The organism is Streptomyces sp. ME02-8801-2C (assembly GCF_033793965.1).
Classification (GTDB): domain Bacteria; phylum Actinomycetota; class Actinomycetes; order Streptomycetales; family Streptomycetaceae; genus Streptomyces.
Genome location: NZ_JARAXP010000002.1, coordinates 515539 through 573209, shown reverse-complemented (window position 1 = coordinate 573209; position 57671 = coordinate 515539). Strand labels below are relative to the sequence as shown.

Here is a 57671-nt window from a genome sequence, read left to right as displayed (position 1 = left end):
GCACCACCCGGAACGCGGCGGCCTGCACCTCATGGGGGAGGTCGTCCGGCACGGCGGGGTCGCGGTCAAGGGTGACGTGCTGGACCGGGCTCGCGAAGCCGTCCACCAGTTCCGCGATGCCGGCCAGGTCACCGACAGGCCTGCGGTCGGCGGCGTCCGGGCCGGTGGCCCGCAGCACGCCGACGGTACGGCGCATCGACGCCAGGGCCTCGGTGGCCGCGTGTTCTATGCCCTCCAGGACGGTGTCCAGCTTCTCCGGCTCGGTGGTGGCCATCATGCGGGCCATCTGGGTCTGGACGAGGATGCCGGTGACATGGTGGGCGACGAAGTCGTGGAGATCGGCGGCGATCGCCAGCCGTTCGGCGCGCCTGGTCTCGACGACCGCCATGGCCCGCCGGTAGTCCTGCGAGCGCAGGAACGCCGCCAGACTGCCGATGATGCCGGTCATGACGAGCATCACCATCATGAAGCCCAGCAGGCTGGACGTGTCATCCTGGTAGAACCGCGCGGGTGTGCTGATCAGCGCGGCGGCGTTCAGAACCCCGCAGATCACGGCCCAGGGCTGGGGACAGCTCCGCACCGCGACGAACAGCAGACTCAGCAGGAGGACAGTCTCACCCGGGCCGAACAAGGTCTGCGCGCCCAGCAGCGAGCCCGCCGTGACCAACAGCGATGCGACAGCCGCCGCGCCCGTGCGTATCTGCGGGGTGAGCCAGTCGGGCCGATGCCTGGCCGGCCACAGCAGGGCGGTGTACCCGAGCAGCAGGACGACCGCGTGCGGCCAGACCGGGTAGGCGCTGTCGGTCGCCTCGAGCAGGTCGACGACCCCGGCCATGACCAGGAGCGCGACGACGAAGGCGCCGACGCAGTTTCGGGACGAATCCGATCTCATGCGAATCACCGTAGGCGCGGACAGCCGCGCTCGTATCGGCCGAAAGGCCGAGGCCCGCTCCGCCAAGGATGGCCGGACGGCCGAGGCGCGCGCAGTCCCTCGCGGGTGAGAGTGGAGCCACTGGCCACCCGCCACACCTTCAGGAGTACGAGATGCATCGCAAGGCCCTCATCAGCGTGATCGGTGGTGCTACCGCCGCGGTCGCCCTGGCCGGCGTCGGAACCTATCTGCTCGCGGGCACCGAGTCGACCACGGCCTTGGACGAGTACACGACAGTGCTGGTGGACGGCCACAAGGCACTTGCGGCCAACATCGTCGCGGGTCGCACGAAGGGCAAGTTCCACCCGGTTCCCTGGGTGGGCACGAAGGTCTCCAAGGTGTCCTGCCCGACCGGTCTGAAGGCCGTGACGGGCGCCCGCATCACCTGCACGGGCCGCACCGCCAAGGGCAAGGACATCGACATACCGGTGACGGTGGTGAAGGCGACGGCCACCTCCGTGACCTGGAAGTTCGAGCGCTGAGCGGCGCCGGAGAGACTGAGGAGAACGAGAAGACCATGAGTACCGTCCTGGCCGGCGTCGGCCTCACCAAGAAGTACGGCTCCACCGTCGCGCTGCACGGAGTCGATGTAAAGGTCGGCGTCCGCGAATCGCTGGCGATCATGGGCCCGTCGGGGTCCGGCAAGTCGACCCTCCTGCACACGCTGGCCGGGGTCGTCCGTCCGGACGGCGGCGAGGTCCTGCTGCACGGCGAGCGCATCGACGAACTGGGCGAGAACCGGCTGAGCGAGCTGCGCCGCAGGAAGTTCGGATTCGTGTTCCAGTTCGGCCAGTTGCTGCCAGAATTGCCGGCCGAGGAGAACGTCGCTCTGCCGCTGATGCTGAACGGCATGCCCCGTGGCCGGGCCGTCTCCCTCGCCCGCCGCTGGTTCGCCCCGCTCGGCCTGGACGGCCTGGAAACGCGCCGTCCCGGTCAGCTGTCCGGCGGTCAGGCCCAGCGCGTCGCGATAGCCCGTGCCCTGGTCGTCCAGCCGGATGTAGTCTTCGCCGACGAACCGACCGGCGCGCTGGACCAGGTGACCAGTGAGGAGGTCATCCGACTCCTGACCTCGGTCACCCGCGAGCAGGGCGCATCCCTGGTGATGGTGACGCACGACCCGGACGTCGCCGCCCACTGCGACCGTGTCCTCCAGGTCCGCGACGGCCGCATAACGGCCCACCAGCAGTACACCGTGGCGCCCTGAACGCACGCGCCACCGCTGCGCCGCCTTGCCGAGGGCCGAGCGATGCCCACCAGGTAGCCCTGCCTCCGCAGCCTTCTCCCCCACTCAGCGCCCCCCTGCCGTGGGCTGCCCTGTCCTGCCCTGCTCCCACGCCGGAGAACACCCCCACCGTCTGCTGCCCTGCCCGACCAGGGCCATGCCCCTCCCTATCGACCCGGAGCCCTCATGTCCTCGCCCGTCCCACAGTTGACGTGGTTTCTCGCTCGCCGCTCCGGTCGGCGTGGCCTGCACAGCCAGTTGCTGTCAGCCGGCGCCGCAGCCGTCGGCGCGCTGATCCTGCTGGTGCTGACGGCCGCCTACTTCGGCAGCGACGCCCGCGCCCAAGCCACCGCCTGGCGCACCCCAGTGCCCGACCGGCACGGCACCGCCGTACAGACGCTCGGCACGACGTACCTCGGCGACCGGCCGATCACCGTCGTAACGCTGGCCCAGTTGCCCGGCCGCAGTGCGACTCCGGCGCCCCCGGGGCTCACCGAGTTCCCGAAACCCGGGCAGGTGTATGTCTCTCCCGCTCTGTCCGACCTGCTGCACAGGACACCGGCGAACCGACTGGCCGACCGATTCCCGAAGGTGTCCTCGTACGGCACCATCGGAGAAGCCGGTCTCGCGGCGCCCGAGGAGCTCGTGGCCGTCGTGGGGAAGGCGGCGTCCGACCCCGCGGTCTCCGACACGGCCGAACCGCTCGGCATCTTCGGCCAGTTCAGCGGCCAGACCGAACGCGCGGTGATCTCGGGCTTCGACGGGACCAGGGTCAGTTTGTTCACCTCGGCGGACAAGCCCGCGGTGTCGATCGGCGTTGCCATCGTCGCCGTCCCCGTGATCGTGCTCGCGGCCGCCGCCGGACGACTCGGTACGGCCCGCCGTGAGCAACGGCTCGCGGCGCTTCGGCTCGCGGGAGCGACTCCCCGTCAGATCCTCGCGATGACCGGCCTGGAGTCGGCGGTCGTCGGCGCGGCCGGGGCGCTGACGGGCGCGCTGGCCTACTGTCTGCTGCTGCCCGCGCTCGCGGAGATCCCGTTCGGCATCGGCACCTGGCACACCGGTCAGCTCTGGGTGGGACTGCCCTGGCTGCTGGGGGTCGTGGCATGCGTGGCCGGCCTCATCGCGGTGAGCGCCATGATGACGCTGCGCCAGGTGGCGACCTCCCCGCTGGGCGTGGCCCAGCAGGCGAACCCGCGCAACACCCGATTCATCCGCCTTGTCCTCTTCGCCGCGGTGCTGCTCTACATCTATGTGACGACCTCGTCGGGCGGCGCGAGCGAACGTCAGCAGCTTGCGATGCTGCTCCTGTTCTACGGCGGCTTCTGGCTCCTCGGCCCGTGGGTCGTGGACCGACTCGGCCGGATCACCGCCCGCTTCGCCCGCCGGCCGGCGACTCTGCTCGCGGCACGTCGGCTCAGTGACGACCCGCGCGGTGCCTGGCGCACCGTCAGCGGGCTGGTCCTGGCCGGGTTCGTGGCGGGGTTCTTCACCGTGGGCAACGTGGGTATCGACGACTACCACTTCCCCGGCCAGATCGCCGTGCCCACCACCAGCACAGCCACGGCCCGCACTGCCACGGCCGAGGCCCGTACGCTGCTCGACGCGGCCGGGGTGAAGGCGACCGTCACCGCGGACGACGGTGACGAGGAGATACTCGGCGGCACCCCCGGCGTGCTCGTGCACGTCTCCGGCGGTACCGCGCAACTCGACACCGCCGTCACCGCCCTGTCGAACCTGGTGCCCGGCAAGTTGCCGTACACCGAGGAGTACGCCAACGCCGAGAACCACACCTTCACCGAACGCCTGGGCGAACTCGGTACCGCCGCTCTCGCGGTGAGCTTCCTCGTCGCGACCGCCTCCGCCGGACTGACCGCCGCCGCGAACGTGCTCGACCGGCGCCGCGTCTACGCCCTGCTGCGGTTGGCCGGCACCCCTTTGAGGCTCCTCGACCGGGCCAGGTTCCGCGAGACGGTCCTGCCACTGGTCGTGCTGGCCGGCGGTACCACCGGCGCCGGTATCTACGCCGCGTTCAAGGTGAACGAGATGTTCGACAGCACGATCAGCACCTCCGGTGCGGTGACGCTGGCGGTGTGTGTGACAGTGGGCGCGCTGGCCATGTTCGCGGCGATCGGAGCGAGCAGACCACTGCTGCGGTCGGTCACCGCGGATGCGGCGCAGACGGCGGACTGAGAAAGACGGACGACCCCTCCCACCCTTGAGGCATGATCGAGCCATGACCCCCGACCCGCCCAGCCCCACGATTCGTGTCCTGATCGCGGACGACCAGGACATGGTCCGTACGGGTTTCCGTTTCTTTCTCGACGCCCAGCCCGACATCACCGTGGTCGCCGAGGCCGCCGACGGTGAGGAGGCCGTGGCGCTGGCCCGCCGTGAGCGTCCGGACGTGTGCCTGCTGGACATCCGGATGCCCAGACTGGACGGCCTGGAGGCGACCCGGCTGCTGGCAGGACCCGGTGTCGCCGACCCCATGCGGGTCGTCGTGGTCACCACCTTCGACCTCGACGAGTACGTGTACGGGGCCCTGCGCGGCGGCGCCTGCGGGTTCCTGCTGAAGGACTCGGGGCCCACCCTCCTCGCGGAGGCGGTACGGGCCGCCGCAGCCGGCGACTCCCTGGTGTCGCCGTCGATCACCGTCCGGCTGCTCCAGCACATCACCGCCCCGCAGAGCACCGAGTTCCGCCCACCGGGCCCGCCACCGTCACCGGTCTCCGCCGCGACTCTCAAGGAACCGCTCACCGACCGCGAGCTCGACGTGGTCCGGCTGGTCGCCCTCGGCCGTACGAACGCGGAGATCGCCGCCTCGTTGCATGTATCCCTCTCCACGGTCAAGACGCATCTGTCGAGCGTGCAGCTGAAGTTGGCGGCGCGGAACCGGGTGGAGATCGCGGCCTGGGCGTGGCAGAACGGGTACGCGCGCCCCGACACCCTCTGAGAGCGCGGCCGGTCACCCGGATGTGGCGCGTTCGACGTGGAGCGGCTATGCAGAAACAGGACGAGTTGAAAGTACGATCAGCCAATGTCTGACATGATCGAAACCACGCCCGGCTGGCTGGCACCCGACGAGCTCGAGCAGTCTCGCGCACGGATGCCGATCCTGTACGTCGAAGCCGTACCGGTGCGCGTCGACGACAACGGCGAAGTCACCAGCATCGGCCTGCTGCTGCGCATCGGATCGGACGGCACGGTCAGCCGCGCTCTGGTCTCGGGTCGCGTCCTGCACCACGAGCGTGTGCGCGACGCCCTGCTGCGCAACCTGGAGAAGGACCTCGGCCCGGTGGCGCTGCCCAGGGTCCCGGCCTCCCCGCAACCCTTCACCATCGCGGAGTACTTCCCGACGCTGGGTGTCACCCCGTTCCACGACCCCCGCCAGCACGCGGTGTCCCTCGCCTACATCGTCCCGGTGGCCGGAGACTGCCGTCCCCGCCAGGACGCCCTGGACCTGGTGTGGTTCAGCCCGGAGGAGGCGTCCTCCCCCCTCGTCCAGAACGAGATGCCGGGCGGTCAGGGAGTCCTTCTCAAGCAGGCCCTGGCCCATGTCGGCCGTCTGTCCTGAACCCCGGACGCACCATCAAATCCCGGGAACGGCAGGCTGACCCACGTTTTTCGCGCACGAGAAAGGGCCGGTGGTGTTCCACCGGCCCTTTCTCGAGATTCAGGCGATCTCGACGAGCAGATCGCCGCCCTCCACCTGCTGGATCCGGTTGATGGCCAGCCTCGTCACCTTTCCGGCCTTCGAGGCGGTGACCGCGGCCTCCATCTTCATCGCCTCGATGGTGGCGACCGTGGCGCCGACCGCCACCTCGTCCCCCTCGGCGACGGCGAGTGTCACCACGCCGGCGAACGGCGCGGCGACGTGCCCGGGGTTGGCCCGGTCCGCCTTCTCGGTCGCCGGGATGTCGGAGGACACGGCGGTGTCGCGCACCTGGATGGGCCGCAGTTGGCCGTTGAGGGTCGACATCACCGTACGCATGCCGCGTTCGTCGGCCTCGCCCACGGCCTCCAGCTCGATGAGCAGCCGCACGCCCGGCTCCAGGTCGACGGCGTACTCCTTGCCCGGCCGCAGCCCGTAGAAGAAGTCCTTGCTGTCCAGCACGCTGGTGTCGCCGTAGTTCTGACGGTGCGTCTCGTACTCGCGCGTCGGCCCGGGGAACAGCAGCCGGTTGAGCGTTCCGCGCCGGTCCTTCGCCAGCCCCGTACGGTCGTCCGAAGTCAGTTCCGTCATGGGCCTGGGCGCGGCACGGCCCTCAAGCGCCTTCGTGCGGAACGGCTCCGGCCAGCCGCCGGGCGGGTTGCCCAGCTCGCCGCGCAGGAAGCCGATGACCGAGTCGGGGATGTCGAACCTGTTCGGGGTGGCCTCGAAGTCCGCCGGGGAGACATCGGCGCCCACCAGATGGAGCGCGAGGTCGCCGACCACCTTCGACGAAGGGGTGACCTTCACCAGCCGGCCGAGGATGCGGTCGGCGGCGGCGTACATCGCCTCGATCGCCTCGAAGCGGTCGCCGAGGCCCAGCGCTACCGCCTGGGTGCGCAGGTTGGACAGCTGCCCGCCGGGGATCTCGTGGTGGTAGACGCGCCCGGTCGGCGAGGCGAGGCCCGCCTCGAACGGTGCGTAGATCCTGCGAACGCTCTCCCAGTACGGCTCCAGGTCGCCCACGGCGGTGAGGCTCAGCCCGGTGGGCCGCTCGGAGTAGTCGGTCGCGGCGACGATGCCCGACAGTGACGGCTGCGAGGTGGTGCCCGCCATCGACGCCACCGCGCCGTCCACGGCGTCCGCGCCGGCCTGGATCGCGGCGAGGTAGGTGGCGAGCTGACCACCGGCGGTGTCGTGGGTGTGCAGATGCACCGGCAGGTCGAACTCTCGGCGCAGCGCCGATACGAGGGTCGCGGCGGCCGGGGCGCGCAGCAGGCCCGCCATGTCCTTGACGGCCAGGACATGGGCGCCCGCTTCGACGATCTGCTCGGCGAGACGGAGGTAGTAGTCGAGGGTGTAGAGCCGCTCGGACGGATCGGACAGGTCGGACGTGTAGCAGAGGGCGACCTCGGCGATCGCCGTTCCCGTCTCCCGTACGGCGTCGATGGCGGGCCGCATCTGGTTGACGTCGTTCAGCGCGTCGAAGATGCGGAAGATGTCGATGCCGGTGGCCGCGGCCTCCTGGACGAAGGCGTCGGTCACCTCGGTCGGGTACGGGGTGTAGCCCACGGTGTTTCGGCCGCGCAGCAGCATCTGCAGACAGATGTTCGGTACGGCCTCACGGAACGCGGCCAGCCGGTCCCAGGGGTCCTCGGCGAGGAAGCGGAGCGCGACGTCGTAGGTGGCGCCGCCCCAGCACTCCAGGGAGAGCAGCTCGGGCAGGGTCCGCGCGACCACGGGGGCGACGGCGAGCATGTCCTTGGTGCGGACCCGGGTCGCCAGCAGCGACTGGTGCGCGTCGCGGAACGTCGTGTCGGTGACGCCGATGGTCGGTGACGCGCGCAGCCACCGGGCGAAGCCCTCGGGGCCCAGTTCGACGAGCCGCTGCCGGGAGCCCGCGGGCGGTTCACCGTCCGGCAGGGGCGGGATCTTGCCGACCGGGTCGATCAGCTCGGGCCGTTCGCCGTGCGGCTTGTTCACGGTGACGTCGGCGAGATAGGTGAGCAGCTTGGTACCGCGGTCGGCGGAGTGCCGTGCCGTGAGCAGGTGCGGCCGCCGCTCGATGAACGAGGTCGTGACGCGGCCGGCCCGGAAGTCCGCGTCGTCGAGCACGGCCTGCAGGAACGGGATGTTGGTGGCGACGCCACGGATCCTGAACTCGGCCACGGCGCGCCGGGCCCGGCTGATCGCGGTTTTGAAGTCGCGTCCCCGGCAGGTGAGTTTGACCAGCATCGAGTCGAAGTGCGCGCTGATCTCCGTACCGGCGTGGGTGGTGCCGCCGTCCAGCCGGATGCCCGAGCCGCCCGGTGAGCGGTAGGCGCTGATCCTGCCGGTGTCCGGGCGGAAGCCGTTGGCGGGGTCCTCGGTGGTGATACGGCACTGCAGTGCCGCCCCGTGCAGGGTGACGGTCTCCTGCGAGAGCCCGAGGTCGGCGAGCGTCTCGCCGGAGGCGATGCGCAGCTGCGACTGTACGAGGTCGACGTCGGTGACCTCTTCGGTCACCGTGTGTTCGACCTGGATGCGCGGGTTCATCTCGATGAAGACGTGGTTGCCCTCGCGGTCGAGCAGGAACTCCACGGTGCCCGCGTTGCGGTAGCCGATCTCGCGGGCGAAGCGCACCGCGTCGGCGCAGATCCGGTCACGCAGCTCCGGGTCGAGGTTCGGCGCGGGGGCCAGCTCGATCACCTTCTGGTGGCGTCGCTGCACCGAACAGTCGCGCTCGAAGAGGTGGATGACATTGCCCTCGCCGTCGGCGAGGATCTGCACCTCGATGTGACGGGGTTCCACGACGGCCTTTTCCAGGAAGACCGTGGAGTCACCGAACGCGGAGGCCGCCTCCCGGGACGCCGCCTCGATGGACTCCCGCAGTTGGGCGGGGTCCTCGACCCGGCGCATGCCACGCCCGCCACCACCGGCGACGGCCTTGACGAACACCGGGAACCCGATGTCCTCGGCGGCGCGGACGAGTTCGTCCACGTCGGTGGAGGGGGCGGAGGAGCCCAGCACGGGTACGCCGGCCTCGCGGGCGGCGGCCACCGCGCGCGCCTTGTTGCCGGTCAGCTCCAGCGTGTCGGCGCTCGGTCCGACGAACGTGATGCCGGCCTCCTCGCAGGCGCGCGCCAGGTCGGGGTTCTCCGACAGGAACCCGTAGCCCGGGTACACCGCGTCCGCACCCGCCCGCTGTGCCGCGCGGACGATCTCCTCGACGGAGAGGTAGGCGCGCACGGGGTGTCCGGGAAGGCCGATCTCATAGGCTTCGTCTGCCTTCAACCGGTGCAGTGAATTGCGATCCTCGTGCGGGAAGACGGCCACGGTCCTCGCACCCAGCTCATAGCTGGCACGAAATGCCCGAATCGCGATCTCACCACGGTTGGCGACCAGCACCTTGCGGAACATCCTGGATCCCTTCAGCCTGCCGGTGACGCGCACCATGGTGTCGGTACGGCCCGGCTCGCGCCATGTGAACCGGGCCACTCATATCCACCGGTACCGCGTTCAGCGCAGGTCGGCCCGCTCGGGGCTGTCGCCAAGGGACTCGTCCACGCGCTTGTCGTCGCAGTTGTCGACGCTCTCATCGAGGGCGTCGTCGAGGAAGCCTCCCGACTGGTGCTGCCACAGCTTCGCGTAGGCGCCGTCCGTGGCGAGCAGTTCCTGGTGCGTGCCCTGCTCGATGATCCGGCCGCGGTCGAGGACCACGAGTCGATCCATGGTGGCGACAGTGCTCAGCCTGTGCGCCACCACCAGTGCCGTCCGCCCCTCCATGAGCCGCCACAGCGCCTCCTGTACGAGGAGCTCGCTCTCGGAGTCGAGGGCGCTGGTGGCCTCGTCGAGCAGCAGGATCGGCGCGTCGCGCAGGATGGCCCTGGCGAGCGCGACCCGCTGGCGTTGTCCGCCGGACAGTTTGACTCCGCGCTCGCCCACCATGGTGTCGAAGCCGTCAGGCAGGGCGTCGGCGAACTCCGTGACGTGCGCGGCCTCGGCCGCTCGGCGGATCTCGGCGTCGGTGGCGTCGGGCCGGGCGAACGCGATGTTGTCCCGCAGGGTGCGGTGGAACATCGCCGGGTCCTGCGGGACGTAGGCGATCAGGCTGCGCAGGTCCGTCTGGCGCAGCCGGCTGATGTCCTGGCCGCCGATCAGGATCCGGCCCGCGTCGATGTCCGTCATCCGCAGCAGCAGCCGGCTGAGCGTGGTCTTGCCTCCGCCGGAGCGGCCGACGAGACCGATCTTCGCCCCGCTGGGCACCGCCAGGTCGAGTTCCTGGAAGAGCGGATCCGCGCCCGCGTGGGCGAAGGTGACGTTCTCGAAGCGGACGTCGGCGGCCCGGGAGCGCAGTTCCTCGGGCGATGTGGGGTCGAGCACGGTCGGTTTCGTCAGCAGCAGTTCGGTGAACTGCGCGGCCTCCGTCATCGAGCTCTCCAGCCGGCGGTAGATCTGGTTGAACTCGAACATGATCCGGGTGGCGTTCGAGTAGTACGTGAACGCGACCACGACCGCCTCGACGCCGAGCGCGCCCCCGGCGAGCGTGACCGCCAGCAGCAGGCCCAGGGCGTTGGTCAGCACGGACAGCGGCGCCACCAGCGTGTCGATACGCAGGTTCCCGTAGTCCCACGACCTCAGCGTGAGCCGCCGCGATACCGCGACTCGTGACCGGTGCTCGGCGGCCTCGCGTTCCTCGGCGGCGAAAGCGCGGACCGTGTCCATGTTCATCAGGCTGTCGGCGACATGGCCCGACACCCGGGCGATCGCCTCCTCCCGCTTGGCGACGAGCGTCTGGCGGCGCCGGATCAGGGGCACCACGCACACCCCCGTCAGCGCGATCATCGTCAACAGACCGACGACAAGCAGCGGTTCGTAGCGCCACAGCACCACTGATCCGAACACCAGTGGCACCAGAGAGCCGATGACCTGGAACGTCAGCGTGTCGACGAACTCCTCGAACCGGGAGGCGAAGCTCAGCACCCGCTTGGTCAGCGATCCGGCGAAGTTGTCGTGGAAGAACGCGGCGTCCTTGGCGAACAGTTCGTCCATGCCGATCACGTACAGATGCTCGATGCCGCGGGCGTCGACCCGGTTCAGACAGTGCAGGCCCACCCGCCACAGCACTTCGGCGAGCAGCAGAACGCCGGCGAAGCCCAGTACGTAGGGCAGCGCCGAGCCGACGGTGATGGAGTCGTCCCCGGCGATGCGTCCGACGAGCTTGGCGACGACCAGCGGCGCGATGTAGTTGATGCCGATGTTGCCCAGCGCCGGGAGCAGCATCGCGGGTACCGTCAGCCGCCGGAGCCTGGCCAACTCCCGTCCGTAATAGCGAAGCGCGAGGAGCACCGATCCCTTGCCCGGTGAAAGCTCGCGCGATTCAGGCGATTCCATACCAGCCCTGTGTTGTCGTACCGCAGCCCCGCCACGCAGGTGCTTGAGAACACGCACATGCTTCAGCGGTCGAATTGTCCCGCGTCGCCGCCCGCGCGGTCCAAGCGTTTTTCCCGGCCACCCGCCTGCCGTCGGGGGGCGTCGTATCCTGCGGCGGTGGCTGACTCCGACACCGAGCCGATGCGGCTTCCCGACATGCCGCTGCACGATCCGTTCGTCGTAGCCGACCCGCACACCCGCGTCTACCACCTCTACACGTCCAACAACCCGTCCGTGTCGGGCGTGGACGGCACCGGCACGATGGTCTACCGCAGCCGTGACCTGCGCGACTGGACGCGGCCCGTCGTGGTCTTCCTGGCCGCCGAGCAGCCCGGGATGTGGGCGACCGACGGCGCTTGGGCACCGGAGGTGCACGAATGGGACGGCGGGTACTACCTGTTCACCACGCTGCACAACGAGAACAGACCGCTTCCGGTGCCGCCACCGAACCGTTGGGGAACGCCGTTCCAGATCCCCGCCTACATGCGCGGCACGATCACGGCCGTCTCGTCGTCGCTGCTGGGCCCGTTCACGGTCGTCGACGCCTCACGCCCCACTCCGCCCGAGAACCTCATGACCCTCGACGGCACGCTCCACGTGGACCCGTCCGGGCAGCCGTGGATGGTGTACGCGCACGAGTGGCTGCAGACGATCGACGGAACGATGGAAGCGATCCGGCTGGCTCCGGACCTGTCCCGGACGATCGGGGATCCCGTCTTCCTGTTCAAGGGTTCGGACGCGTTCTGGCTGTCCGAGGAACTCCCGGCCGGTCTGCCGAACCAGCTCCCGCCCTATGTCACGGACGGTCCGCAGTTGCACCGCACCCCTGACGGGTCCCTGCTCATGCTGTGGTCGACCTACGAGAAGAACGTCGTCGGCCGGGACGGGAACATCAGCGGCGGCTATGTGCAGACCTACGCCACCTCGAAGTCCGGCAACCTCACCGGGCCGTGGCGGCAGCACCGGCCGCTGGTCCGCGAGGACAGCGGTCACGGCATGCTCTTCCACACGTTCGACGGCCGACTGATGATGATCGTCCACCGCCCCTTCGACAACGCGCGGGGCAAGCTGTACGAGATGGAGCTCCTCGGCGGCGAGCTGCGGATACTCCGCCGACGCGCCGACCTCGACGGCGGCGGCTGACACAGCCCTGGGCTGCGCGGGAACGCCGGAGGCCGTCTCCCCATCGCTGGGAAAACGGCCTCCGACCTCCGACTTTCACAAGTCGGGACGACAGGATTCGAACCTGCGACCCCTTGACCCCCAGGAGTAGGGGTCAGGGGTATTTTCTGGATACAGCAGACTTAATCGGGGCCGATAATGTGCATAGCAGGCTCCGTCGTGCACCGTCCTCCCCTCGCTCCAGCACGGCAGACGGTGGTGGCGTCGACGCGCACGACGGCATCGGTCGCCTCCTCGATCACGGGATCCGGGACGGTGTCCCAGGAGATGTGCCCCGGGCCGTGACGGACGAGCGCTCGCACGGTACTCACTCACTCGCTCGCGTCTCCCGTCAGTCCGGCTCCATGTAGGGGCGGCGGAAGACCGGGGCCTGGCCGGTGCCCCAGGGACGTACAGCTGCCAGTGCCCGGGCGACCGCGGAGTCCAACGTGCCACTGGTGTCGAGGGCGACGGCCTCGGGCCACGCGGCTTCTCTGGCCGCCATGGCGGTGGCGATGTCGACGTCGGCGTCGGACGGGCCGGAGGCGCGCGTGCTCAGGCGGGCCGCTGACACGTCGTCCGGAACGTGGCAGCGCAGGGCGACCAGGTCAGTGCTGGTGCGTTCGGCCATGCGCCGTGCCGCTTCCCGCTGCGCCGTGTCGGACCAGGTGGCGTCGAGGACGACCGACTCACCGGCGGACAGCAGGGCCGCCGCCCGGTCGAGGAGGGCGGCGTAGGTTCTGGCGGTCCACTCGGGTGTGTACAGCCCTTCGCCGTAGCCGGCCGCCGCGGACTGCTCCGCGGGAATGCCCGCCAGTTCCTTGCGGACGCGGTCGCTGCTGAGCAGGGTGACCCCCAGCCGGTCGGCCAGCGCACCGGAGAGGGTGGACTTCCCGCTGCCCGGCAGTCCGCCGACGACGGTCAGGCCGACGGCGGAGGTGCGCAGGTGGCGCAGCGTCGTCGAGACCAGCCGCCGTGACGCCGCCTGCGCGCCCGGCGCGCCCTGGCGGGCTTGGATCAGGGAGACTTTGGCACGGACGAACGCGCGGTAGGCGACGTAGTGGTGCCACAGCGACGCGGGAGCCGGATCACCGGAGTACTCGCCGTACTGCGCAAGGAAGTAGGCGGCGGCCTCCGGGGCGCCGAGCTGTTCCAGGTCCATGGCGAGGAACGCGGCGTCGTCCAGGCCGTCGACGTAGCGCAACCGGTCGTCGAACTCCAGGCAGTCCAAAACGCGGGGGCCGTCGTCGAGGCAGAAGACGTCCTCGGCGAGGAGGTCGCCGTGGCCGTCGACCACCCGCCCTTGCTCGATACGGGACGCGAACAACCCTTCGCGGCCTGCAAGATAGCGGCGCACCAGTTGTTCCGTCTCCGTCATCCCCTCGGGCACGGAGCCGCCGTCGGCCAGCGCGTGCACCTGCGCGAAGCTTGCCTCCCACCGTGACGACAGGGCGTCCCGCGTGCCCTGCTCGTCCACGTCCGGGCCGCGGGGCGCTTCCGCGTGCCATGCGGCGACATGCCGGGCGACAGCCCGGAGGACGTCGTCCAGGTCGCCCCCTTCGCGTACCAGGCGCGAGAGACGACGGTCCGCCGGCATGCGGCGCATCACCACGAGGGGCTCGGGGGCTTCGACGTCCGGGCTGCTGAACTCGCCCAGGCCCAGATAGACGTCGGGGGCGAAACGGCGGTTGAGAGCGACCTCGCGCTCGCACGCGATCCGCCGCGCCGCCCGCGTGGTGTAGTCCAGGAATCCGAGGCGCACCGGCTTCTTGACCTTGTAGGCGTGGTCCCCGGCGAAGAACACGATCGCGGTGTGGGTCTCGCACACCTCCGCGCGCGGGGGCGGTGGCCCGTGGTGGCCGTGCTCAGTCATGGGGGACGACGGCGACGGGGCAGTGTCCGTGGTGGATGGCGGCGTGGGCGACCGGACCCAGGTGGGGTGCCACACCGTGCCGGTGCCGGTGCGCCCGCCGGCCGACGACCAGCAGCGCGGCACCCTCGGCGGCTTGAACGACGGCCTTGCCCGGGTTTGCGAGACGGATGCTGTCGGCCACGTCCACCTGCGGGTACTTCTCGCGCCAGGGACGGAGCGCCCTGCTCAGTTCCCCCTGCGCGTCCCGCGTCATCTCGTCGGTGGCGGCGTGGTCCACACCCCAGGGCACGTGTGCGTGGAGCGGCACGCTTCGGCCGTGCACGGCCAGCAGCGGAACCTCCCTGACCGCGGCGGTGAGGAACGCGAAGTCGAGCAGGTCGTCGGAGGGTGCGTGCAGTTTAAGGGCCACGACCACGTGCCCCGCGGGTGCCGGATGCGCTCCCTGCGCGGGGGATTCGGCGCGGACCAGTACCGCCGGCCGCTCCGCCCGGGCCACGACCGGCATGCTGACGTCGCCCAGGAAGTAGCTCACGTGGGCTTCCAGCCCCCGTGAGCCGAGGACGATCATCTCGGACTCCGAGGCCGCCTGGAGCAGAGCCTCCTGGGCGTCGTCGGCCACCAAACTCCCGACGACGGTCAGGCCCGGGTGACGGGCCTGCAGCTCAGCCCGCGCGGTGTGCACGAGACGCTTCGCCCAGTAGTTCTGGTCGACCTCGGAGGAAGCGTGCGCGGGCTCCGGCGCCAGCAGGGGCCACGCGTGCAGCAGGCGCAGCGTGAGCCGACGCTTCTCGGCCTCGTCGGCGGCCCAGCGGGCGGCAGCGAGACTCTCGGGTGAGCCGTCGAGGCCCACGGTGACAACTGGCTGCATGGCGGCGGCCTCCGTCTCGTACGAAGCTGGATACGACGGTGGATGACGGTGAACGAGCCCGATGGCGTGCACGCGCCGGACGTCGCCGACATGCCGAGCGCGGTGCTTCTCTCCTTCGAGGAGTACCCCAATCCCCTCCCCGGCGCATGTGGAGCCGTGGAGGAGGAGGCCGGGCGCGTGGCACCCGCCACGAGAGGAGACGGGGCGATGGCGATTCCCATGGTGGTCGGCATCGACGGGGCCGAAGCAAGTCTGGAGGCGGTGGACCGGGCCGCCGACGAGGCTGTCCGGCACGGTCTTCCGCTCCACCTCGTGCACGCGGCGGCTGGTGACCGCGAGCCGTCCGACGCGGTCACTGCCACCTCGGAACGCGCCGAGGAAAGCAAGGGACGCACCACCTTCGCGCTGGTACTCGGGTCCAGAGGGCTCGGAGACCTCGCCGGCATGCTCCTGGGCGCGGTCAGCCTGGCCGTGGCCGCCCGAGCGGACTGCCCGGTCGTCGTGATGCGCGGTGCCGCCGAGCACAGGGACGGCCGGTTCGGGAACATCGTCGTCGGTGTCGAGGAAGGGGAAGGCAGCGGCACGGCCTTGCAGTTCGCGTTGCGGGAGGCTCACGTGCGGAGCTGCCGACTGACGGCGGTGCACGCCTGGAACCCGTCCTCCAGGGCTCTCACCACGCGGCCGGCTCCGTCGTGGTACGCCATGGAGGCCCACCGGCGCCCACCGTCCCAGGTGCTCGACGACGCCCTGCACGGCATCGCGGAGCGGTATCGCGACTCCGGGGTGAGTTCCACCGGTGATCGAGGGCCTCGCCCGCCGGGCGTTGCTGGACGCGGCGGCGGAGGTGCATCACGCGCCGTGTCCCGTCGCGGTCGTTCCCCCGGACATGACCGACATGACCGCGGTCCGCGCACACGGACGAGGCCGGAATCCGGTGAACCTGGAGCCGGAAAGCGGCTCTACAGGGACTTTCGGCCCTGTGCCCCGAGCCCGCTGCCGGGCGACGGTGGGCGCAGGTGGCGGGGGACGGCCGACGAGTTGCTGGAGGCCGACTCATGAGCGCACGAGGTTCGCCGTACGCGTCCGGTCCGCCGTCCGGGCGCGGCGACAAGACGCCCGAGGGCGCGAACCCCCTGAGGCGTACGTCCGACAGACTCGAATGCTGGCTTTGCCGCGTCCTGATGGCCGTACTCGTCGTCGGGCTGCCGACAGCGGCGGTCAGCGCGGGACTGGCATCGTACGAGGTGTCGATGCGCACCGTACGAGCCCAGGCGGCGGACCGGCACCAGGTCACGGCCCGGCTGACGGCGCGTGTCAAGAACGATGACGAGCTGGCGAAGCGCCCGGCGCGGGTCCGCTGGACCGACGCCGACGGCAACGTCCACGGGGCAACCGCCCTCGTGAAGTCGGGAACTCCCAAGGACGCCACCGTGCGTGTGTGGGTGACACGGGACGGAACCGTCACCGGTCCGCCGGTGAGCACGCTCAACGCGACGACCAGTGGCTGGATGGTGGGCGGTATGGCGGCCGTCGGCGTGGCCGCCGGCTCCTACGCGGCCCGGGCAGGCATACGCCTGGTCCTGGACCGCAGAAGGTATGCGCGGTGGGACGCCGAGTGGGACCTGGTGGAACCGCAATGGTCCGCGCGCTTCCGCCGGTGACGCAACCTGCCACCGGAACGCGGCTTCCTGGTGGCGGCGGGGCTCGAGTCGGCACTCGACTACCTGGCCCGCTTCCATGCCGGGCCCGAGGACGTCGACGCCTTCGCTTCAGCGCCGCGCAGACGGAACAGCCTCCCAGGCTGATCGGCCCCGTGCGGCCGTCCGTCGCGCGTGGCACGTTGGATACAGCACCATTCTGAGGAGAGGGCTGACGTCATGCGAGCTCACCTCGGCGACCAACTCGTCATCGAACGCACGACGACCGGCGCCGCCAAGCGCGACGGCGAGATCGTCGGACTCCATCACGAGGACGGGACGCCCCCTTACGACGTGCGCTGGTCGGACACGGACGAAGTGACGCTCGTGTTCCCCGGGCCCGACGCCCACATCCGCCATCTCGAACACGGCTGGCCCGGGAGCACCGATGCCCCTTCGGGTCCGGACACGGCCGAGGCGGAGGCCGTGCCGCCCAGGGCACCCGGCCCTGGTGACATCGGCCGACGCGTGGCCGTCGAACGCCACAGGCAGCGGCTCAGCCGTGAGGAGACGGCCCGCCGCGCCCGGATGTCCCCCGGTTACCTGGAGTACCTGGAGTCACGGCCTGGCGACCCGAGTACGGCGACCCTCATCAGGCTGGCCGACGCGCTGGGCACCACTGTCGCCAAGCTGCGCGGCGGAGGAATGGATCTGCCGCCCGGCCAAGGACAGGCGCTGCTGCATCCTCAGTTGCGGGACATCGGCCCGGAGGAATGCCGCACGTTGCTCTCCACCCACGGCGTGGGGCGCGTCGCGGTGTCGGCGCCCGACGGCCGCCCGGCGGTCGTGCCGGTCAACTACGACGTCGTGGATGACGCGATCGTCTTCCGGACCGCGCCTGAATCCACACCCGCCGCGGCCATCGGATCCGAGGTCGCCTTCGAGGTCGATCACATGGACGAGGCCATGAGCCAGGGCTGGAGCGTCCTCGCCATCGGCCCTGCGAGCGTCGTGACGGAGCCTGACAGCGTTCGCAGGCTCACCGAGCACGCCCGCACCACGCCATGGGCGGGCGGTGCACGCGAGATGTGGGTGTCGATCCAGCCCGCACACCTCACCGGCCGCCGCATCGCTCCAGCCGATGGATGACCAGGCAGTCACAGGCCGCTGAGGAGCGTTCCCGTCCCAACGGCTCCGGAAGGAGTCTTGATGAGCCGGCCGGCACTGTCCGACGAGTGGGTGGCCGCCGCGGTACGCGACGCGGTGGCCGCGCCGTCGATGCACAACGCGCAGCCCTGGCGCTTCCGTTACCTCCGGCGTACCCGCGCTTTCGAGGTGTGGGCCGACTTCGAGCGCACCATGCCGCACTCCGACCCCGATACCCGCGGCGTTCATCTAGGCTGCGGTGCCGCCCTGTTGAACCTGAGGACCGGCATCGCCCACGCGGGCTGGCACCCGGAAACCCGGCTCCTGCCCGACCTCAGCGACAAGGCACTTCTCGCGAGCGTGCGGCTGGTCGGCCGTACGCATCGTGCGAGCGGCCTCAGCGTGCTGTATCCGGCGATCCGCCAACGGCACAGCAGCCGCCACCCGTTCGAGGAGAGGCAGATCCCCGAGGCCGTGCGGGAGAGCCTCCGCGCGGCCGCTCGCGCTGAGGGAGTGACACTGACGTTCCCCGACTCATGGCATCTGCGGGAAGTGCTGGAACTGGTTCAGGAAGCCGAGGCACGCAACATCACCGACCCCGGCAGCGACCAGGACCTGGCCCGGTGGACGCGTACCGACGCCCCGTCGGTGAGCACCGCCGACGACGGAGTCCCGCACTACGCCTTCGGGCCGCGCAAGCGCGGCGGCAGGGCACCCATGCGGGACTTCGCGGGCCCCCGGCAGGTGGCGGGACGTGACGCGGCGGACTTCGAGCAGAACCCTCAGCTGGCTCTCATCAGCACGGATCACGACCGCCCGGAGGACTGGCTCCGCGCCGGCCAGGCGATGGAACGCGTCCTGCTGCTGGCCACCCGCGAGGGCCTCGCCAGCTCCTTCGTGACCCAGCCTCTCGAATGGACGGACCTGCGCTGGCCCTTGCGTGACCCAATGACCGGGACGGGCTACACGCAGGTCCTGCTGCGCCTGGGCTACGGCCCCAACGGCCCCGGCGCGCCGCGCCGTCCCGTGTCGGAGGTACTCGACATCGAAGCCTGACCCTGGACTGGCCACTGCCTGGGTTCACGCCCGGACACGGAGGTGGACCGTAACCCAGGAAGCGGTCATGTGCTCCTCGGCGGTCACCGCCCCCTCCTCGGCGAGCTCGGACAGACGCTGATCTGGGCGTGGCGCGCCGGACGGGTACCGCTGGGAAGGTCGTCGCATCCCTCACGATGTTCGGGGTGTCGGGCATGCCTCGGGTCGTTGACGAGCGCGCCGGGCGGTTGGTCGTGCCGTACGTCTCCAGCGTCGTCGCGACCCGGTGCACCGCAGTCCCGCCGACGTCCGCCCGAAGCGAGCGCCGGCCTGTATGGGGTGGCCCCGATGGAACTCCCGCTGGTCGTGGGCGTCGACGGATCGGACTCCAGTCTGACGAAGCGGCACCGCACGCGGCCACTGCGGCTCGTCCATGCCTCCCTCTCGCGGTTCGCGCCCGGCTCCGAGACCCCGAGGTGAAAGTGTCCGCCGACGTAGTGGCCGCCGATGCGGTGTCCACGCTGCTTCGAGCGGGGTCCGAGGCGTTCGCCCTGGTCACGGGCGTTCGTGGGCGCGGCGCGGTCGCCGGGCCGCTGTTGGGGTTCCGCCCTCAAGGGGCGGCCGGCCACAGGACAGGAGCGGATACGGCACCCAGCACGCGGAGCCGTCCGGGCACACCTCAGCGACGGCCGTGAACCGCTGCGGTGGCAGCCGGAGGCCCGCTGCCGAGCACCCGGGCCACAACACCCTGACCTGCACTTATAACTCTGATCGCGCCCGCGCGCCGGGCATCGAACCGATGCCCGGCGCGCGGACCTGGTGCGGCGGAAGCCGGGCCACTGGCCACTGTTGTGTCATCACTTCGGGGGCTGCCACGGCGGCAGCACCCGAAGTGCCACCCGAGCGGCGGAACCCGCATCATCGCTTGGAGTGGCCGCCGGGCGGCGGCTGCACTGCTTCGCCACCAAGAGGAAAGACTCAGCTCGTTTCAGAATCGGTTGCGGGTGGTACTGCCGGGCGGACACCGCAGCGCCCGGGTGCTCGCGGAGTGCGGGCGCCGTCCGGGCCGTAGCCGAACCGGATCAGCATCTGCGGATGGCACCGTTGGTGTCGCGGGACAGCCGTCGCGGCCCGCAGGTCGGGCCATTCCATGGCCTGGTGCAGGAGTGAGGTGCGCAGCCCGTGGGCGGTCGCCGTGAGCAGGACATACTGCAGGGCCTGGCCGGCTCGCAGCCAGTCCTCCCGGCGGTCGTGGGGCGTCCACAGCAGGGCCGCCTGGACGTGGCGTTCGAACCACAGGGCGGGCAGGCGGAGGGCGGGCAGCGCGGCGGTGAAGTCCCGCACCGGCATCCGTCGGCCCGCGTCGGGCGGGCCGAGGGCGGTGACGGGGATGCCGTAGGGGGCGTCTGTTCCCGGGGCGGTGAGCCAGGTGCGGGTTTCTGCGGTGCGGTCCGGGTGGGAGTGGTCGCGTGCCTCGGCCGCCGCGGTCAGGCGCAGCAGCCGCCGCGTTCCGGCGATGTCCGGCACGTGCAGGCGTGCGCCGGCGGCGTGCGCGGCCGAGCCCATTTGCGCCACGATCGGCTCGGGCACCGGGCGGCCGGTGAACGGCATCCGGCTGGTGTGCCGCCGTGCGATCGCCTCGTAGAGACCGGGGTCCGCCAACTGGTCGTCCGCGCCGAGCGGTTCAGTCAGTCGTACGGTGGCCAGCAGCCCTGGTCGGCGTGGATCCGGCAGCAGTCGCACCTCCGGCCGCCGGCCCTGGTGGACGGCGGCGAGCCGGAGGTTGAGGACCGCCGCTCCCACGGACAAGTACTGGGCGCGGTGCGTCGGGTCGGTCAGCGGCAGTGTGCGCTCCGGCGCCGAGTGCACCTCCAGTGCCCGGTGGTCGGGGTCCAGGCGGAAGCGCCAGGGCTGGGTGTTGTGGATCGACGGGGCCGCCACGGCCGCCGCCAGGAGCGACTCCACGGTGGCGGCGTCCAGCCGGGATCGGGTACGCATGATGTCTCCTCTGTCTCTTCGTCGTGGCCGCGGGTCAGGTGGCGGGCAGGGCGGTGGCCAGCAGTACGACGCCGAGCGAGCCGACGAGGGAAACCACCGCCAGGATGCGGGCCAGTTCGGCGCGGCCCTTGGCGTGGGCGATGCCGTGTCCGGCCGCGGCGATCATCACCACGACGAACACGGCGAGTTTGGTCGCGAGGGTTCGACCGTAGCCGGGTTCGGCGAGTGAGGCCCAGGTGACTCCCCGGTGCCAGGCCATGGCCCAGCCGGTGGCCAGTTGCACCGGCAGGAACAGCGCCCCGGTCAGCATGCCGAAGCGGCGGCCGGCTGCCGCGGTGAAGCGGTCCTTGGTCTCCGGGGCGAGCAGGTGGCGGGCCAGCGGCAGGATCACCAGGGAGAGGGCGAGTTGGCCGCCGACCCACAGGGCGGCGCCGGCCACGTGCGCGAACCGCACCAGGGACCACCAGCCGACGGTGTCCATCAGTGGCTCACCTCCACCATGCCGTGCGCGCCGGCTTCGGCGTGGCGCATGTCGTGGTCGACGAACGCGTAGTGGCCGGCCTCGGGGAACGTCGTCTCGCCGAAGCCGCCCTGCGCCGTGGCCAGGTCCAGCACCTGGGCACCGCCCGGCTGGTTGGGCTTGAGCAGGTAGGCGCCTTCCTTGTACACGGTGTCGAAGACGGTGCCGACGATGTGGAAGGCGATGCCGTCGCTGGGGCCGGCGGCAACCACCCAGAAGCGGGCACGCTCGCCGGCCTTCACCTGGAGGGGCCGCTTGGTGTACTGGTTGGCGACGCCGTTGAACACCCAGGCGTCCGGGGTGTTCTGGCGCATCTTCGTCACCTGGGCCGTACTGCCGGGCGTGCCGAGGTAGAGCGCGGAGGAGACCAGCACGTACTCGTGGTCGACTTTCGCCAGGCCGGGCGGGTCGATGATCACCGCGCCGTACATGCCGTTGCCCATGTGCTGGAGCATGGGTGCGGTGCTGCAGTGGTACAGCCATGATCCGGCCTTGTCGGCGCGGAAGCGGTAGACGAGCCGTTTGCCGGGCTGGATGGTGCGCATGGGCTTGTCGGGCGCGAGGGAACCGGCGTGGAAATCGATGCCGTGGCCCATGGCTGTGTCGTCGTTGACCAGGGTGACCTCGAAGACATCGCCGACCTTGCCGTGCAGGGTGGGGCCGGGAGCGGTGCCGCCAAAGGTCCACATCTGCTGCTTGACGCCCGGAGCGGCTTCGACCGTGGTGTGCGCGGCGTGCAGTTCGATCTTGTGGACCGTCCCGCCGGGCACGGGGGCCAGGGCGGCGTCGCGTGGCCGCCATCCGGTGGAGAAGTCGGCGGAGAGGTCCGGGCCACCGTCGGTGGTGGCGGTCGTGAAGTGGCCGTCGTGCGCGTCCGCGTCGTCGGTGGAACCGGTGACGACGATGTCCATCGTCATCCCGGCCGCCCGGTGGCCCGGCAGAGTGCACCATGCCTCGCGGTTCTCGGTGACCGGTCCGAGGCCGAGGGTGCGGGTGTGGCCCTTGGCGAGCATCGGGGTGGTGGGGCCGTCCTCGACCTTGAGGTCGTGGCGCTGGGCGTCGGTGTTGGTGACCTTCAGCTTCAAGGCGGTGCCCGCGGTGACCTCGATCCGGGCCGGGCGGATGCGCATGTCGGCGAGGGTGACGGCGACGGTGCGGGTGGTCCCGGCTCCCGCGCCTGCCGCCCCGGCGGCGCTCGCCTCGCCGCTGGTGTCCCCGCCGCTGTTGGCCACGAGCACGGCCAGCACGATCAGTACGGTCCCGGCGGCCGTGCCCCACAGGACCGGACGCCGCGACGCATCGCCCGGCTCCGTGTCCTGGAGGAGACCCCGTCCGCTGTGGACCAGCACACGCACGGCGAGGGCGAGGAAAGCGGCCCCGGCCCCGCCGGCCAGCAGCATGCCCGCCGTGCCGAGGGGCTTGGGCAGCGGCGACGCCAGCAGGGCCACGCCGAGGTTGAGCGCGCTCAGCCGCGGCACCCAGCCCCACTCCAGCACCGCCCGCAGCGCAGCCCGCTCCTTGGGGCCGCTGGACAGCACGATGGGCAGCAAGTAGGTGAGGGCTCCGATGAGGACCTGCGCGACGAGACCGACGAGCAGGAGCGGGAGGAGAGAGCCGATGTCGTCCCGGACCTCGGCGAGCGGCCGTGCGGTCAGGAGCACCAGGTCCACCGTCACGCCGACGCACAGCCATCCCATGGCTGCGGCCAGCATCGACGCGGCGGCCGCGGAGATCGCGGGCCGCCGGCGCACCGTACGGGCGAACAGTTGCGCCGCGACGACGACGCCGGCCGCGTAGCCCGCGATGCCGAGTGCGGCGGCGGGGCGCCAGCCGGCCGACAGTCCGGTGACGGCGGTCAGCAGCCCGCCCCCGGTCAGCACCAGCACCCGGCGTGCCAGCCGGGTGGTGCGCTCGGCCATGCGTACGCCCAGCACGGTGGGCCACAGCATGAACAGCGTGCCCAGCACGGGCAGTCCGGTCCAGCCGAGGAGCGTGACGTGCACGTGCGCCAGCTTCAGCCCGCTGTAGTGCTCCGGGCCGGCCTTGCCGGTGGCCAGCAGCCAGCCCAGCACCGCGCCGATGACCAGTGCCACCGCCGCGGCCCGGTAGTAGTCGGCGATCGGGGCGAGCCGTCCGCCCAGCGCGCTCCGGCCCATGCGGACCAGCACCAACAGGTGCGCGGTGACCGCGGTGACCAGCAGCGCGCACCCGGCACCGGTCAGGACGGGCAGGTCGGCCCACACGCCGGTGAGGACGCCCACGACCCCGATGTTGACGCCCGCCAGCCGGGCGTTGCTCCACCGCCGGTCGGGCAGCCGCGCGTGGAGCATGGCGACGGCGAAGTGCTCGCTCCACACGACGATCGCCGTGGTGGCGGCGCCGAGCAGGAACAGGTGAATGGCCAGCCAGCGGGCCACGGGCAGTGTCTGCTGGATGCTCGCCGCCAGTAGCGCGAGCACCACCCAGGCCGCGACCAGGATGTGAGCGCCCAGGTGGCGGCCGCGCGGGCCGGACGCCTTGAACCTGTTGGGCGGGCGGCCATCGGCCACGGCCGGATCATCGTTCTTGCTGTACACGGTGCTCCTTGCCGCCCTCGGCGGCGGTCGGACCGGGACGGGCCGGCGAGGGCGCGCCTGTGTCGCCGGACAACAGCGCGGCCAGTTCCCGCTGGTGCGGGAAGGAACCGGGGACGTAGCCGCACCACGGCTCCTCGGCGAACGGGTCGCCGGTGACGCCGTAGGCGCGGGAGCGGGAGCCGCCGCAGACGCGGCGGAACTCGCAGCGCCCGCACCGGCCGCCGAGCATGTCGGCGGCGCGCAGGCCGGTGAACAGCGGTGAGGTGCGGTATATCGACGTCAGCGGGCTCTCCCGCACGCTTCCCGCGCTCAGCGGCAGGAAGCCGCTGGGGTGCACGGTGCCGGTGTGCGAGACGAAGACGAACCCCCGGCCCGCGTTGACGTCCAGCGGCGGACGCCGGACCCGGCGCGTGCCGGCGTCCAGGCCCAGGACGGCGGCCCGATCGGTCAACTCCTGGTACAGCGGCCCGAGTCCGAGTACGGACACGTGGTCGTCGCCGGTGGCGGCGAGGACCTGGCGCTGCAGGGCGACGCGGCGGAAGTGGTGGGCCTCGGTGGTCTTGGCGGGCACGGTCAGGCCGACGTCGTAGACGAAGTTGAGCACGTCCTCCACCTCGCCCGGCGTCAGCGCGCCGAGAGTGCGGCCGCGGCCTGTGGGTACCAGGAAGAAGGCGCTCCACAGCATCGCCCCGTGCTCGGCGACCAGGCGGACGATGTCGGGCAGGTCATGCAGGTTGTGCCGGGCGACCGTGGTGTTGATCTGCACTCTCATGCCGAGGGCACGGGCGGCGTCCCAGGCGTCCAGGGTCCAGCGGAACACCCCGGGCACCCCGCGGAAGGCGTCGTGGAGTTCGGCGGTGGAGCCGTCCAGGCTGAGCGAGAGCCCGGACGCGCCCGCAACGTGCACGGCCCGCAGCCGCTCCTCGGTGAGCGTCGGTGTACCGGAGGGGGACACGGCCACCCGGACCCCGATCTCCCTGCCGTAGGCGATGAGTTCGGTCAGGTCGGGGCGCTGGAAAGGGTCGCCGCCGGTGATCACGAACAGCGGGGCGGGCTGCCCGAAGGCGGCCACCTGGCGCAGCAGGTCCTTGGCGGCGGCGGTGTCCAGCTCGTGTGGGTCGCGGTCGGGCACGGCATCGGCCCGGCAGTGCAGGCAGGCCAGCGGGCAGGCCCTGGTGGACTCCCAGATGACGATGAACGGGCGGTCGGCCGCGTCGTGCCGTTGGCGGCGGACGGCGTGAGCAGCGGCGCTCATCGGCCGGCCCTTCCCAGCGCTCTCACGCTGTGTCCGGCCGTCCTGGAGTCAGGGCAGACGAGGCGGGCGGCCGGACGATGGCCGGGCCGGACCGTGCGCGGCACCCACCGCGAGCAACAGCGGTGGAATCGGCCTTGAGGGTGGTCGATGTGGTCGGGCACGGGATTACCTCCGGATCGGTCGCCGTCAGCATCCACCGGCGGCGGTGGCCGGCGCGGCGGCCGATGGTCGTCACGGACAGGGCCGACAGTCCCTCTTCGCGCGAGGTGCGGCAGGGCCAGCCGGGCCATCAAAGCCGCGGCAGGGTCAGGCCTGGTTCGACGGGCGGGGAGTCAGGGCGTCCGCGGTGGCCACCAGCGCGGCCCCCAGGCCGGTGAGTGCGACGCCCAGGCCCGTGACCAGGGTCGTGAGGTGCCATGCCTGGTGGGCGGACATCAGCGAGGCGCGCAGGGACTGGCCCATGAACGCGGTCTGGCGCAGCTCGGTGAGCTTCTCGTCGTCGCCTCCGGCGGCGTGCAGCTCCGCGGTGATCTCCGCGTAGGCGCGGCCGCCGGTGGCCTTGACGAGGTTGCCCTTGATGAACTGGGCGTAGGCGTGCGCCTCGGGGCCGGTTTCCACCCGGCGGCCGGCGTAGGCGGAGAGGTCGGCGGGCAGCCCGCGCTCGGGGAAGGTGATCTTCTGGGCGGCCAGCTCGGTACGTATCTCCTTCCTGCCGCTGCGGCCGCGCCACAGCATGACCGGTCCGGTGACTACCAGGGCTGCGCCGACCGTCCCGAGCAGGGTGCCGGCTCGGCGGTGCGATCCGTCCATGACGCGCTGTCCTTCTCTTTTACGTGTGTCTACGGGTGTGGCGGGTGCGGGCGCGCAGGGTGGAGCACATCCCGAGCCCTCGGGTGGGCGGTGGCGCCGGATCAGCGGTGGCTGAGCCGCAGCCGCCAGGCTTCGGGGCCGCGTTCCAGGTACTCCACCGAGAACACCCCCGGGCTGCGCTGCTCGATCTGCGCGAGCAGCGGCAGCGGGTCGTGAGGGGCGACCAGCACCATCGCGGTGCCCGCCGGGACGGCGTCGAGGGCGCCGAACACCGTGGCGTGACGTATGGCGTGCGGCACGTCCCGGACGTCCAGTCGGGGTTCGTTATCCTCCTCCCCGCCGCCGCAGCCGCACACTCCGCCGCAGCCGCCGCTCTCGTCGGTCTGCCGTTCGTCCATGTCGTGGCCTTCCTCGTGGTGCTGGTCCTGGGTTGCGCCCTGGGTGGACGAGTCGTTGGCGAGCCGGTGGTGCATGTCCGCGAGCAGCTGCGCCAGAGGGACGTCGGGCGTCATGGCGAGCAGCGGCAGCACGAGGCCGTTCTCCTTGGCCAGGTGCTCCTCGAAGAGCACCTGCAGGGCCCGGGCGTCGGCCGCGGAATCCGCCGCAGTGGGTGCGGCGCGCAGGGCGTCGACGAGCGTGGCGAGGCAGCGGTGTTCGCCGATCAGGCTCTCGACGAGCAGACGGGCCTCGGGCATGCGGTGGGCGGCGGGGTAGAGCTCGGCTTCCTCGGCCGCGGCATGGGGCAGGAGCGAGCGGTCACAGAAGGCCGCAAGACCGGCGTGGATCTTCTCGGCGGCGCTCGGGTCGCGGTCCACGGCGGTGAGCAGCATTTTCACCCGTCCGGCCAGTTCGCCGGCCAGTCGGGCGTGGTGTGCCTCGGCTGATCGCAGGGCCGTGGCGTCCTCAGGGGTCGAGGCAAGGGTCAGCTCGCTCATGGCGGTGTCTCCAGCAGGTCGGGCCGGCGCAGCCGGCCCATGCGGTGGGCAATGGGATCCGAAGCGCCGGGGCGGGGGCGGATGCCGCGTCCGGCCGCACGGGGCGGCCGGACGCACGACCGAAACGTGCGCCACACGCCGTACGCGCTGTGCCTGCGGCGGCCGGGGACGGGGGAATTGGCCGCCCGGCAGGCACGGAATGCGGTCGTACGGATGGGCATCTGCGGTTCGATCAGTGCCCAGCATGCATGCCAGGCACAGCCGACTCCCCCGCCGACCGGACCCCAGCACAGGGACCATTGGTCCCTGTTGCGACCGGCCGGATGGGGCCGGAAGGTCGTCCGGCGGGGACCGCCGGCCCCAAGTGCACCATGGCCTGCGGCTTCTAGCGTTCCTCACCATGGAGAACGATCAGCACGCACGACGCAAGGCGTCAGGTACCGGTGAGGGCTGGCCGCTGGCCGCCCGCAGACTGCTCACCCGCAGCGAGGTGTCGGCCGACGGACGCGCCGTGTTCGGTGAAGGCGACCCGAAGTGGGAGAGCTTCTACCGGGACCGGTGGGCCCACGACAAGGTGGTGCGCTCCACGCACGGCGTCAACTGCACCGGTTCCTGCTCGTGGATGGTGTACGTCAAGGACGGCATCATCACCTGGGAGCACCAGGCCACCGACTACCCCTCGATCGGCGCCGACTGCCCCGAGTACGAGCCGCGCGGCTGCCCCCGCGGGGCGTCGTTCTCCTGGTACACCTACTCGCCCAGCCGGGTCCGCTACCCCTATGTGCGGGGCGCGTTGCTGAAGCTGTGGCGCGAGGCGCGTAAGCGGCTCGGCGATCCGGTGGCGGCCTGGGCCGAGATCACCGGCGACCCGGCGAAGGCCCGCGCCTACAAGCGGGCCCGCGGCAAGGGCGGCCTGGTGCGCGCCGACTGGGACGAGGTCAGCGAGCTGATCGCCGCCGCCCAGGTGCACACCGTCAAGGCGTACGGCCCCGACCGCGTCGCGGGCTTCTCGCCCATCCCGGCGATGTCCATGGCGTCGTTCGCGGCCGGGGCCCGGTTCCACTCGCTGATCGGCGGCACCCTGCTGTCGTTCTACGACTGGTACGCGGACCTGCCGATCGCCTCGCCGCAGGTCTTCGGCGACCAGACGGATGTGCCAGAGGCCGCGGACTGGTGGAACGCCGGCTACCTGATCATGTGGGGCTCCAACATCCCCGTGACCCGCACTCCGGACGCGCACTTTCTCACCGAGACCCGCTACAACGGCACGAAGGTCGTCGCGGTCAGCCCCGACTACGCCGACAACGTCAAACACGCCGACGAGTGGCTCGCCCCGCATCCGGGCACGGACGGGGCGCTGGCGATGGCCATGGGGCATGTGATCCTGCGCGAGTTCCTCGTCGACCGCGAAGTGCCGTACTTCCAGGACTACATGCGCAAGTTCACCGATGCGCCGTTCCTGGTGACCCTGCGTGAGCACAACGACCACGGTCTCGTCCCCGACGGGTTCCTGACCGCCGCCGACCTCGGCCACGACACGGAGAACGCCGGGTCCAAGACGGTTCTTCTGGACGGGGCCACGGGCGAACCGGTGGTCCCCAACGGCTCGCTCGGCTTCCGGTGGGGGGAGGCCGGGCGAGGCCGCTGGAACCTGGACCTGGGCGACGTCGTGCCCGAGTTGAGCCTGCTGGAGCGGGCCGAGGAGACGGCCGAGGTCGCGCTGCCCCGCTTCGACGAGGGCACCACCGAGGGCGGCTCAGTCCTGGTGCGCGGGGTGCCGGTGCGCCGGGTCGGCGGCCGGCTCGTCACCACCGTCTTCGACCTCATGCTGGCCCAGTACGGGGTGCGGCGGCCCGGTCTGCCGGGCAGTTGGCCGTCGTCGTACGAAGACCCGTCCGAGCCCTGCACCCCGGCCTGGCAGGAGACCATCACCTCCGTCCCCGCCGAGCAAGCCGCTCGTATCGCGCGCGAGTTCGCCCGCAACGCCGAACGCACGAACGGCCGGTCGATGATCGCCCTCGGTGCCGGCACCAACCACTGGTTCCACTCCGACACCATCTACCGCGCCTTCCTCGCGCTGACCACCATGACCGGCTGCCAGGGCGTCAACGGGGGCGGCTGGGCACACTACGTCGGGCAGGAGAAGGTCCGCCCGGTCACCGGGCAGCAGCACCTGTCGTTCGCCTTCGACTGGCAGCGGCCCACCCGGCACATGGCGGGCACCTCGTACTGGTACCTGAACTCCGACCAGTGGCGCTACGAGGCGTTCGGGCCCCAGGAGCTGGCTTCCCCGCTCGGGGAGGGGCGGTTCCAGGGCAAGGGGTTCGCCGACTGCCTGGCGCAGGCCGTACGGCTGGGCTGGACACCCGGCCACCCCGGCTTCAACCGCAACCCGCTCGACCTGACGGACGAGGCGGCGGCCGCGGACCGCCCGGTCGCCGAGCACATCGTCGACGAGCTGAAGTCCGGGCGGCTGCGCTTCGCCGTCGAGGACCCCGACGACCCGGCCAACTTCCCCCGCGTGCTGACGGTGTGGCGGGCGAACCTGCTGGGCTCCTCGGGCAAGGGCAACGAGTACTTCCTGCGCCACCTGCTGGGCACGGACGCGGCGGTCCGCTCCGAGGAGACCCCGCCCGAGCACCGGCCGAAGGACGTGGTGTGGCGGGAGGACGCGCCCGAGGGCAAGCTCGACCTGCTGGTCACCATGGACTTCCGAATGACCTCCACCAGCCTGCTCTCCGACGTCGTCCTGCCGGCCGCGACCTGGTACGAGAAGGACGACCTGTCCAGCACGGACATGCACCCCTTCGTGCACGCCTTCACCCCGGCCATCGCCCCGCCCTGGCAGGCCCGCACCGACTACGACACCTTCCTCACCCTCGCCGACAGGTTCAGCGAGCTGGCCGCCGAGCACCTGGGCACCCGTACCGACGTCCTCGCGGTCCCGCTGCTGCACGACACCCCCGACGAACTCGCCCAGCCCGGTGGGGCGGTGCGGGACTGGAAGGCCGGTGAGTGCGAGCCGGTGCCCGGCCGGACCATGCCGAAGCTGGTCGTGATCGAACGGGACTACACCGCGATCGCGCAGAAGATGCGCGCCGTCGGCCCGCTGCTCGACACCCTCGGCACCACCACCAAGGGCATCACCGTCCACCCCGACCAGGAGATCGAAGACCTTCGACACCGCAACGGCACCGTACGGGACGGGATCGCCGCCGGGCGGCCCTCCCTGGCCACCGCCTCCGACATGTGCGAGGCGATCCTCGCCCTGTCCGGCACCACCAACGGCCGCCTGGCCACGGAGGGCTTCCGCGAGATGGAGCGGCAGACCGGCAGCGAGGGCCTGGTGGAACTCGCCGCCGAACGCGAGGCCGAGCGCATCACCTTCCCCGACACCCGCACCCAGCCCCGCTCCGTGATCACCTCCTACGAGTGGTCCGGCTCGGAGACCGGTGGGCGCCGCTACTCGCCGTTCGTCATCAACACCGAGCACAAGAAGCCCTGGCACACCCTCACCGGCCGCCAGCACTTCTTCGTCCAGCACGACTGGATCGCCGAACTCGGCGAGCAACTCCCCGTCTACCGGCCGCCGTTGAACACGCCCAAGCACTACGGCAACGAGCACCTGGGCGACAACGGCCGGGCGGAGGTGACCGTCCGCTATCTGACCCCGCACTCGAAGTGGTCCATCCACTCGAACTACCAGGACAACAAGTACATGCTCGACCTGTCGCGCGGCGGACCCACGATCTGGATGTCCACCGCCGACGCCGAGAAGATCGGCGTGAAGGACAACGAGTGGATCGAGGCGTACAACCGCAACGGCGTCGTCGCCGCCCGGGCCGTGGTCACCCACCGCATGCCCGAGGGCACGGTGTACATGTACCACGCCCAGGACCGCAACGTGAACGTGCCGAAGACCGAGGTCAGCGGCAAGCGCGGCGGCATCCACAACTCGCTGACCCGTCTGCTGCTCAAGCCCACCCATCTCGCGGGCGGCTACGCGCAGTTCACCTACGCCTTCAACTACTACGGCCCGACCGGCAACCAGCGCGACGAGGTCACGGTCATCCGCCGTCGCTCGCAGGATGTGGAGTACTGACATGCGCGTGATGGCTCAGATCGCGATGGTGATGAACCTCGACAAGTGCATCGGCTGCCACACCTGCTCGGTCACCTGCAAGCAGACGTGGACCAACCGCACCGGCGTCGAGTACGCCTGGTTCAACAACGTCGAGACCAAACCCGGTGTCGGCTACCCCCGCCGCTACGAGGACCAGGAGCAGTGGAAGGGCGGCTGGATGCTCGACAAGCGCGGACGTCTCGTCCTGCGCTCAGGCGGCCGGATCAAGCGGCTCCTGTCCCTCTTCTCCAACCCCGACCTGCCGTCCATCGAGGACTACTACGAGCCGGTCACCTACGACTACGACAACCTGGTCAGCGCCCCCGCCCAGAAGGACATCCCCGTCGCCCGCCCGCGTTCCGTCCTCACCGGCAAGCCCACCGCCATCACCTGGGGCGCCAACTGGGAGGACGGCCTGGGCGGTGCGCCCGAGAACGCCGGCGGCGACCCGAACCTCAGCGGTGAGTGGGCGCAGAAGGTGAAGTTCGAGTTCGAGCAGACCTTCCTCTTCCACCTGCCCCGGCTGTGCGAGCACTGCCTCAACCCGGCCTGTGTGTCGGCCTGTCCGTCCGGCGCGATGTACAAGCGGGTCGAGGACGGCATCGTCCTGGTCGACCAGGACCGCTGCCGGGGCTGGCGCATGTGCGTGACGGCATGCCCGTACAAGAAGGTGTACGTCAACCACGCCACCGGCAAGGCCGAGAAGTGCACCTTCTGCTTCCCGCGCATCGAGGCCGGCCAGCCCACCGTCTGCTCCGAGACCTGCGTCGGACGGCTCCGCTACCTGGGGCTGCTCCTCTACGACGCCGACCGCGTCGGCGAGGCCGCAGCCACCCCGGACGAGAAGGACCTCCTCGACGCCCAGCGCGGCGTCTTCCTCGACCCGCACGACCCGGAAGTGCGCGCGGCAGCACGCGAGTCGGGCATCCCTGACGACTGGCTGGACGCCGCCCGCCGCTCCCCCGTGTACGACCTGGTCATGCGGTACAAGGTGGCGCTGCCGCTGCACCCGGAGTACCGGACGATGCCGATGGTCTGGTATGTGCCCCCGCTCTCCCCGGTCCTCGACGCCGTCGACGCGGCGGGCGGCAACCAGGACGACCCCGACCACGTCTTCGCCGCCGTCACCCGTCTGCGCATCCCGCTGGAGTACCTGGCGGAACTGTTCACCGCCGGGGACACCGACGTCGTCGCCGGTGTCCTGATGAAACTCACCGCGCTGCGCTCGTACATGCGCGAGCGCACCCTCGGTGAGGAGGGCGACGAGGCCGTGCTCGAGGCCGTCGGCCTGACCACACGGGAGGCGGAGGACCTGCACCGGCTGCTCGCCGTCGCCAAGTACGCCGACCGGTATGTCGTCCCGGCCGCGCACAAGGAGGACGCCGCCGCGCTGACCGCGATGGAGAACCGCTGCCCGGTCGAGTCCTCCGGCGACCCGCAGCCCGCCGACGGCCGCCGCGTGATGCTCGGCCTCCCCACCCTGCGCCGCCGTACACCCGAAGCCCCCGCCGGAGGACGTCCGTGAGCCCGCTGCCCGCCACCATTCCCGCCCTCGTCCGCACCCGCGTCCGCGCGGCCGTACGCCGCCCGGCCCGGCTCACACCTGCGGAGACGGCGGGCCGAGCCCTGATACTGCGGCTCGTGTCGCTGCTCCTGCAGTACCCCGACTCCGAACTGACCGCAGCACGCACGGAGTTGACCACGGTAGTGGCAGCCCTGCCGGCCACGCCCGCGGCGGAACACCTGGCCCGGTTCACCGACTGGTTCGCCGCAGAGGATCCCGAGGCGCTGGAGCGGCACTACGTCGAGATGTTCGACCTGCGCCGCAAGAGCAGTCTCTACCTCACCTACTACCTGCACGGCGACACCCGCCGCCGCGGCCTGGCCCTGCTCACCCTGAACCAGCGGTACAAGGCGGCGGGCTGGGACACCGACGGGGGCGAACTGCCCGACCACCTGCCGGTCGTGCTGGAGTTCGCCGCCCTCGTAGGGCCGGGTGGTGGCGAGGCACCATTGCGCCAGCACCGGCGCGGGCTGGAGCTGATCCACCAGGCGCTGACCGATGCCGACTCCCCGTACCGGCACGTCGTGGCCGCGTTGCTCACCCTGCTGCCGCCACCCACCGAGGCGGACCGCGCGGCGGTGGCCCAGCTCGTCGCCGAGGGCCCGCCGAACGAGGAGGTCGGCCTCGACCCCTACGGGACCTACGGGGACGGCGAGTTCGCCCCGCCGGGCACCTTCGTGCCGCCCGTCCCCGCCCCGCCGACCTGTGTGCCACCCGCTCCGACCAGCCGCACGGAAGGCCCCCGATGAACGCCGTACCCACCCCCCTGGCCACCGCGTCCACGAGCGGCGCAGACCTCCTGCTGTGGGTCGCCGTCCCCTACATCTGTCTCGCGGTGTTCGTCGTCGGGCACGTCTGGCGCTACCGGCACGACCAGTTCGGCTGGACCACCCACACCACCCAGCTCCTCGAACACCGCTGGCTGCGCTGGGGCAGCCCGCTCTTCCACCTCGGCGCCTTCATGGTGATCGCCGGGCACGTGGTGGGCCTCGCCATCCCCGACTCGTGGACCGAGGCCGTCGGCATCACCGAGCACGCGTACCACACCACGGCCGTGTGGGCCGGCTCCGTGGCCGGCGTGGCCATGGTCGCCGGCCTCGGCATGCTCTGCGCCCGCCGGCTGCTGACACGATCGATCCGGCTGGGCACCGACCGCAGCGACAAACTGCTCTTCCCACTGCTGTCCGCCACGGTCCTGCTGGGCATCACCGCCACCGCCGCCCACAACGTGTTCGGCCCCGGCTACGACTACCGCTCCACCATCTCCGTATGGTTCCGCGGCCTGTTCGTCCTCCAGCCGCAGCCCGAGGCAATCACCGGGGCCCCGCTGCTGTTCCAGCTGCACGCCCTGACCGCCTGCCTTCTCTTCGCCGCCTGGCCCTTCACCCGCCTCGTCCACGTGTGGAGCGCCCCCATCGGATACCTGGCCCGGCCTTACCTGGTCTACCGCAGGCGGGCCACACCGGCGTCGGCCCCGACAGCCGTCGGACAGTCCCGGTCGGCCTCCGGTTCCCGGCGAGCGGTATGAACCACGGACCCGCGCTCGCGCAGGACGCCACGACCGCCCAGCGCACGAACGCGGTGGGCGCGAGCCGCCGAACGGGCCTGGTCATGCTCGTCACCGGGATCGTCGGCTGGCTCGCCTCCTTCCAGCTCACCGCGGACGACTGGCGGCTCCTGAAGGACCCGGACTACCAACCGCCGTGCAACCTCAGTCCGGTCGTGAGTTGCGGCAGCGTCATGTCCAGCTCGCAGGGCAGCCTGTTCGGCTTCCCCAACATGCTGCTCGGCCTGGGGGCCTTCGCCGCCGTGGCCGCCTTGGGCGTGGCCGTGCTGTCCGGGGCGCGCCTGCACCGTCGGCTGTGGCTCGCGCTGGGCGCAGGGGCGCTGGCGGCGGTGGTGTTCGCGCACTGGCTCATCGGGCAGTCGCTCTACGAGCTCAACAAGCTCTGCCCCTACTGCGCCGTCGTCTGGGTCGTCACCATCGCCCTGTTCTGGTACCTGACGATGCACTGTCTGGAGCGAGGAATCGTCCCCGTGCCCAGAGGTGTACTCGCGGTCGTCCGGGACACGCACTGGATGCTGCTCGCCGCCTGGTACGGGGTGATCGCACTGCTCGTCCTCACCCGCTTCTGGGCGTACTGGAGCAGCCTGCTGTAGCCGGCCACCGCGCTCCGGACCACGTGCTCGCCGGTCACGGCGCGACCATGCGGCCCAGGCCGGCGCCTACGGCGCGGAGCCGATCCTCACACCGGCAGCCGAGGGCATGACCGGCGCCGTGGCCCGCGCCACCGAACAACCGCAGGCCAGGTCGACATCCTCGTGGCGGGCGTCGGTACCGGCGGCACCGTCACCGGCGTCGGCCAAGTGCTGAAGGAAAAGAAGCCAGAGGTCACAGTGGTGGCCGTGGAACCGGCCGAGTCGGCCGTCCTGTCCGGCGGCGCCCCCGGCCCGCACCGCATCCAGGCCTCGGCGCCGGCTTCGTCCCGGACGTCCTCGACACCGAGGTCTACGACACCGTGCAGCGCGTCTCCGCACCCCAGGCCCGCGCCGAGGCCCGCCGCCGACCAGTAGGGGTGCCGCGCAGGAGTGCCAGGCCGACCTCTCCGCCTCGTCGCACGAGTTGAGGGGCCTCCGGCCGTGTCGGAGCAGCCTGCCGCGCCTGGCCCACTGGGCCCTCACATCGGGACGTTCGGCCCCCGTACAGCACCGCCACCTCAAGTTAGGTTCACCTAAGTAATACCCGTGCGGCAGAGAGCGAGGCACGACCATGGCATCGACCGGCCAACAGGCCCGGCGGCAGAACACTCCGCTTCCCGGTGACGGACTGGACGCCGCCCGCATGCCCGGCCACTGGCTGTTGGCCCGCCTGGGCAAGCGGGTGCTGCGCCCCGGAGGTGTGGAGCTGACCGGCTGGATGCTGGACACCCTGGGCGTGGATCCGCAGGACCGGGTGGTGGAGCTGGCCGCCGGCCTGGGAGCCACCGCCCGGCTGACGCTCACCCGCCGCCCTGCCGCCTACACCGCGGTCGACCGCGACCCCTCCGCCGTGGCCGCCCTGAGCGCCCTCACCGCCCCCGGCCCGACCGTGATGCGCGCCGTACGGTCGGACGCCGCGGACACCGGGTTGCCGGACGGCGCCGCCAGTGTCGTGTACGGCGAGGCGATGCTGACCATGCAGCACTACCCCGCCAAGCGGCGCATCGTACGGGAAGCACACAGGCTGCTCGACGACTCCACCGGCCGGTACGCCATCCACGAACTGTGCCTGCTGCCCGACGGTCTCGACCCCGCGCTCGCCGACCGGATCGCCGCGGACCTGCAGGACGCCATCCACGTGGGCGCCCGCCCCCTGTCCCCCAGCGACTGGAGCGAGCTCCTCGCCATCGAGAGCTTCACCGTCACCGCCCACAAGACCGCACCGATGGCGCTGCTCGAGCCGCGCCGGCTGATCACCGACGAAGGGCTGATCCCCGCCCTGCGCATGGTCGGCCGTGCCCTGCGCAACCCGGCCGCCCTGCGCCGTGTCCTGCACATGCGCCGCGTCTTCCGACGCCACAGCGCTCACCTCGGCGCGATCAGCCTGGTCGCCGTCCCCACCCCGACCCAAGCCTGAGGAGGCACCCCATGTCCGCCACCATGACCGCCACCATGATCACCGACCTGACCGCAGTACTGACCGTGCCCGAGGACGGCACCCTCAGCCGCGTCCTGTACCGCGACGACCGCCTGCGCGTGGTCGGCTTCGCCTTCGCCGCCGGCCAGGAACTGACCGAGCACACCTCCGCCCTGCCCGTCGTCATCCAGGTCGTCTCCGGCCGCCTCGATCTCGTCCTGGGCGACGAGGAGACCGAGGCGACGCCGGGCAGCTGGATCCACCTGCCCGCACGGCTGCCGCACACCGTGCGCGCCACCGAGCCCAGCGTCATGCTGCTGACCATGCTGCCTGCCCCGGAGCCGTCCGGATCCGGGGTACCTGCCACCGCATGACGCACCCGGCCACGTGCCCAGTCCGGTCAACGCACCAGCGCCGCTGCCACCGTGGACGGCAGCACGTCGCACAGGTCGGTGACCCGGACATGGTCGGCATGGTGGGCGGTGAACTGCGCGACGGAGACCTCCAGGGAGCCGAAGATCTCCTCGAACACCCGGCGCGCGTGCGGGGTGCGATCCAGTGCCCAGGCCGCCGTCGCCCTGGAGGTGCGCAGGAAACGGCCGGGCTCGGGCCCGACGACGAACAGCTCGGCGCGGCGGCCCGTGCGGTCGGCTGCCAGCATGACCAGGTCCTTGAACGTCTGCCGTTTGCGGGTGGCGTCCGCGCCGCGCCATCGCGCCAGTTTGAACTCCGCCACGCGCCGGTCCGTCTCCAGGTCGAAGGGCCGGTGCGGGTCGTTGCCGGCGGCCAGCGAAGGGCGCACGGCTATCTCCTCACCGTCCTCCAGGAGATGCGGCAGCGCCAGCACGATCCCGGCCGCGTGGATGAGGTCGTTCAGCCGGCCGAGGCTCTCGCGAACGGTCAGGGCTGCCACCATCAGTTCGGGGTTGAGGCCCCGGGCTGCGGCCAGGTCACCGACCTCCCTCGCGGGCCTGCTCGCCAGGTCCCGCTCCAGTGAGGCGATGGTGGCGGTCAACGGCTCGGCGCCCAGGAAGTCCGCCAACAGCGCGACAGCTTCACCCAGTTGCGGACCGTCCGCACCATCAGCCTTTACGTCAGTCATGAACGGCATTGTGCCCGGCGGCGCTTCGGCAGTTTGGGCCCGGCCGGTTGTGCGACAGGGCCGGTCGGCCCTCACAGGACGACCCCGTTGGTCTCTGCCGCGATCGCTCGCCGAACCGTCACCGTAGGTGTGATGTTCAGGTCCGTCGTGCCCGGAGGGATGCACGCATGCTGAAAAGGTTTGGCAGGGTGTCGCTCTGGCGCTGGCGGCGCAACCCGCTCAAGCGGCGCTCCGACGTCGCCGAAGCCTGGATCGCCGTGGCCGCAGCGGCGATGCTGCTGCTCCTGGCGCCTGCGGTGGGCGTGGTGATGGCCGGTGTCGGCGAGCGCTCCGCTCTCGATCAGGCACAGGGCCTGCACCGCAGCGCCGCTCACCTCGTCGAGGATGCCGCCGCGACGCCGGCGCGGTTCTCCGGGACGGCAGACGATCATGTGCGGGCGACCGTGCGGTGGACGATGCCCGACGGCTCGCCCAGGACAGGTGAGGCCCCGGTGGCAGCGGGCGGGAAGGCGGGCTCGTCCACCACGGTGTGGCTCGACGACGCGGGCCGCCTCCAGCCCGCCCCGCCCGCCCCCGCCGAGGCCCGCTCCCAGGGGGCCGCCCTCGGCGCCGCCGCCGGGGCCGGCGTGTGCGTGCTGGTGGCGGGTGTCCGGTGGGCCATCCGGGTACGGCTGGAGGTGCGTCGCAGGACACAGTGGGACCGAGCCTGGGCCGAATTCAACGCCAACCGGGGCCACCGGCACGCGTAAGGCCCTTCCGACAGCAGGCCCGAACACGTATCCATCCGGTGTCGCGGTGGGCCGATGAGAGGCCCGTCGGCGGCCTCCCGGAAGGCGGCGTTGACCTCGTCCGCGGTCACGGGCCGCTCCAGGAGGACACTCAGGTCGGTCAGCGAACCGTCTTCGACGGGCACGCGGACGGCGATGCCGTCCTTGTGCGGTCCGTCGAGTACGACCTGGTCCTCGGTGTAGCCGTGGATGGTCGTCATCAACCCCTTGACCAGGCCGAAGTGCTCGTCGAGCACCTGTGCACGACGCGTTGGAGACGACGTGTCGTTCTCCGGGTCGTACGTGCCTTCGTTGGCGCCCATCACCGTGGTGGCGTCGCCCTTGCCCGGCACGGGCAGCAGCACCTTGCGCGCCCCGCCCTTCAGGTGCAGCCCGGCGTCCTCGCGGGGCGGAAGCGGCCGGTGGACTCGATGACGACGTCGACGCCGAGGTCGGCCCAGGCCAGGGCGGCCGGATCACGCTGGGCGGTCACGGCGATGCGGTGGCCGTCGACGGTGATCGAGGTGTCGTCGTGCTCGACGGTGCGGTGCAGCCGGCCGTACGTGGAGTCGTACTCGAGCAGATGGGCCAGCGCGGCAGGTGAGGTGATGTCGTTGATCGCCACGACCTCGACGGCCGTACCGGCCGTGGTCTCCGCGCGCTCCACACGCAGCGCAGGTAGTTGCGTCCGATACGGCCGAAGCCGTCGATGCCTACGCGCACGCTCATGTCCGTCGTCCTCCCGGTCGGTGCCCGGTGGTCTCCGGGCTGCGCCGCCGGCCTGCTCGCCGGGGAGGGAATCGGGCTTGGGCCGTACGGGGTGAGCGGGGGACGTTCGGCCCAAGAGCCCGGCGTGCGCTCGGACTCAGCGGCCTTCCTGCTTGAGCCGGTCCTGGGCCTGGGTGGCGATGACGGCGGCCTGGATGCGCCGCTCCACACCGAGCTTGGCCAGCAGCCGGGAGATGTGGTTCTTGACCGTCTTCTCGGCCAGGTACAGCCGCTGGCCGATCTGGCGGTTGGTCAGGCCCTCGCCGATCAGGGCCAGGATCTCCCGCTCCCGGTCGGTGAGCCCGGGCAGGGCGTCCGGCTTCTCCTCGGGTTGCCGGTCCTGGCGCAGCCGGGCCATCAGCCGGGTGGTGGCACTCGGGTCGAGCAGGGACTGGCCCGCGGCCACCGTGCGTACGGCCGAGACCAGGTCGGAGCCCTGGATCTGCTTCAGTACGTAGCCGGAGGCGCCGGCCATGATCGAGTCGAGCAGGGCCTCCTCGTCGTCGAACGAGGTCAGCATCAGGCAAGCCAGCTCCGGCATGTGCGAGCGGAGCTCGCGGCACACGCTCACTCCGTCGCCGTCGGGCAGGCGGACATCGAGCACCGCCACCTGCGGGCGCAGCGCGGGAACCCGGACGAGGGCCTGCTCGACCGTGCCGGCCTCCCCGACCACGGTGATGTCCGGCTCGTCGTTCAGCAGGTCATGCACCCCGCGTCGTACCACCTCGTGGTCGTCCAGCAGGAAGACCCGGATCGGGTTGCCGGGTCCGGGTCGTTCGCTGTCCGCCATCGGATGCTCCTTGTCCTGCGCCGTCTGATGCCTGTACCGGACTTCGCCCACCGGGCGTAACCGTTCCTTGTCTACCCGAGATCTTGCGTGATTCCGGGCCGAAGGGCCAGGGCCGGTCGGCCCTACTGCCCCGGCACCCCGGCTTCCCACGAGGGACCCGAGCGGATCGCCTACCCGGAGCCGGGCGCTGCCGAACAAGGCTCCGGTCGGCGCCCACGCGGTCGGCCGCGGTCACGTCTCCGGCGTCGTACCGACCACCGCAGGAGCCGGGCTCACGGTGGCCTGCCGCTTGCACCGTCCCGCGTATCACGGCACCGGATGGCCGTGGCCGCCCGGCGGGATCAGCCCGGCAGCCCGGGCGGCAGCGGCCACGGGAGGGGCGCGTCGGCGAGGTCTCCCATCCGAGCTGCACCACGCCGCCCCGCCGGCGGATCCCGCAGCAGCGATCCCCGGACCGATGGGTCGGTTTCCGTGTGGCTCGGGGCCTACCGGCCCCATCCGCAAGGACGTCCAGCACCTGCCCCAGTACCGGCACGCGGCCGACGCTGGAACCGCACCGCGCCGCACCGAGATTGAGGAGCATTCCATGAAGGCAGCAGTCGTCCGGTCCTTCGGCGAGCCGCTGGTGATCGAGGAGCGGCCGGATCCGGAGCCCGGTCCCGGCCAGGTGCGCATCCGCCTGGAGGCGTCCGGGCTGTGCCACACCGACATCCACGCCGCGCACGGCGACTGGCCGGTCAGGCCGACCCCGCCGTTCGTCCCCGGTCACGAGGGCGTCGGCATCGTCGAGGCGCTCGGCGCCGGGGTGAGCCACCTGGAGGTCGGGCAGCGGGTGGCCGTGCCCTGGCTTGGCTGGGCATGCGGGCGGTGCGAGCACTGCCTGTCCGGCTGGGAGACGCTGTGCGAGCAGCAGCAGAACACCGGCTACAGCGTGGACGGCGGGTACGCCGAGAAGATGCTCGCCCCCGCCGACTTCGCCGCTGTGGTCCCCGACGGCATCGACCCCCGCGACGCGGCCCCCCTGACCTGCGCCGGCGTCACCACGTACAAGGCGCTGAAGGTCGCCGGGGTTCGGCCGACCCAGCTGGTAGCCATCTCCGGCGTCGGTGGTCTCGGCCATCTCGCCGTGCAGTACGCGAAGATCGCCGGAGCCACGGTCGCCGCGATCGACATCACCGACGACAAGCTCGAACTCGCCCGCGAGCTCGGCGCGGACATTCTCATCGACGCGCGCAAGGAGGACCCGGCCGAGGTGCTCAGGCGGCACGGCGGCGCCCACGCGGCGATCGCGCTGGCGGTCAACGAGCAGGCGTTCGCCTCCGTGTACGGCGGTCTGCGGCGCGGCGGCAAGCTGGTCATGGTCGCCCTGCCCGCCGACGGCACCATCCAGGTACCGATCTTCGACACCGTCCTGAACGGCACCTCCGTCATCGGCTCGATCGTCGGCACCCGCCAGGACCTGGACGAGGTGTTCCAGCTGCACGCCGCCGGACGCACCAAGGTCATCTACGAGACCCGGCCGCTGGAGACCGTCAACGAGTCCATCGCCGAAGTCCTCGACGGGCAGATCAAGGCACGCATCGTCTTCGAGATGTGACCCCGCCCGCACCCGTCCGCCGCGCCTCGTGCGCCGATCGGGCACGGCGGACGGCCCGGGCCCGGCAATCCCCGGACTTCGACAGCAGGAAGGAAGAGCACCGCCATGGTCCGTTACGTGTACGCGTTCACGGAGGGCGGCCGCGACATGGCCGACCTGCTCGGCGGCAAGGGCGCCAACCTGGCCGAGATGACCCGCATGGGCCTGCCGGTGCCGCCGGGCTTCACCGTCTCCACCGAAGCCTGCCGCGCCTTCCTCGCCACGGGCGCCGAGCCGGACGGTCTGGCCGGCGAGATCTCCGACCGTCTGACCGTCCTGGAGCAGGCCGCGGGACGGCGGCTGGGGCAGCCGGACGACCCGCTGCTGCTGTCCGTCCGCTCCGGTGCCCGCTTCTCCATGCCCGGCATGATGGAGACGATCCTCGACATCGGCCTCACCGACGAGTCCGTGCCGGGCCTGGCGAAGTCCTCCGGGAACGAGCGCTTCGCCTGGGACTCCTACCGACGTCTGGTGCAGATGTTCGGCAGCACCGTGATGGGTGTCGACAGTGCTCTGTTCGAGAACGTCCTGGCCCGGCTCAAGGTCGCCCGCGGCGCGGTGGACGACCTGGGACTGGACGCGGCCGATCTGGCCGCTCTCGTCGAGGCGTACAAGGAACTGATCCGCCAGGAGACGGGCGAGTACTTCCCGCAGAGCCCGGCCGAGCAGCTACGCCGGGCGGTCCTCGCCGTCTTCGAGTCCTGGAACGGCGAACGCGCCCGCCTCTACCGCCGCCGCGAGCACATCCCCGACGACCTGGGCACCGCCGTCAACGTGCAGAGCATGGTCTTCGGCAACCTCGGCCCCACGGCGACATCCGAGGGCGGCGGCAGCGGCGTCGCCTTCACCCGCGACCCGGCCACCGGCCGCCCCGGCCTGTACGGCGACTACCTGCCCGACGCCCAGGGCGAGGACGTCGTCGCCGGCATCCGCAACACCGTCCCACTGGACGAACTGGGCCGCCTGAACCCGGAAGCGTTCACCCAACTACGCGACCACATGGAGACGTTGGAGAATCACTACCGGGACCTGTGCGACATCGAGTTCACCATCGAGCGCGGCCGGCTGTGGATGCTGCAGACCCGGGTCGGCAAGCGCACCGCCGAAGCCGCGTTCGCCCTCGCCGCCGAGCTGGTCGACGAGGGGTTGATCACCTCCGACGAGGGGCTGGCGCGCGTCAGCGGCGACGGACTCGCCCGGCTGATGTTCCCCCGCTTCGACACCACGGCCGTCGGGGCGGCGCTCGCGCATGGCATCCCCGCCTCGCCGGGTGCCGCCGTCGGGGCGGCGGTGTTCGACTCCGCCGAGGCGGTCCGGCGTGCGGCCGCCGGAGAGAAGGTCGTCCTCGTACGCCAGGAGACCACCCCCGACGACCTGCCTGGCATGATCGCCGCCCAGGCGGTGCTGACCAGCCGCGGCGGCAAGACCAGCCACGCGGCAGTGGTCGCCCGCGGAATGGGCAAGGTGTGCGTGTGCGGTGCGGAAGAGATCACCGTGGATGTGCAGGGGCGCCGCTTCAGCGTGGGCGGCACCACCGTGGAGGAGGGCACGGTCCTCTCCGTCGACGGCTCCGAAGGCACCGTCTATCCGGGCGCGGTCCCGTTGGCCGACTCGGCGGTGCTGCAGTACTTCGAGACCGGTGAACGCTCGGACGGGCTGGTCAACGCCGTGGCCCGCGCCATGCAACAGGCCGACGGCGTACGGCGGTTGGGGGTACGGGCCAACGCCGACACCCCCGAGGACGCCGCCCGCGCACGCCGGTTCGGCGCCGAGGGCATCGGCCTGTGCCGCACCGAGCACATGTTCCTCGGCAACCGCCGCCGACTGGTCGAGGCGATGATCCTGGCCCGCACGGACGCCGAACGCGAGCGGGCGCTCGACGCGCTGCTGCCGCTCCAGCGGCACGACTTCGTCGGCATCCTGGAGGCGATGGACGGCCTGCCGGTCACCATCCGCCTCCTCGACCCGCCCCTGCACGAGTTCCTGCCCGACCGCACGGAACTCGCCGTCCGCCTCGCCGCCGCCGAGGCCCACGGCACCCCACCCAGCGCGCACGACGCCGAACTGCTGGACGCCGTGAACCGCATGCACGAGGAGAACCCGATGCTCGGCCTGCGCGGCGTACGCCTGGGCCTGGTGGCACCGGGCCTGGTCGCCATGCAGGTACGGGCCATCGCCGAAGCGGTCGTCGAACGCAAGCGGGCGGGCGGGGACCCGCGGGCGGAGATCATGGTGCCGCTGATCGACACGGTCGAGGAGCTGCGGCTCGTACGCGAGGAAGTGGAGCAGGTGATGGCCGAGGTCTCCGAGGCCACCGGCGTCTGTATCGAGTGCCCGGTCGGCACGATGATCGAGCTGCCCCGGGCCGCGCTCACCGCGGGCCGGATCGCCGAGGAGGCGCAGTTCTTCTCCTTCGGTACGAACGACCTGACGCAGACCACCTGGGGCTTCTCCCGCGACGACGTCGAGGCGGCGTTCTTCTCCGCCTATCTCGACAAGGGCATCTTCAAGGTGTCCCCGTTCGAAACGATCGACCGCGAGGGCGTGGGCCGACTGGTCGAGATCGCTGTCGCCGAGGGCCGCGCGGCCCGGCCCGGGCTGAAGATCGGCGTCTGCGGCGAGCACGGAGGGGACCCGGACTCGGTGCACTTCTTCCACGCTGCGGGGCTCGACTACGTCTCCTGCTCGCCGTTCCGTGTCCCGGTCGCGCGCCTGGAGGCCGGACGGGCCGCGCTCCCGGAGACCGAGGCAAGCGACAGCCGGTGACACGCGGGGCCTCGGATGAAGGCCCGGCGTCGGGTTTGCGGGCCGTCGGCTGCACTCCGACCGGGTACACGGCGATGTGGTCCGCGGCCGAGGCTACGAGGACTGCCGTCGTTCCAGTCCCTCGGGGTTGATAGCCATGACCCCCGGATCCTTCTCATCCCGCACTACGTCGTGCTGTTCTTCCCGTGGATCGCCTTCACCTGTGGTGAGCGGGATCGCGTTCTTCGTCGTCCTGTTCACCGAGCGCTATCCACGCGCCCTGTTCGACTCAGTCGTGCGGGACCACCGCCACCGGCGCGGAGGCGTGCTGGAATGCGGCGTGCGCCACCGGGCCGATGTGGCCGCCGGCCGACGAGCGGCGGTTCTTCCGGCCGACGACGACCCGGGCCGCGTCCCGCGAAGCGTGCACGAGGTGGCGGCCCGCGCCGCCGACGACGGCCTGCTCACGCACCTCGACGCCCGGATGCCACGGCCCGGCCCGCCGTCCAGTCGATGGCGGCGCCGGCGGTACGGCGAGGGCACGCGGAGCGATCCACGCCTGGTGTGTGCAGGCCCTCAGCACGCCGGCCCCCGCGCCGGGTAGCTCCCTGCAGGTCACAGTGCCCGCAGACCGTGCTCCCGGAACTGCTCGCGCACCCGCTCCGTCAGCTCCGGATCCGGCGCGGGTGTGTCGCGCAGGGGGAAGGAGATCCCCAGCGCCTCGTACTTGTGGGCGCCGAGCTTGTGGAAGGGCAGGACGTCCACCCGGTCGACGTTGCCCAGTCCGGCGAGGAACCCGCCGAGCCCGTCGATGGCCGCCGGGTCGTCGGTCCAGCCGGGCACGAGGACGTAGCGGATCCACACCGGGACGCCGAGCCGGTCCAGGCGGGTGGCGAAGTTGAGGGTGGGGGCGAGGTCGCCGCCGGTCAGCTTCCGGTAGGTCCGGACGTCGAAGGACTTGATGTCCAGCAGTACCAGGTCGGTGTCGGCGAGGAGTTCGTCGGTCGCGCGGGTGCCGAGGAAGCCGGAGGTGTCCAGGGCGGTGTGCAGGCCGAGTTCCTTGCAGCGGCGGAAGATCCCGGCCGTGAACGCGGGCTGCAGCAGGGCCTCGCCGCCGGTGAGGGTCACTCCCCCGCCGGCGGTGGTGATGAAGGGCCGGTACTTCTCGATCTCGGCCATCACCTCGTCGACGGTGCTTTGCTTACCGTCGCGCATGTGCCAGGTGTCCGGGTTGGCGCAGTACAGGCAGCGCAGTGGACAGCCGCTGAGGAACAGCACGAACCGGGTCCCGGGACCGTCCACTCCTGTGGACAGGTCCCAGGAGTGGACCCGGCCCGTCACCGGCTCGACCGTGGTGTTCACAGCGCTCCGTGGAAGGTGCGGCTGATCACGTCGAGCTGCTGCTCGCGGGTCAGGCGGACGAAGTTGACGGCATAGCCCGAGACCCGGACCGTCAACTCCGGATACTTCTCCGGGTGTTCCATCGCGTCCTCGAGCATCGCCCGGTCCAGGACATTGACGTTCATGTGGAACCCGCCGGAGGCCATGTAGGCGTCCAGGATGCCGACCAGATGCCCCGCGCGCTCGGCTGGGTCGTGCCCCAGTCCCTCGGGCGTGATGGTCGTGGTCAGTGAGATGCCGTCCCGGGCCTGCTCGTACGGGAGCTTGGCCACGGAGAGGGCCGAGGCGGCCACGCCGTGCCGGTCCCGGCCGTTCATCGGGTTGGCACCGGGCGCGAACGGGGCGCCCGCGCGCCGTCCGTCGGGGGTGTTGCCGGTGTGCTTTCCGTAGACGACGTTGGAGGTGATGGTCAGCACCGACTGGGTGTGCTCGGCGTCCCGGTAGGTGGGGTGCTTGCGCACCTTGGCCATGAACGACTCCACCAGGTCGACGGCGATGCTGTCGGCGCGGTCGTCGTTGTTGCCGTACGCCGGGAACTCCCCCTCGGTCCGGAAGTCGACCGCGAGTCCGGTGGCGTCCCGGAAGACCTTCACGCGCGCGTACTTGACGGCGGACAGGCTGTCCACGGCGACCGACAGGCCGGCGATGCCGCACGCCATGAAGCGGTGCACCGGGTGGTCGTGCAGGGCCATCTCGATGCGCTCGTAGGCGTACTTGTCGTGCATGTAGTGGATGACGTTGAGCGCGTCGACGTACGTGGCCGCGAGCCAGTCGAGCATGTGGTCGTACGCCGCCCGCAGCTGCTCGTAGTCCAGGTATTCGCGGGTCAGCGCGGGCGCCTCGGGGGCGACCTGCTCTCCGGTCATCTCGTCCCGGCCGCCGTTGACCGCGTACAGCAGCGCCTTGGCCAAGTTCACCCGCGCGCCGAAGAACTGCATCTGCTTGCCCACCGCCATCGCGGACACGCAGCAGGCGATCGCCGTGTCGTCCCCGGTGCGCGGACGCATCAAGTCGTCGGACTCGTACTGGATGGCGCTGGTGTCGATGGAGACCTGGGCACAGAACTCCTTGAAGCCTGCGGGCAGCCGCGGCGACCACAGGACGGTCAGGTTGGGCTCGGGGGCGGGGCCGAGGTTGTAGAGCGTCTGCAGGAAGCGGAAGGAGGTGCGGGTGACCAGCGGGCGCCCGTCGGTGCCGATGCCGCCGATGGACTCGGTTACCCAGGTGGGGTCGCCGGAGAAGAGGGCGTCGTACTCGGGGGTGCGCAGGAACCGTACGATCCGCAGCTTGATCACGAAGTCGTCGATCAGCTCCTGGGCGCGGGTCTCGTCGATGGTCCCTTCGTCCAGGTCGCGCTGGAGGTAGACGTCCAGGAAGGTGGAGGTGCGGCCCAGCGACATCGCGGCGCCGTTCTGCTCCTTCACCGCGGCCAGGAAGCCGAGGTAGAGCCATTGGACGGCCTCGTGTGCGGTGGCTGCAGGGCGGGTGACGTCGCAGCCGTACGAGGCCGCCATCTCGGCCAGCTCGCCCAACGCCCGGACCTGCTCGGCCAGTTCCTCGCGGTCGCGGATGACGTCCGGGCTGGACGGCCGCGCGTCCAGCCGGGCCCGCTCGGCCCGCTTGGCCTCGATCAGCCGGTCGGTGCCGTACAGCGCGACGCGACGGTAGTCGCCGATGATCCGGCCGCGGCCGTACGCGTCCGGCAGCCCGGTGATGATGCCGACCTTGCGGGCGGCGCGCATCTCGGGGGTATAGGCGTCGAAGACGCCGTCGTTGTGAGTCTTGCGGTAGGTACTGAAGACGCGGGTGACGAAGGGGTCAGCCTGGTAGCCATACGCCTTCAGCCCGTTCTCCACCATCCGCAGGCCGCCGTTGGGCATGATGGCCCGCCGCAGCGGGGCGTCGGTCTGCAGGCCGACGATCAGCTCGCGGTCCCGGTCGATGAAACCCGGCCGGTGCGAGGTGATCGTGGACGGATTGCCCGGGTCGACGTCCAGGATGCCCATGCGCCGCTCCTCCGGGAACAGCGCGCTGATCTTGTGCCAGACCACGAGGGTGCGCTCGGTCGGGCCGGCCAGGAAACCCGCATCGCCCTGGTAGGGCGTGTAGTTGGCCTGGATGAAGTCGCGCACGTCGACCTGGGCCCGCCAGTGCGTACCGGCGAAGCCCTGCCATGCCTCGGTTGTCGCCCGGGGTCCAGCTGTCACCGTTACCGTCATCGCCGGTCTCTCCCTCGCTCTGCGCGTGAACGTCTGCACTGTCGATCCTCGTCACTCGCGATGCCTGCGGGGAGGGCCTGTCGGCGTACCCCCGGTGCGCCATCCGTCCCTCGCTTGCCGGGCCGTTGGGCCCGGTCAGGCCACGTCTCGCCCCACCGAGCCGGCGGGGGAGCGACCGGGGCACCCCCGCCGACGGGCGGGGGTGCCCCGGTATGACGAGCATGCGGTCCTCAGAGCAGCCAGCGGTTGCGGCTGACGAAGGGCAGTCGCGCCCAGGCCCTGCCCAGACCCCAGGTTGCGCCGGCGCCCGCGGCCGCGAGGGCGATCAGGACGACGGCGTAGACGAGGTGGTAGTCGGCGAACGGGTTGGTCGACATACTCACCGAGCCGTCGGACAGATGCTTGGCCGGCGGCCACTCCGCGATCCACATCAGCGCCATCATGGCGGTGCCGGCCAACGCGGCGAGCCGCAGGCCGATGCCGGCGATCAGGGCAAGGCCGACGCCGAGGAGGCCGAGCATGAACAGCCAGTTGGCCCAGGCGGCCCCGGCCCAGTCGTGGAAGGTGGACTCCATCGGGCCGACGGCGACCGAGCCGAGGAAGCCTTTGGTGGGCGAGCCGCCGTCGATCCAGCCCTTGCCGGAGCCGGTGGCGTAGCCGAAACCGAAGGTCTTGTCGAGGAACGCCCACAGGAAGACGAACCCGGTCAGCAGGCGCAGCCCGGCGAACACGTACGCACGGGTTGCCGTCGCGGCGGCGGTCGTCTCGTCGGTGGAGGTGGGAGCCGTCCCCGCCCTGCGCAGGGACGGGAAGCGGAATCCCGGATGCCGGTGGGGATGGTCGTGCACTGCCATGATGCTCATCCCTTTCGAGGGGTGCGAAGCGCGGAAGGTGGACGACTCTCGTTGCGCCTTCAATGTCCCGCGTCGTCAGCGCCCGGCAGAGGGGCTGCAGGGCCCGGCAGGCGGGCCGAACGGCCCCCTCCTCGGGCCCCGTTGGCATCGATCTGTGCCCGTTCCTGCGGTCGCTGAAGTGATCTGCCGACGGCGCTTGGGCGGTACCGGGTGGTCGAAGGCAACCTCGTGGACCATACGGGCTCGGCGACGCTCCCGGGACCACGAACGGCCGCCGCAGGACGGCGAGTCGCTGCCACGTCACGGCTGAGATCTCTCGATGCCAGGAACGAACAGGCGCTCAGCCGTCCCAGGCCCAGTCGGCGACCTCGGGCAGGTCGGTGCCGTGGACACGGATCCAGTCGTGGTGGCGCAGCCGGGCGTCCTCCATCCGCTGGCGTACGGCTGCGGCGCGCACCGCCAGGCCGGGGACGCGGTCGATGACGTCCATGACCAGGCGGTAGCGGTCGAGGTCGTTGCGGACCACCATGTCGAACGGCGTGGTCGTGGTCCCGATCTCCTTGTAGCCGCGCACGTGCAGGTTCTTGTGGCCGGTGCGGCGGTAGGCGAGACGGTGGATCAGCCACGGGTAGCCGTGGTAGGCGAAGATCACCGGCTTGTCGGGTGTGAAGAGCCCGTCGTACTCGAAGTCGGTCATGCCGTGCGGGTGTTCTTCGCTCGGCATCAGCCGGGCGATGTCGACCACGTTGACAACGCGGACGGCGAGCTCGGGCAGGTGGCGGCGGAGCAGCTGGGCGGCGGCCAGTACCTCGTGTGTGGGCACGTCGCCCGCCGCGGCGAGCACCACGTCCGGCTCGCGGCTGCCGTCCTCGGTACCGGCCCATTCCCAGATCCCGGCGCCGCGCGCGCAGTGGACCTTGGCCTGCTCCATCGTCAGCCAGTCGAAGCAGGGCTGTTTGCCGGCGACGATGACGTTGACGTAGTCGCGGCTGCGCAGCGCGTGATCTGCCACGGACAGCAGCGTGTTGGCATCCGGTGGGAGATAGACCCGTACCGCCTCGGGGCTCTTGTTCATGATGTGATCGACGAAACCGGGATCCTGGTGCGAGAAGCCGTTGTGGTCCTGCCGCCACACGTGCGAGGTCAGCAGGTAGTTGAGGGAGGCGATGGGAGCGCGCCAGGGCAGGCGGCGGGTGACGCGCAGCCACTTGATGTGCTGGTTGACCATGGAGTCGACGATGTGCACGAACGCCTCGTAGCAGGAGAACAGGCCGTGCCGCCCGGTGAGGAGATAGCCCTCCAGCCAGCCCTGGCAGGTGTGTTCGGAGAGGATCTCCATCACCCGGCCGTGCCGGTCGAGGTGTTCGTCCACGTCGAGGGTGCCGGCCTGCCATGCCTTGCCGCTGGCCGCGTAGACGGCCTGGAGGCGGTTGGAGGCGGTCTCGTCGGGGCCGACAAGGCGGAAGTCGCGCCGGTCGGTGGTGGCGCGCATGACGTCTTCCAGCAGGTCCCCGAGGACGCGGGTGGGTTCGTGCAGGGTCGCGCCGGGTTTGTCGACGGAGACCGCGTACCGCTCCAGCGGGGGCAGGGGCAGTTCACGCAGCAGTAGTCCGCCGTTGGCGTGCGGGGTGGCGCCGAGCCTGCGGGCGCCGTCCGGGACGCAGGCCAGGACGTCGGGGACGGGTCGGCCGTACTCGTCGAACAACTCCTCGGGGCGGTACGAGCGCAGCCAATCCTCCAGCTGCCGCAGATGTTCCGGGTTGTCGCGGACAGCGGCCAGGGGAACCTGGTGGGCGCGCCAGGTCCCCTCGACCGGGACACCGTCGACCTCGGCCGGGCCGGTCCAGCCCTTGGGGGTGCGCAGCACGATCACCGGCCAGCGCGGGCGCTCGGTCGCGCCGTCCTCGCGGGCGGCGCGCTGGAAAGCGGCGATGCGGTCCAGGGCGGTGTCCATGGCATTCGCCATCGCGCGGTGGACTGCGGTCGGGTCGTCGCCGGTGACGTGGAGGGGGTCGTGGCCGTAGCCGCGCAGGAGCTCGTCGAGTTCGGATTCGGGGAGCCGGGCGAGCACCGTCGGGTTGGCGATCTTGTAGCCGTTGAGGTGGAGGATCGGCAGGACGGCGCCGTCGTGGACGGGGTCGAGGAACTTGTCGGAGTGCCAGGAGGCGGCCAGGGGGCCGGTCTCCGCCTCGCCGTCGCCGACGACACAGGCGACCAGTAGGCCGGGGTTGTCCAGCGCTGCCCCGTAGGCGTGCGAGAGGGAGTATCCGAGTTCCCCGCCCTCATGGATGGAGCCGGGCGTCTCGGGCGCGACGTGGCTGGGGATGCCGCCGGGGAACGAGAACTGCTTGAACAGCCTCCCCATCCCGGTGGTGTCCCGCGTGATGTCCGGGTAGGTCTCGGTGTACGAGCCCTCCAGCCAGGAGCCCGCGACCACCGCGGGGCCGCCGTGACCGGGGCCCCAGATGCACAGGGCGTCCTGGCCGCGGGCTTTGATGACGCGGTTGAGGTGGGTGTACACGAGGTTCAGCCCGGGCGAGGTGCCCCAGTGACCGAGCAGCCGCGGCTTGACGTGCTCCGGACGCAGCGGCTCGCTCAGCAGGGGGTTCGCCATGAGGTAGATCTGGCCGACGGACAGATAGTTCGCGGCGCGCCAGTGGGCGTCCAGCATCCTCAGCTCGTCGTCGGAGAGCGGGGCAGGCGCCTGCGGCGTGTCAACGGACATCATGGGGTCCCTTCCGGATCGGGGTCGGTCGGAGGTACATGCGGGTCCGTACCTCCTCACCCTTCCCGACCCGCCGGGTACCCGACAGGGCCGACCGGGCCATCCTGGGACCCGGATGCCCGTCGTCCGGTCGTCGGCACCAGCACCACGGGGCAGTGGGAGTGGTGCAACAGGACGTGCGCGACCGGGCCGACCGGTGGACCAAGCCGGCCCGCGCGCCGGCGCGTTCCGATGACCACGACGCCGGCCTCACTCGTGCCCGCCAGCAGGGCGCGGGCCGGGCCGGTGCGGACCGTGCGGCTGTCCACCCCGATCTGGGGATACGCCTCCCTCAGCCGGGCGATGCTGAACCGCGGGACGGCTTCTTCCGCCAGGCCGTACCGAGCCTGGCGCTCCTGGCCGGGGCTCGTCGCGGCTACCAGCGAGGGCAGTTCGGGCGTGGTGTGCCGGTGCGTAGCAGAGTGCAGAACACGCAGCAGAGCTCCGCGCCGCGCCGCCTCCTGGAAGGCATAGGCGGCCGCAGCCTCATCGGCGTCGCTCTCCAGGCCGAGCAGCACCTCGCGCCCCTCGTCACGGGGATGGTCCCCCCGGGCTACCAGCAGCGGACCGCGCACATGCGCGGCCAGGCGCCGGCTCACCGAGCCGGCCAGCAGGCCACTGACCCCGCCGAACCCCCGGGTGCCCACGACGGTGAGGACCGCGTCCTCGCTCTCCCGCGCCAACGCCCGCACCGTGCCGTCCTCCACGGCCCGGGTCTCCACCGGCAGACCGGGACGGCGCTCGTGGACCCGTGCGGCGGCCGACGCCAGAACCGGCCCCGCCTCGTCGCGGTCGGCCACGGCGTAGACGATGCGCAACCCGCTGCCGCGGCGCACCGCTTCCTCGGCGGCCCAGTCCAGGGCCCGTACGGCGACCAGTGAACCGTCCACGCCGACGACCACATGACGGTCAGTCATTGCCCTGTCCCTTCTGTTCCGTTCTGTTCCGTGCGCGGGGTGCTCACCTCCCTGGCGGCGCCGAGGGCGGTGGCGAAGTGCCGCCGGTCGACTGATCGTCGATTCCATGGCGGGTCTACGAAGGATGCTCATCGTTCGCGGACGCTGCGGGCAGAGGCCGACGGAACCCCTCGGCGTGCCGTACGGCCCGTCCCGCAGGGCCGTACGGCCCCGGAGTCCGGCCGGACGAGGGTGAACCTGGAAGGACGAGCGGGACGTTCAGGCGGTGAGGTCCACCCCGTACAGGGTGCGTCCGCCGATGAGTTCACGCCCGGTGACCAGTTCGGGCTCGATGCGGACGAAGACCTCCTGCGGCGCGGGCACCCAGGAGACCGGACCGGTGCGGGCCAGGCGTTCGTGCTCGGCGGGGTCGGTCACCACCGTGGCCGAGCCGGTGACAACGACGCTCCAGCCGGAGTGCCTGGCCGCGTCGACGTCATCGGCCTCGAAGGCGACCACCGCGCCGTCGATCGCGCGGACCAGTTCCGAGGCCGCGGAGGTGCGCAGCAGGACCGCGCCATCGCCGTCCAGGGTGAAATTGACCGGCAGCACGGCGGGCAGGGCCCGGCGTGTGAAGACGATGCGGCCGACGGGCGCCCTGGCCATCAGCCGCAGGCACTCCTGCCGTCCGAGTTCGCGGAATCCGTCATTGGGGTACATCGGCCAGCCTGTCTTTCGCCGGGTACAGCGGGTACGCGTCTTGCCATCCTGAGCCGGGTGAGGCCCGGTGTGAGGGGGCCATCGGTCCCGGCCATGCCGGAGAACGACCCGTGTCACGCCGCGATCGAGCGGGGCAGATTCGTCGATACCGGGCGGTAGGGCCGGCCGGCCCTACCGCCACATCGCCATGCCCTGTTGTCTCGGACCATGTCCGGAATTGACTCCAGGTCCGCGCCGCACCACACGGATCACACCGTCGGTGAAACCACCGTCGTGGAGCTGCGCGGCAAGATCGACATCTTCACCGCGCCGCACCTCGCGGCCCGGCTGGACGCCATGACCGCCGACCCGCACCCCGATCTGGTGCTGGACCTGCGCTCCACGGCCTTCATCGACTGCACCGGCCTGGGTGTCCTGTGCCGGGTACGGAACCGAGCCGAGGCACGGTACGGCCGGTTGCGGCTGGTCACCGACAGCGCCGGCTTCCGGCGGATCCTTCGCGCCGTGGGCCTGGCAGGCGTCTTCGAGCTGCACCCCAGCCTGAGTGAGGCCCTGGCCCGTACGTCGGAGGCCGTCGCCACGAGCTGATGGCCGGACGGGTGTTCTAGCGACTCGGCAGCGTCTCATCGAGTACCGCGATCGGGGCGCGCCGCGGGCTCGCAGGGCCTTCGGGGCCGTAGCCGAGGCGGATGAGCATCTGCACGGGACCGATTCGCCCGGGGGTCGGGCTCAGGGAACGTCGCAGGTCAGGCCACTCCAGCGCCTGGTGCAGCAGGGATGCGCGCAGACCGTGTGCCGTGGCGAGGAGCCACACGTGCTGGAGCGCCTGAGTCGGCGCGGCAGTCGTGCTCGGTGATCAGCACGGCGACGACGGGTGCCGCCTCAAACGGTCGGGCGACCAGCCGCTCGGTGTGCCGCTGCGCGGTGAAGTCCCGCAGGGGAAGGTGTTCGCGGGCGTCCTGGGGTCCGAGCGCCGCCTGCGGCAGTCCCACGTCGGGATTCGGCTTCACGTCCCGGTGCACCCAGCGGTTGCTCTCCGCAGCGCGGTCGGTGTCGACGCGGTTGCGGTGCTCGGCCTCTGCGGTCAGGCGGAGCAGCCGCGCCGTCTCGACGGGGTCGGGGAACCACAGCCGTGCGCCCTCCATGCGGGCGGCTTCACCGAGTTCGTTGCGCAGAGACTGTGGCAGCGGTCGCCCCGAGAACGGCAGACGGCTGCTGTGCCTGCTCCAGATCGCCTCATACAGGTCCGCGCGGTGCCTCATCGGGCGCCGGGCAGCGGACCCGACCAAGCGGACAACGGCGAGCAGGCCAGGGCCCTCCGGTGCGGGCAACAGGCGCCCGACCGGCGACCATCCGGAGTGCGTGATCGCGACCCGGAGATTCAACAGGCACGCCCCCACCGAAAGATGCAGGGCGCGACCTGCCGGGTCCGTGTGCCGCAGGCCGCGTTCAGGGACGGCGCGCACCTGGAACGTGGGCCGACTCGGCCTCCAGGCAAAAGCGCCATGGCTGGGTGTTGTGGATCGAGGGCGCGGCGACCGCGGCCAACACGCAGGTCTCCGGAATCACGGCGTCCAGGGTTGTGGTGTGCATGATGTCCTCCTCACGCGTCGGCGCGGGACACGGGGTAGTCGTCCTACGAGCGTGGGTGTCCGGCCACGGCCCTGTGAGGGGCCGGCAGTCCCGCCGCCATGCCCGGACGGGCCACACCTCACCGAGCGAGCGGCATACACGGGACAACTCCCGCGACTTGAACGGTCCAACACCAGCGGCGAGTTGGCCCCTGCCACGGGCTCGTCGGCGGCATCTCAGCCGACGATCAGGTCAGGACGCACAAGCGTCCCCGACCTCCCGTGAACGATCTCGTACGCCGCGTCGAGGGCACCGATGGCCGCCAGCCCTCCGGTACGTTCGACGAACCGGGCGGCGGCCTCCGCCTTGGGGCCCATGGAGCCGTCGGGGTAGCCTCCGCGGCGCAGATCCTCGGGCGTTGCGTCGAGGACGGGCTGCGCGTCGTGGGTGCCATAGCCGGCGTAGACGCACGGGACGTCGGTGAGGATCAGCAGGAAGTCGGCCTTGAGGTCCTCGGCGAGCAGAGCCGCCGTGAGGTCCTTGTCGACGACCGCCTCCACTCCGTGCAGTGCGCCGGTGTCGTTGTCGGCGGTGACAGGGACACCTCCGCCTCCGGCGCACAGGACCAGGGCGCGGCTTCCCAGTAGGTCGTGGATGGTCTCGATCTCCAGGATCCGTTCGGGCGAGGGTGAGGGGACGACGCGCCTCCAGCCCTTGCCGTCCTTGGCGATGTGCCAGCCGTGTCCGCGGGCGAGGGACTCGGCGGTCTTGCGGGAGTACACCTGGCCGACGAACTTCGTGGGCCGGCCGAAGGCGGGATCGTCGGCCCGTACGAGGGTGTGTGTGACCAGCGCGGCGATCCGGTGCCCTGGCAGCGCGTCGTGCAGTGCGCGGACCAGCAGCGAGCCGATCATGCCCTGTGTCTGGGCGCCGAGCAGGTCCAGCGGATAGGGAGCCCTCAGTGCCGGATCGGCGGCGCTCTCCTCGGCGAGCAGACCGATCTGTGGCCCGTTGCCATGGGTGACGACGATCTCGTGCTCAAGGGCGAGGCCGGCGATCGCCGTGGTCACCCGGTCGATGTTCGCCTGTTGAATATCGGCGTCGGGGTGTTCGCCCCGGTGCAACAGTGCGTTGCCGCCGAGGGCGATGACGATACGCATGGCTTTGTTCCTCCAGGGTGGTTTCCCGGCTCACTGCTCGCTGCGGTACCGGGATCGAGCACGAAAGCGACCGCCGTGGAGACCACCAGAAGAACTGCGAACAGCTTCCAGAAATCGGAGGTCGGTGACGTAGGCACTCTGCACACCCCCATCCACCAAGTCGTCTCTCGTCTCCATCGAACAACCAGAACGGTTCCGGCACAGAGTGCCGATGGACCCGGACGCGGGGCCCGGGCGGCCCGGCCATGGGGCCGGGTGGCCCATCGCCCGGCACAGCACTCGGGCACACGCTGGGAGCAGCAGGTTCGCACGCCCCGACTGGAGGCACGTCATGAACGCTCCCGCCACGGCCGGCATGCTGCAGGCCCTGCCCGCCGAGCACCGGCAGCGGCTGATGCACGTCGCCCGGGAGGTGGCGTTCCCCCAGGGCACCCGCCTCTTCGAGGAGGGCGGCCACGCCGACCGGTTCTGGATCATCCGTACGGGCACCGTCGCCCTCGACATGCACGTGCCCGGCCGCCGGGCCGCCGTCATCGGGACCCTCCGCCACAACGAACTCATCGGCTGGTCCTGGCTGTTCACCCCGCACACCTGGCACCTGGGCGCCGAGGCGACCAGTCCGGTGCGCGCCTACGAGTTCGACGCCACCGCGATCCGATCGATGTGCCAGGACGACCCCGCGCTCGGCGCGAGCGTCGCCCAGTGGGTGGGCGGAGTCCTCGCCCACCGCCTGCACTCGGCACGCACCCGCTTGCTCGACCTGTACGCCCCCTACGGCAGCGGCAGCACCCTGTGACGACGCCGACGAATCGAGACGACAACGCCCGGGGAGGCACGATGCACGGCAGCCCGCACATCGTGAATGACGTGATGACGCACACCGTCGCCGCCATCGGCCGCGGCGCCACCTTCAAAGAGATCGTGCGGATGATGCACGACGGGAAGGTCAGCGCCCTTCCCGTCCTGGAGAGCGAGGGCCGCGTCGCCGGAGTCGTCTCCGAGGCCGACCTGCCGCCCAAGGAGGAGTTCCGCGACAGCGACCCCGACCGCCACACCCAACTGCGGCGCCTGTCCGACCTCACCAAGGCCGGCAGCCTGACCGCCGAGAACCCCCCTGCCGACGTCCCCCGCACGTGTGGCCGTGCGGGAGGGGATCGTGACGATCAGCGGCCGCATCCGAGACACATCACTGGTCCCCGTGGCGGCACGTCTGATCCGCGCCGTTGAGGGAGTCGTGGACGTGGAATTCGAACCTGGCAGCGTGTGCATGTCCCCGCTCGTCGCGCGCTACCTGCGGCCCTCTCCGGGAGACCTGCACCAGGCCGCCGGTGTCCCTTGGCGGTGGAGAGGCACCGGGCCGGAGCCACGGTCGCGTGCTCACTCCGACCGCAGTCGTTCAGTCCCGCGGGCTGACACCGGTAGGACACGGTACGACGGTGGTCACGGTCTTACCCGTGGAGTGGACGTCGACCCGCACGTCCACAAACAGCTCCTGCACGAGATGCCGGCCGAACCCGCCCGGCCTGATGACCTCCAGCGGCAGGCGGCGCGGCGGGACGGTGCCGGCATCGTGGACCGTCACCGCGATCTTTCCTGGCCCGGCCTTCAGCCGGAATCCGGTCAACCCGCCGGCATGCCGCACCTCGTTCGTGAACAGCTCCGACACCACCAGCGGCACCGCGTCCTTGGGGGATGCACCATCACGGCATCCAGCGGCTCGGTCCTGGAGATTCCCACCGACTTCCCCGAGCAGACCGGATCATCGGCGGAGAGAGGGCAAGGGCCCCTCCATGTAGCGATCTCCAAGATCCACGACAGCGTCAGCCACTCATGTGCGTCAGCTCGTCGGCGACGTGCGCCGCCCACGTCTCGATCGCGGTGAAGTCCCGGAAGTCCCCGCCCTTTCCGTTGCGGAGGATCGTCCGTGCGACCCATCCCTTCGC

45 protein-coding genes and 7 pseudogenes (2 of these 52 only partly in view) are annotated in these 57671 nt (G+C 71.1%); 25 read left to right on the top strand and 27 right to left on the bottom strand.

The window, feature by feature from the left end:
• Positions 1-892, bottom strand: partial view of a sensor histidine kinase gene (locus tag PV396_RS07180; protein WP_319201557.1) — the 5' portion only. 272 nt of this gene lie to the left of the window's left edge; the window shows 892 of its 1164 coding nt (coding positions 1-892); its start codon is at positions 890-892; its stop codon lies beyond the left edge, outside the window.
• A gap of 152 nt (positions 893-1044) precedes the next feature.
• Between PV396_RS07180 and PV396_RS07175 the strand changes: the two genes are divergently transcribed.
• From PV396_RS07175 to PV396_RS07155, 5 genes are all read left to right on the top strand, one after another.
• The gene (locus tag PV396_RS07175) at positions 1045-1413 is read left to right on the top strand and encodes a DUF4333 domain-containing protein (protein WP_319201556.1); all 369 of its coding nucleotides are present in this window, start codon (positions 1045-1047) and stop codon (positions 1411-1413) included.
• A gap of 35 nt (positions 1414-1448) precedes the next feature.
• Positions 1449-2135 carry an ABC transporter ATP-binding protein gene (locus PV396_RS07170; protein ID WP_319201554.1) on the top strand — a complete coding sequence of 229 codons (687 nt, stop codon included), beginning with the start codon at positions 1449-1451 and terminating at the stop codon, positions 2133-2135.
• A gap of 204 nt (positions 2136-2339) precedes the next feature.
• Positions 2340-4346, top strand: coding sequence for an FtsX-like permease family protein (locus tag PV396_RS07165; protein WP_319201552.1), 2007 nt, complete (start codon positions 2340-2342; stop codon positions 4344-4346).
• A gap of 43 nt (positions 4347-4389) precedes the next feature.
• Positions 4390-5109: a response regulator transcription factor gene (locus tag PV396_RS07160; protein ID WP_319201550.1), complete on the top strand. Its 720-nt coding sequence runs from the start codon at positions 4390-4392 to the stop codon at positions 5107-5109.
• 93 nt (positions 5110-5202) lie between these two features.
• On the top strand, positions 5203-5730 hold the full coding sequence (locus PV396_RS07155; protein WP_319202288.1) for an NUDIX hydrolase family protein: 528 nt from the start codon (positions 5203-5205) through the stop codon (positions 5728-5730).
• A gap of 99 nt (positions 5731-5829) precedes the next feature.
• Here PV396_RS07155 and PV396_RS07150 read toward each other — a convergent pair whose 3' ends face one another.
• Both PV396_RS07150 and PV396_RS07145 read right to left on the bottom strand, forming a co-directional pair.
• Complete coding sequence (locus PV396_RS07150) at positions 5830-9204, bottom strand: pyruvate carboxylase (protein ID WP_319202286.1); 3375 nt, start codon at positions 9202-9204, stop codon at positions 5830-5832.
• 99 nt (positions 9205-9303) lie between these two features.
• Complete coding sequence (locus tag PV396_RS07145; protein WP_319201548.1) at positions 9304-11178, bottom strand: ABC transporter ATP-binding protein; 1875 nt, start codon at positions 11176-11178, stop codon at positions 9304-9306.
• Positions 11179-11358: 180 nt separating this feature from the next.
• Between PV396_RS07145 and PV396_RS07140 the strand changes: the two genes are divergently transcribed.
• Positions 11359-12360, top strand: coding sequence for a glycoside hydrolase family 43 protein (locus tag PV396_RS07140; RefSeq protein ID WP_319202284.1), 1002 nt, complete (start codon positions 11359-11361; stop codon positions 12358-12360).
• Positions 12361-12587: 227 nt separating this feature from the next.
• On the opposite strand, the pseudogene PV396_RS07135 reads toward PV396_RS07140, so the two are convergent.
• The 3 genes and pseudogenes from PV396_RS07135 to PV396_RS07125 form a co-directional block, all read right to left on the bottom strand.
• Positions 12588-12701 (bottom strand): annotated as a pseudogene (locus PV396_RS07135) (alcohol dehydrogenase); the annotation flags it as partial.
• A gap of 29 nt (positions 12702-12730) precedes the next feature.
• Positions 12731-14251 carry an AAA family ATPase gene (locus PV396_RS07130; RefSeq protein WP_319201546.1) on the bottom strand — a complete coding sequence of 507 codons (1521 nt, stop codon included), beginning with the start codon at positions 14249-14251 and terminating at the stop codon, positions 12731-12733.
• Positions 14244-15119 carry a universal stress protein gene (locus PV396_RS07125; RefSeq protein ID WP_319201544.1) on the bottom strand — a complete coding sequence of 292 codons (876 nt, stop codon included), beginning with the start codon at positions 15117-15119 and terminating at the stop codon, positions 14244-14246. Before PV396_RS07125 ends, PV396_RS07130 begins: the two co-directional genes overlap by 8 nt.
• 207 nt (positions 15120-15326) lie before the next feature.
• On the opposite strand from PV396_RS07125, the pseudogene PV396_RS07120 reads away from it, so the two are divergent.
• The 5 genes and pseudogenes from PV396_RS07120 to PV396_RS07100 form a co-directional block, all read left to right on the top strand.
• Positions 15327-15999 (top strand): annotated as a pseudogene (locus tag PV396_RS07120) (universal stress protein); the annotation flags it as partial.
• Positions 16000-16174: 175 nt separating this feature from the next.
• Positions 16175-16780: a hypothetical protein gene (locus PV396_RS07115; protein WP_319201541.1), complete on the top strand. Its 606-nt coding sequence runs from the start codon at positions 16175-16177 to the stop codon at positions 16778-16780.
• A 216-nt stretch (positions 16781-16996) separates the two neighbouring features.
• Positions 16997-17905, top strand: coding sequence for a DUF1918 domain-containing protein (locus PV396_RS07110; RefSeq protein WP_319201540.1), 909 nt, complete (start codon positions 16997-16999; stop codon positions 17903-17905).
• 60 nt (positions 17906-17965) lie between these two features.
• On the top strand, positions 17966-18958 hold the full coding sequence (locus PV396_RS07105; RefSeq protein ID WP_319201538.1) for an Acg family FMN-binding oxidoreductase: 993 nt from the start codon (positions 17966-17968) through the stop codon (positions 18956-18958).
• Positions 18959-19285: 327 nt separating this feature from the next.
• Positions 19286-19539: pseudogene (locus PV396_RS07100) on the top strand (universal stress protein); the annotation flags it as partial.
• Between the two features lie 376 nt (positions 19540-19915).
• On the opposite strand, the gene PV396_RS07095 reads toward PV396_RS07100, so the two are convergent.
• From PV396_RS07095 to PV396_RS07070, 6 genes are all read right to left on the bottom strand, one after another.
• Positions 19916-20935, bottom strand: a complete 1020-nt coding sequence (locus PV396_RS07095) for an Acg family FMN-binding oxidoreductase (RefSeq protein WP_319201536.1) — start codon at positions 20933-20935, stop codon at positions 19916-19918.
• A gap of 34 nt (positions 20936-20969) precedes the next feature.
• On the bottom strand, positions 20970-21416 hold the full coding sequence (locus PV396_RS07090) for a hypothetical protein (RefSeq protein WP_319201534.1): 447 nt from the start codon (positions 21414-21416) through the stop codon (positions 20970-20972).
• Complete coding sequence (locus PV396_RS07085; RefSeq protein ID WP_319201532.1) at positions 21416-24031, bottom strand: multicopper oxidase domain-containing protein; 2616 nt, start codon at positions 24029-24031, stop codon at positions 21416-21418. Before PV396_RS07085 ends, PV396_RS07090 begins: the two co-directional genes overlap by 1 nt.
• Positions 24012-25286 (bottom strand): TIGR04053 family radical SAM/SPASM domain-containing protein, encoded by a 1275-nt coding sequence (locus PV396_RS07080; protein ID WP_319201530.1) that lies wholly within the window; start codon positions 25284-25286, stop codon positions 24012-24014. The genes PV396_RS07085 and PV396_RS07080 overlap by 20 nt, the downstream gene beginning before the upstream one ends.
• 306 nt (positions 25287-25592) lie before the next feature.
• The gene (locus PV396_RS07075; RefSeq protein WP_319201529.1) at positions 25593-26096 is read right to left on the bottom strand and encodes a hypothetical protein; all 504 of its coding nucleotides are present in this window, start codon (positions 26094-26096) and stop codon (positions 25593-25595) included.
• A gap of 101 nt (positions 26097-26197) precedes the next feature.
• The gene (locus PV396_RS07070; protein WP_319201527.1) at positions 26198-27031 is read right to left on the bottom strand and encodes a DUF2249 domain-containing protein; all 834 of its coding nucleotides are present in this window, start codon (positions 27029-27031) and stop codon (positions 26198-26200) included.
• Between the two features lie 400 nt (positions 27032-27431).
• On the opposite strand from PV396_RS07070, the gene PV396_RS07065 reads away from it, so the two are divergent.
• The 8 genes and pseudogenes from PV396_RS07065 (at position 27432) to PV396_RS07030 (ending at position 36708) form a co-directional block, all read left to right on the top strand.
• Complete coding sequence (locus PV396_RS07065; protein ID WP_319201525.1) at positions 27432-31133, top strand: nitrate reductase subunit alpha; 3702 nt, start codon at positions 27432-27434, stop codon at positions 31131-31133.
• Between the two features lies 1 nt (position 31134).
• Positions 31135-32679: a nitrate reductase subunit beta gene (gene narH / locus PV396_RS07060; RefSeq protein ID WP_319201523.1), complete on the top strand. Its 1545-nt coding sequence runs from the start codon at positions 31135-31137 to the stop codon at positions 32677-32679.
• Positions 32676-33467 (top strand): nitrate reductase molybdenum cofactor assembly chaperone, encoded by a 792-nt coding sequence (narJ, locus tag PV396_RS07055; RefSeq protein WP_319201522.1) that lies wholly within the window; start codon positions 32676-32678, stop codon positions 33465-33467. Before narH ends, narJ begins: the two co-directional genes overlap by 4 nt.
• The gene (narI, locus tag PV396_RS07050; RefSeq protein ID WP_319201520.1) at positions 33464-34246 is read left to right on the top strand and encodes a respiratory nitrate reductase subunit gamma; all 783 of its coding nucleotides are present in this window, start codon (positions 33464-33466) and stop codon (positions 34244-34246) included. Before narJ ends, narI begins: the two co-directional genes overlap by 4 nt.
• Positions 34243-34878 carry a vitamin K epoxide reductase family protein gene (locus tag PV396_RS07045; protein ID WP_319201518.1) on the top strand — a complete coding sequence of 212 codons (636 nt, stop codon included), beginning with the start codon at positions 34243-34245 and terminating at the stop codon, positions 34876-34878. The genes narI and PV396_RS07045 overlap by 4 nt, the downstream gene beginning before the upstream one ends.
• A 150-nt stretch (positions 34879-35028) precedes the next feature.
• Positions 35029-35292 (top strand): annotated as a pseudogene (locus PV396_RS07040) (pyridoxal-phosphate dependent enzyme); the annotation flags it as partial.
• Positions 35293-35488: 196 nt separating this feature from the next.
• Positions 35489-36334, top strand: coding sequence for a class I SAM-dependent methyltransferase (locus PV396_RS07035; protein ID WP_319201514.1), 846 nt, complete (start codon positions 35489-35491; stop codon positions 36332-36334).
• 11 nt (positions 36335-36345) lie between these two features.
• Positions 36346-36708, top strand: coding sequence for a cupin domain-containing protein (locus tag PV396_RS07030; protein ID WP_319201512.1), 363 nt, complete (start codon positions 36346-36348; stop codon positions 36706-36708).
• A gap of 26 nt (positions 36709-36734) precedes the next feature.
• Here the strand turns inward: PV396_RS07030 and PV396_RS07025 are convergent, their stop codons facing one another.
• Positions 36735-37436 carry a PE-PGRS family protein gene (locus PV396_RS07025; protein WP_319201510.1) on the bottom strand — a complete coding sequence of 234 codons (702 nt, stop codon included), beginning with the start codon at positions 37434-37436 and terminating at the stop codon, positions 36735-36737.
• 167 nt (positions 37437-37603) lie between these two features.
• On the opposite strand from PV396_RS07025, the gene PV396_RS07020 reads away from it, so the two are divergent.
• Positions 37604-38185 carry a hypothetical protein gene (locus PV396_RS07020; protein ID WP_319202343.1) on the top strand — a complete coding sequence of 194 codons (582 nt, stop codon included), beginning with the start codon at positions 37604-37606 and terminating at the stop codon, positions 38183-38185.
• A gap of 113 nt (positions 38186-38298) precedes the next feature.
• Here the strand turns inward: PV396_RS07020 and PV396_RS45035 are convergent.
• The 3 genes and pseudogenes from PV396_RS45035 to PV396_RS07010 form a co-directional block, all read right to left on the bottom strand.
• A pseudogene (locus tag PV396_RS45035) lies at positions 38299-38424 on the bottom strand (type I glyceraldehyde-3-phosphate dehydrogenase); the annotation flags it as partial.
• 161 nt (positions 38425-38585) lie between these two features.
• Positions 38586-38870 carry a glyceraldehyde 3-phosphate dehydrogenase NAD-binding domain-containing protein gene (locus PV396_RS45030; protein ID WP_416071349.1) on the bottom strand — a complete coding sequence of 95 codons (285 nt, stop codon included), beginning with the start codon at positions 38868-38870 and terminating at the stop codon, positions 38586-38588.
• Between the two features lie 198 nt (positions 38871-39068).
• Complete coding sequence (locus tag PV396_RS07010; protein ID WP_319201508.1) at positions 39069-39761, bottom strand: response regulator transcription factor; 693 nt, start codon at positions 39759-39761, stop codon at positions 39069-39071.
• 586 nt (positions 39762-40347) lie between these two features.
• Here PV396_RS07010 and adhP point away from each other — a divergent pair.
• Positions 40348-41358 (top strand): alcohol dehydrogenase AdhP, encoded by a 1011-nt coding sequence (gene adhP, locus PV396_RS07005; RefSeq protein ID WP_319201506.1) that lies wholly within the window; start codon positions 40348-40350, stop codon positions 41356-41358.
• 105 nt (positions 41359-41463) lie between these two features.
• The gene (ppdK, locus tag PV396_RS07000) at positions 41464-44163 is read left to right on the top strand and encodes a pyruvate, phosphate dikinase (RefSeq protein ID WP_319201504.1); all 2700 of its coding nucleotides are present in this window, start codon (positions 41464-41466) and stop codon (positions 44161-44163) included.
• A gap of 268 nt (positions 44164-44431) precedes the next feature.
• Here ppdK and PV396_RS06995 read toward each other — a convergent pair whose 3' ends face one another.
• From PV396_RS06995 to PV396_RS06965, 7 genes are all read right to left on the bottom strand, one after another.
• Complete coding sequence (locus PV396_RS06995) at positions 44432-44614, bottom strand: hypothetical protein (RefSeq protein WP_319201502.1); 183 nt, start codon at positions 44612-44614, stop codon at positions 44432-44434.
• A gap of 143 nt (positions 44615-44757) precedes the next feature.
• On the bottom strand, positions 44758-45504 hold the full coding sequence (gene pflA / locus PV396_RS06990) for a pyruvate formate-lyase-activating protein (protein ID WP_319201500.1): 747 nt from the start codon (positions 45502-45504) through the stop codon (positions 44758-44760).
• A complete protein-coding gene (gene pflB / locus PV396_RS06985) occupies positions 45501-47762 on the bottom strand; it encodes a formate C-acetyltransferase (RefSeq protein ID WP_319201498.1) in 2262 nt (753 codons plus the stop codon). Before pflB ends, pflA begins: the two co-directional genes overlap by 4 nt.
• A gap of 230 nt (positions 47763-47992) precedes the next feature.
• The gene (locus PV396_RS06980; protein WP_319201496.1) at positions 47993-48616 is read right to left on the bottom strand and encodes a DoxX family membrane protein; all 624 of its coding nucleotides are present in this window, start codon (positions 48614-48616) and stop codon (positions 47993-47995) included.
• A gap of 340 nt (positions 48617-48956) precedes the next feature.
• Complete coding sequence (locus PV396_RS06975; RefSeq protein WP_319202282.1) at positions 48957-51341, bottom strand: phosphoketolase family protein; 2385 nt, start codon at positions 51339-51341, stop codon at positions 48957-48959.
• 56 nt (positions 51342-51397) lie between these two features.
• Positions 51398-52297 carry a universal stress protein gene (locus tag PV396_RS06970; RefSeq protein WP_319201495.1) on the bottom strand — a complete coding sequence of 300 codons (900 nt, stop codon included), beginning with the start codon at positions 52295-52297 and terminating at the stop codon, positions 51398-51400.
• 258 nt (positions 52298-52555) lie between these two features.
• A complete protein-coding gene (locus PV396_RS06965; RefSeq protein ID WP_319201493.1) occupies positions 52556-52996 on the bottom strand; it encodes a pyridoxamine 5'-phosphate oxidase family protein in 441 nt (146 codons plus the stop codon).
• Between the two features lie 207 nt (positions 52997-53203).
• Here PV396_RS06965 and PV396_RS06960 point away from each other — a divergent pair, with 207 nt between their 5' ends.
• Entirely contained in the window at positions 53204-53584 is a 381-nt protein-coding gene (locus tag PV396_RS06960; protein WP_319201491.1) for an STAS domain-containing protein, read from the top strand.
• A 16-nt stretch (positions 53585-53600) separates the two neighbouring features.
• On the opposite strand, the pseudogene PV396_RS06955 reads toward PV396_RS06960, so the two are convergent.
• Positions 53601-54589 (bottom strand): annotated as a pseudogene (locus tag PV396_RS06955) (Acg family FMN-binding oxidoreductase).
• 215 nt (positions 54590-54804) lie between these two features.
• Positions 54805-55728 (bottom strand): carbamate kinase, encoded by a 924-nt coding sequence (locus PV396_RS06950; protein WP_319201489.1) that lies wholly within the window; start codon positions 55726-55728, stop codon positions 54805-54807.
• Positions 55729-56059: 331 nt separating this feature from the next.
• On the opposite strand from PV396_RS06950, the gene PV396_RS06945 reads away from it, so the two are divergent.
• Both PV396_RS06945 and PV396_RS06940 read left to right on the top strand, forming a co-directional pair.
• A complete protein-coding gene (locus tag PV396_RS06945; protein ID WP_319201487.1) occupies positions 56060-56524 on the top strand; it encodes a cyclic nucleotide-binding domain-containing protein in 465 nt (154 codons plus the stop codon).
• Between the two features lie 41 nt (positions 56525-56565).
• A pseudogene (locus PV396_RS06940) lies at positions 56566-56980 on the top strand (CBS domain-containing protein); the annotation flags it as partial.
• Between the two features lie 144 nt (positions 56981-57124).
• Here the strand turns inward: PV396_RS06940 and PV396_RS06935 are convergent.
• Both PV396_RS06935 and PV396_RS06930 read right to left on the bottom strand, forming a co-directional pair.
• Positions 57125-57406: an ATP-binding protein gene (locus PV396_RS06935; RefSeq protein ID WP_319202341.1), complete on the bottom strand. Its 282-nt coding sequence runs from the start codon at positions 57404-57406 to the stop codon at positions 57125-57127.
• Between the two features lie 142 nt (positions 57407-57548).
• Positions 57549-57671, bottom strand: the 3' end of a protein-coding gene (locus PV396_RS06930) for a flavodoxin domain-containing protein (protein WP_319201485.1). 381 nt of this gene lie beyond the right edge of the window; 123 of the gene's 504 nt are visible here — the last part of the coding sequence; the start codon falls outside the window, past its right edge; it ends in the stop codon at positions 57549-57551.

Excerpts from the sequence above, each read along its gene's own strand:
- PV396_RS07175 (WP_319201556.1), top strand. The coding sequence starts at position 1,045 with ATGCATCGCAAGGCCCTCATCAGCGTGATCGGTGGTGCTACCGCCGCG.
- PV396_RS07170 (WP_319201554.1), top strand. The coding sequence starts at position 1,449 with ATGAGTACCGTCCTGGCCGGCGTCGGCCTCACCAAGAAGTACGGCTCC.
- PV396_RS07165 (WP_319201552.1), top strand. The coding sequence starts at position 2,340 with ATGTCCTCGCCCGTCCCACAGTTGACGTGGTTTCTCGCTCGCCGCTCC.
- PV396_RS07160 (WP_319201550.1), top strand. The coding sequence starts at position 4,390 with ATGACCCCCGACCCGCCCAGCCCCACGATTCGTGTCCTGATCGCGGAC.
- PV396_RS07155 (WP_319202288.1), top strand. The coding sequence starts at position 5,203 with ATGATCGAAACCACGCCCGGCTGGCTGGCACCCGACGAGCTCGAGCAG.
- PV396_RS07150 (WP_319202286.1), bottom strand. The coding sequence starts at position 9,204 with ATGTTCCGCAAGGTGCTGGTCGCCAACCGTGGTGAGATCGCGATTCGG.
- PV396_RS07145 (WP_319201548.1), bottom strand. The coding sequence starts at position 11,178 with ATGGAATCGCCTGAATCGCGCGAGCTTTCACCGGGCAAGGGATCGGTG.
- PV396_RS07140 (WP_319202284.1), top strand. The coding sequence starts at position 11,359 with ATGCGGCTTCCCGACATGCCGCTGCACGATCCGTTCGTCGTAGCCGAC.
- PV396_RS07130 (WP_319201546.1), bottom strand. The coding sequence starts at position 14,251 with ATGACTGAGCACGGCCACCACGGGCCACCGCCCCCGCGCGCGGAGGTG.
- PV396_RS07125 (WP_319201544.1), bottom strand. The coding sequence starts at position 15,119 with ATGCAGCCAGTTGTCACCGTGGGCCTCGACGGCTCACCCGAGAGTCTC.
- PV396_RS07115 (WP_319201541.1), top strand. The coding sequence starts at position 16,175 with ATGAGCGCACGAGGTTCGCCGTACGCGTCCGGTCCGCCGTCCGGGCGC.
- PV396_RS07110 (WP_319201540.1), top strand. The coding sequence starts at position 16,997 with ATGCGAGCTCACCTCGGCGACCAACTCGTCATCGAACGCACGACGACC.
- PV396_RS07105 (WP_319201538.1), top strand. The coding sequence starts at position 17,966 with ATGAGCCGGCCGGCACTGTCCGACGAGTGGGTGGCCGCCGCGGTACGC.
- PV396_RS07095 (WP_319201536.1), bottom strand. The coding sequence starts at position 20,935 with ATGCGTACCCGATCCCGGCTGGACGCCGCCACCGTGGAGTCGCTCCTG.
- PV396_RS07090 (WP_319201534.1), bottom strand. The coding sequence starts at position 21,416 with ATGGACACCGTCGGCTGGTGGTCCCTGGTGCGGTTCGCGCACGTGGCC.
- PV396_RS07080 (WP_319201530.1), bottom strand. The coding sequence starts at position 25,286 with ATGAGCGCCGCTGCTCACGCCGTCCGCCGCCAACGGCACGACGCGGCC.
- PV396_RS07075 (WP_319201529.1), bottom strand. The coding sequence starts at position 26,096 with ATGGACGGATCGCACCGCCGAGCCGGCACCCTGCTCGGGACGGTCGGC.
- PV396_RS07070 (WP_319201527.1), bottom strand. The coding sequence starts at position 27,031 with ATGAGCGAGCTGACCCTTGCCTCGACCCCTGAGGACGCCACGGCCCTG.
- PV396_RS07065 (WP_319201525.1), top strand. The coding sequence starts at position 27,432 with ATGGAGAACGATCAGCACGCACGACGCAAGGCGTCAGGTACCGGTGAG.
- narH (WP_319201523.1), top strand. The coding sequence starts at position 31,135 with ATGCGCGTGATGGCTCAGATCGCGATGGTGATGAACCTCGACAAGTGC.
- narI (WP_319201520.1), top strand. The coding sequence starts at position 33,464 with ATGAACGCCGTACCCACCCCCCTGGCCACCGCGTCCACGAGCGGCGCA.
- PV396_RS07045 (WP_319201518.1), top strand. The coding sequence starts at position 34,243 with ATGAACCACGGACCCGCGCTCGCGCAGGACGCCACGACCGCCCAGCGC.
- PV396_RS07035 (WP_319201514.1), top strand. The coding sequence starts at position 35,489 with ATGGCATCGACCGGCCAACAGGCCCGGCGGCAGAACACTCCGCTTCCC.
- PV396_RS07030 (WP_319201512.1), top strand. The coding sequence starts at position 36,346 with ATGTCCGCCACCATGACCGCCACCATGATCACCGACCTGACCGCAGTA.
- PV396_RS07025 (WP_319201510.1), bottom strand. The coding sequence starts at position 37,436 with ATGACTGACGTAAAGGCTGATGGTGCGGACGGTCCGCAACTGGGTGAA.
- PV396_RS07020 (WP_319202343.1), top strand. The coding sequence starts at position 37,604 with ATGCTGAAAAGGTTTGGCAGGGTGTCGCTCTGGCGCTGGCGGCGCAAC.
- PV396_RS07010 (WP_319201508.1), bottom strand. The coding sequence starts at position 39,761 with ATGGCGGACAGCGAACGACCCGGACCCGGCAACCCGATCCGGGTCTTC.
- adhP (WP_319201506.1), top strand. The coding sequence starts at position 40,348 with ATGAAGGCAGCAGTCGTCCGGTCCTTCGGCGAGCCGCTGGTGATCGAG.
- ppdK (WP_319201504.1), top strand. The coding sequence starts at position 41,464 with ATGGTCCGTTACGTGTACGCGTTCACGGAGGGCGGCCGCGACATGGCC.
- pflB (WP_319201498.1), bottom strand. The coding sequence starts at position 47,762 with ATGACGGTAACGGTGACAGCTGGACCCCGGGCGACAACCGAGGCATGG.
- PV396_RS06980 (WP_319201496.1), bottom strand. The coding sequence starts at position 48,616 with ATGGCAGTGCACGACCATCCCCACCGGCATCCGGGATTCCGCTTCCCG.
- PV396_RS06975 (WP_319202282.1), bottom strand. The coding sequence starts at position 51,341 with ATGTCCGTTGACACGCCGCAGGCGCCTGCCCCGCTCTCCGACGACGAG.
- PV396_RS06970 (WP_319201495.1), bottom strand. The coding sequence starts at position 52,297 with ATGACTGACCGTCATGTGGTCGTCGGCGTGGACGGTTCACTGGTCGCC.
- PV396_RS06965 (WP_319201493.1), bottom strand. The coding sequence starts at position 52,996 with ATGTACCCCAATGACGGATTCCGCGAACTCGGACGGCAGGAGTGCCTG.
- PV396_RS06960 (WP_319201491.1), top strand. The coding sequence starts at position 53,204 with ATGTCCGGAATTGACTCCAGGTCCGCGCCGCACCACACGGATCACACC.
- PV396_RS06950 (WP_319201489.1), bottom strand. The coding sequence starts at position 55,728 with ATGCGTATCGTCATCGCCCTCGGCGGCAACGCACTGTTGCACCGGGGC.
- PV396_RS06945 (WP_319201487.1), top strand. The coding sequence starts at position 56,060 with ATGAACGCTCCCGCCACGGCCGGCATGCTGCAGGCCCTGCCCGCCGAG.